Source organism: Paenibacillus sp. A3 (assembly GCF_001399685.1).
Lineage (GTDB): Bacteria > Bacillota > Bacilli > Paenibacillales > NBRC-103111 > Paenibacillus_G.
Genome location: NZ_JTHN01000124.1, coordinates 1 through 45,204, shown reverse-complemented (window position 1 = coordinate 45,204; position 45,204 = coordinate 1). Strand labels below are relative to the sequence as shown.

Here is a 45,204-nt window from a genome sequence, read left to right as displayed (position 1 = left end):
GATTCACATAGGTGAATCCGGTTTTCGGTCCGGTGGTGTAGAAGAAGTACTGGTTATCCGCCTTCACCCAATCCTGTCCCGGAGGCAGAGCAGGCAGAGGCTCATCGGCTGCGGAGCCCGAAGCGAACAGCAGACGGCCGCTTGCGTCCAATACGTAAAAGTTGTCGTTGACCGAGCGGTGGAACGCTTGAAACATGCGGTCCGCATCGACAAAAGCCAGCATCATGAAATCCGGATAAAATCGGCTTTTGACCAGCATAGGCCAGACCGGACCGGTCGTATCGCCCGGCAAGCCGTTTCGCAGATAGGAAGCGGCTGGATAGATCGTCATCGGACCGGCCTGCTCCAATTGCTTTTTCCAGAACGAGTAGGTGTAAACGGGATTGACGTAATATTCGGTGAACATGGATTCGGGGCTCGCGCCTCTCGATTTCTCCAGCATCAGCGAATGCTTGACGTCGTATACGAACAGGTTGTTCAAGTACAGCGCCTGATTGGATACGGTATTGCTGAGATAGTCCGTCACCTTGTTGGCCGCCACGTAATCGAGATACGGCTTGCTGTTCAGCTCCTGCAGCCGCGGGTTCAGGTATAAATTCAGCATCGTATTCTCCAGCAGCTGAAAATGCTGCTCGAAATCGTTTGTCGTGTTCGTGAGATTGACCGTGTTATATTTGATGATTTCATCGCGGAGGCTTTGCCGGAAAACTCCATAGGTCAGGAGCTCGAAGATGACCAGAAGAACGATCACCCCGAGAAAGCTGAGCAGCAGCTTAAAAAAAACGGAACGCGCTTTCATTTTGATGCGGAGGATGCTTGGCAAAGGCGGTTGACTCCCTTCGTTCGGCGGATCGGATGCAATATGTCTGTTTTTCGAATGCTTCACTGATTTACGGAAATCCCGAAAACCGTGATAAAACGGCAATAGCGACGGTTTTCGGAGACGAATTCTCACTATATTATAACATTGCGGCCCCGGGATAGGGGCGGCCCTTAAGTCTCAAAATAGACTGGAAGCGGTTCCAAGATAACGGGTGCGAACCTGCCGCTAGTCCCAATGAAACCGAGAAAGGAGTTTTCTTATGGAAACGGAATTCACAGCCAAGGCATCGCCCGATCCGAGTCCTTCCCGTATTGCGGCGGAGTCCGTGTCCGGCAGCTCACGCCGGCAACTGCTGCTGTCCCGGATGTGGAAAGAGCGTTACTTGTATCTGCTGCTGTTCCCGGGCTTGGTGTACTTTATCGTATACAAGTACTTGCCCATGGCCGGAAATATGATGGCTTTTCAAGATTACAGCGCATTTCAAGGCTTCTGGGGCAGCGAGTGGGTCGGACTGAAGCATTTTGAGCGCATCTTCCAGGACAAGGAAGTTCTGCGGGTGCTCTGGAACACGCTGTACTTGTCCTTGCTGCAAATCGCCTTTGCCTTTCCGGTGCCGATCGTGCTCGCCGTGATGCTCAACGAGGTGCGCCGCGAATGGTTCAAGCGCCTCATTCAATCGATCGTCTACCTGCCGCATTTCATTTCTTGGGTCGTCGTGATTGGCATGGTGACGGTGTTCCTACAGTCTGAGGGCTTGGTGAACAAGCTGCTGCACGTGCTGTTCGGCATCGGACCCGTTGCCTTCCTTCAGGAGCCGGGCTGGTTCATGCCTCTCGTCGTGCTTGAGGTGATCTGGAAGGAATCCGGTTGGGGAACGATCCTCTTCCTCGCGGCGCTGGCCGCCGTAGACCCGAGCCAGTACGAAGCGGCCGTCATCGACGGAGCCAACCGCTGGCGGCAAATCTGGCACATTACGCTTCCCGCGATTCGCAGCACGATTGTGATTTTGCTTATTTTGCGGCTCGGCAGCGTGCTCGATTCGGGCTTTGAACAGATTTTCCTGATGCTCAACCCGTTCAACAAATCGGTGGGCGACGTGCTCGACACGTATGTGTACGTCAAAGGCCTGACCGAATCCGACTACAGCTTCGCCACCGCGGTCGGTTTGTTCAAATCGCTCGTAGGTCTGCTGCTGATTATCGGGGCGAACCGTCTGGCTAAACGCTTCGGCGAAGAAGGCGTGTTCTAATCTTACCTGCGGCTGCGGCATAAAGCAAGATACGGAGGTGCAAACGCTATGATTCGTAATCGCACATGGCAGGAAAAAGCGTTCGGGGCCGTCAACGGGGCGCTCCTTGTGATCATCGCGCTGCTGATGCTGTTCCCGTTCTACTATATGACTATCGTGTCGTTTACTTCCTACACGGAGTACGTGAAGACCGAGCTGCTGCTCGTTCCGACAAGCTTTGTGCTCGACGCGTACGCCTATATTTTTCAATCGGATTCGTTCGTGCGCTCGCTTGGCGTGACCGTCTTCGTCACCGTCGTGGGCACGATCGTCAATCTGCTGCTGACTTCGATGATGGCTTACGCTTTGTCGCGCAACATTCTCGGCAAACGGGTGTTTCTGTTCCTCGTCCTGTTCACGTTCGTCTTCGGGGCAGGCATTATCCCGACTTACATGATCGTCAGCGCCACCGGCCTGATCAACTCGTACTGGGCGTTAATTCTTCCCGTCGCCATCAACTCGTACAATCTGATCGTCATGCGGCAGTTTTTTCTTAATATTCCGCATGAGCTGACGGAGTCGGCTTTGATCGACGGGGCCAACGACCTGCAAATTTACGCCCGCATCATTCTTCCGCTGTCCAAGCCGGCGCTGGCCGCCTTCGGGCTGTTCTCCGCCGTGGCCCACTGGAACACGTATTTCTCGGCGCTGCTTTATTTGAACGATCCGGCCAAATGGACGGTGCAGGTTATGCTGCGTCAGATCGTGATTCTAAGCCAGGCGGGCAATATTTTGTCCGAAGGGGTGCAAGCGGCCCGGGGGCTGCAGGTTCCACCCGCAGAAACGATCGGCATGGCGGCGATTCTGGTGTCGACGATCCCGATTCTCGTGCTGTATCCGTTTCTGCAAAAGCATTTTGCGAAAGGGGTGATGCTGGGCTCGGTCAAAGGCTAGGGGGTTGGATATTCGGTTTGACTGATGTACCATAGCATTACACCTTAAGGAGGATATGCATCCATGACAATGAAACGGTCTGTTTCCGTTCTGCTTTCGCTCGCCGTAGCGGGCAGTATGACAGCTTGCTCCGGAGGAGCGAACTCGGGTGCGGCGGACGCCGGCAAAGGCAGCGCGGACGCCAAAAATAAAAAGATAACGATCACCTGGTTCTCGGGCACGTGGGAAAATCCGGTGCCGGGGCCGGACAGCGAAGCGGTCAAAGTGATCAACGAGAAGTTCAACGTCGACTTCAAGCCGCAGTATGTTCCTTGGGATACGTATGACGAGAAGCTCAGCGTCACGATGGCCTCCGGCGATATTCCGGACGTCATCGGCATGGAGCTGGTGGATGCCAATTATATGAAATGGGCGAAGCAGGGCGCTTTTCTCCCGCTGAACGACTATCTCGACAAATACAATTCGTTCAAGCCGGTACCTTCCAACGTCTGGGATATGCTCAAGGTGAACGGCAAAGTATACGCGGTTCCTTATTTCTTCAACGCCAAGGGCGGCAAAAAGCCGGTTATCCGCAAGGATTGGCTCGACAAGCTGGGACTGCCGATGCCGACGAATTACGAGGAGCTGAAGAAAGTCGCCATCGCGTTCGCCAAGCAGGACCCGGACGGCAACGGCAAGGACGACACGATCGGCCTCGGGTTGGCCAAAAACATCTACTACAGCCCTACGTTCAGCCCGTATTACGGCGCTTGGTACGAAAAGGACAAGAACGGGCAGTACATCCCCGACATCGGCGAAGGCAGTAAAGAGGTCGTCAAGTTCCTGACGGATCTGTACAAGGAAGGCGCGATCAAGAAAGACTGGGCGGTTACGAACTATATCGACGTGTTCAAGGCGTTCAACGCCGGGAAAGTCGGAATCTGGTACGAGGAGCCGGGCGGCAATCTGATCAACTACAAGACGCTGGCCGAAAACGCACCCAATGCGGTGCTTGCGCCACTGCCGGCCTTCAAAGCGCCGGACGGCACGCAGGGCATCCGCTCGCTGGCCGGATACTACAAAATGTATCTGCTGAGCGCCAAGCTGAAGAACGATCCGGAGAAAGTACAGCGTATTCTCGAAATCATGGACTATTTCCGCGAATTTACGCCGGCGGACCAGCGTAACTCCAAGAATGAAAAGTACGATTGGCTGAACGGCAAAGAAGGCAAAGGCTACAAAATGGAAGACGGCGTGCCGATTCCAATTAAGGAAAACCGTTCCAACGTGGCGCCGAGCGCATACATCAACACCGAAGGCTGGGCGCCGAACGACCAGGACCTGGAAGTGTTCATCAAAGGCTCGAAATCGCCGCTCGAAAGGCAGTTCAACGAATCGGTGGTCGCCTATCTCAAGACATCCAAAATTTATCTCAGCCCCGTGATGGCCGTTCAGTCGCCGCTGTACAATACGAAATGGACCGAGCTGTCCCAGTTCCTGAACGACGAGAAAACGAAAATGATCGTCGGCCAGCGGCCGTTTTCGGATTGGGATAAGATGGTAGACGAGTTTATGTCGAAGGGCGGCAAGGAAGTCGTCGACGAAGTGAACAAGCTGATCAAGGACAACAACGCGAAAGTTGGCTGGCAGTAAGGCTTAAGGCCGGCTGATGAGTATGATATTCGGAAAAAGGAGCCCGAGACCATGAAACCAATGACAGCCGTCTTGATCGGAGCCGGAGCGAGAGGGGCCGGCGGCTATGCGCGGTACGCGCTCGATTGCCCGCATGAATTGAAATTCGTAGCCGTCGCGGAGCCTAACGCCGAGCGCCGGGAAAAGTTCGCAGCCGAACACGGTATTTCCCGGGAAAACTGCTTCGAGACGTGGGAGGAGCTGCTCAACCGTCCGCAGATGGCCGATATCGCCATGATTTGCACCCAAGACCGGATGCACTATGAGCCGACGCTGCAGGCGCTGGATCTCAAATACCACGTACTGCTCGAAAAGCCGATGTCGCCGGACCCGCGCGAATGCGTGGAGATGGAGCGGAGAGCGCTGGCGAACAACCGGCTGCTGACGATCTGCCATGTGCTGCGCTACACGCCGTTCTGGGCCACGTTGAAAAAGATCATCGCGGAAGGCCGCATCGGCGAGGTCGTGTCGATTCAGCTGAACGAAAATGTCGGCTACTGGCACATCGCCCACAGCTTCGTCCGCGGCAACTGGAACAACTCGGACAAATCCAGTCCGATGATTCTGGCAAAATCCTGTCATGACATGGATGTGCTGTCGTGGCTGATGGACCAGCCGTGCGTCAAGGTCAGCTCGTTCGGCTCGCTGATGCATTTTCATTCGGGGAATGCGCCTGCCGGATCGACGGATTACTGTATCGACGGCTGTGCGGTTGAGGCGGAATGTCCTTATTCCGCCCCGCGGTTCTATCTGGGCGAAGGCAAAGCTTGGGCGCGCCATTATACGGAGGAGCTGACGTGGGAGAACATCGTGAAGGGCCTGCGCGAGTCGCCGTACGGCCGCTGCGTCTACAAGTGCGACAACAACGTGGTCGATCATCAGGTGGTCAACATGGAATTCGCGAGCGGAGCTACGGCGATGTTTAGCATGTGCGGCTTTACGAGGGAGCAGGAGCGCCGCATCCAGATTATGGGCACGCGCGGCGAGCTCCGCGGGGAAGAGAGCACCATCACGCTGATGGATTTTCTGACGCACCAGAAGACGGAGATTGAGATTCCGCCGCAGGTCAGCGGCCACGGCGGAGGGGACAGCGGCATCGTGCGCAGCTTCCTGCGCGAGGTGCGGAGCAATGCCGGCGGGGAAAGCCTGACCTCGGCCAGCGCTTCTGTGCGCAGCCATTTGATGGCGTTCGCGGCGGAAGAGTCCCGCTTGAACGGCGGCAAGGCCGTTCTCATCGACGATTATTACAAGCAGGTTGTAACGGCGACATAAGTTGTCGGTTTTGAGCTTATGCGAGCGGACGCCCGATAATCTCGCGTTGGAAGAGGGATTTTCGGGCGGATCGGACCGCAGTGAAGGCTGTGTATGTGTGTATGCTATGCAGGAGAGCTCCCCATCGTTTAGGGCTGTTGCCATACAGCCTTAGGCGGTGGGGGGCTCTTGCGATTTTGCGATGCGGGCGTTGTCCGCCTTGAACTGCGCCCGCTTCTGGTCGAGAAGCTGCTGTTCGATACGGGATAGCTTGCGGGAGATCGTTTGCAGCCGGTAAATAACGTAGATCGGAAAGGCCAGGAAAAGAAGAGCAAACAAAATCGCGTTAGGCCAATGTATTGCGGTCATAAGGACACCTCCTTTTTTCGGTTCGTTTGGCGGAAGCGTTCGGACGTGAAGCTGTTGGAGCGGAGCTTTTTGCTCCATTTCGCAATTGCTCGCTGTAGATATCGTTCGCGGGCAATTGTGCGCTCATAGGGCGGCTGGCTTGGGATTCAGCGCATGCGAATCCCAAGCTTGCGTTTGGCGCTGCGCTGCTGTAGGCGGTTTGCAAGCCCTGTGCGGCGTCGATTTCTCTTAGATGATGGTTCTTGGATGACGGATCGCAGGGAGTGACTTCCGGGGACAGAGGAACTGGTGTTCGTTATTCGGCTGTTTTGCTCGTTGTCTGGGGCGATAGAGGAACTTGGTGCCTCTATTCTGGCGAATGATGCCGGATTCACCGGCTTTTGCCGTCGAGCCGGGATAATTGCGCATCTGAGTTCCTCTATTTTTCAGAATAGGGCTATTGGAAGTATTTTAGCGCATCTGGGTTCCTCTATTGGTTTTGCGAAGGTCGCTACTGAGATGAGGATTGCCGCATTGCTTACGAACGGCCGCATGAGAGCAAGAGACCATCGGAAGTAATGTGCACCGTGAGCTGAAACGCACTTCCGAGTGTACCTCTAGCGTCATAGCGTAAAGTGTCATCGAGCATCATAGAGTGTCTGGGGTATCGTCGAGCGCCACATAGCACCATCGTAGAGTATGTTGTCATCGAGCATATAGAGTATTGTGGAACATCAAAGAGCATCCATCGGGCGTCTAACGTATCATGGAACGTCAAAGAGCATCTACCGGTGTCTAGCGCATCATAGAGTATCAAAGAGCATCCATCGAGTGTCTAGCGCATCATAGAGTATCAAAGAGCATCCATCGAGTGTCTAGCGCATCATAGAGCGTCAAAGAGCATCCATTGAGTGTCTAGAGCATCATAGAGCCTGGAGCCATCCAGCGTCATCGAGAACTCCTCATGCGCCATCGAACTCACCGAGCGCTCCAGCGTCTCCGGGCCTTACAGGGTGTCCCACGAGCCTGGGTACCCTCGATTTCCCGGCAGACCAATCCAACGCCCGAACAGCAGCGCTACTAGGTTGCCGGTCGGCTTGCGGCTGAGGCCCGCCCTTTTCTATCCGGCCTGCCGCCGTTCACGGAACAACCTGCTGCTCCTCCGCTATTCCATATCGGCTCAGCGCCTTGGCCGCCGATTCCCGCATGCGCCGCTTCAGCTTGTCGCCTTCGACCACCCGGACCCGTTTGCCGAGAAAGCGCAGCTTGGACAAAATATATTCGCTCTCGTCCCCGAGGAACGTCAGCCGAATCGTGTAGCAGTCTGCCGCGTCGTCGTACCCGACCTGCTTTTCGAAGCACGAGAAGGCGTACAGGATGCGGGACAGCTCGTTGTTATACTCGCGCACCACCTCGATGACAGCCGATTCCTTCCGGCCTTCCAGCATGCGGTTTATGTCCGCTTCGACTGCCGCGGCTTCCTCCGCCGAAACCGGTTGCTCCGCAAGCTCCACAATATGCTGCAGCTTCGTATTCATCAGCGCCCGATACCGGAGGTGATACCAGATCAAGTACCATTCCCGTTTGACCATCGAGTACTCCAGCTTGAACGGAAAGCCCGGCTGCTCTTCGAACATCCGTCCGTCTCTGATCCGGTGGTTGATGAGAATACCGCTCTTCCGCAGCATGATCCGCCGCAAGGAACGCAAAAGCGGATGGTAGACCTGATGCTCCCGGCTTTTGGCTTTTTCCCCGAAGCCTTCCTTCATATCCAGCGCCGGGTCGCCTTGGAGCATGCTTTGCAGCTTCTCCAGCGTCTCGGGAGTAAAAGCTTGCCCGGACGCCGGGTGCTCCAGCATCGCTTTAAGCCATGTCCGCTCATGGGAGGTGACGGCGAGCGTGCCTGTTTCATGCAGGCGGGACATGACTTGGTAATTAAAAATTTTCTCAAACGGATTCATAGTACGCTGCGATCTCCTTCCACTCCTCAATCAGCTCCCGGCGCAGGTGCTCCGGTGCGAGTACTTCACAGCTGGAGCCGAAGCTGCGGAGCCAAGGCTTGATCTCGGTCGTCCCGTGCACCTTAATTTCATAGATAAACGAAGTCTCGTTTTCCTCCGTAATGTGTCCCCATTGCCCTTGGAGCAGCACGCGCTCTTTGACGAAATTGGGCTGCGGGGCCTCCGGGCTGAAAAACCGCACCCGCACCGTAAGCGGCCTTCCCGTATCGATAAGCCAGCTGTAGCGGGTTTTTTCCTCCAACAGGTGCAGCTTCTCGTTGAACGTTTCTTCCGGTACGGCTTCGTCTTCGTTCAGTTGCGTCAAGCCTTCCAAACGGAACTTCACGATCCCTTGCCGGCTTTCCGAGCCAAGCAAATACCACCGGCCGTATTGATGATCGTAGATCACCTTGAGCGGCAGCATCACGACCTCTTTTCCCTCGGTTTCGCGTTCGAACAGCGGATTTGTATTTTTCGAGGCGTAGCTCTTGCGCGTTTTGGGCGAGAAATAGAGAAAACGCACCTTCCGGCGCTGCCGGATGGCTCCTAGCAGGGTGAACAAATGCGCTTCATCCAGAATGCGCGAGTAATAATGGTACTTGTACAGAAAAGGATCCCCTGTGACGTTTTCCGCGCCGGCTGCATGCTGCAAAGCCTTCTTCACACTATCCCGCAAAAGATAGCCTTGAACGGACGGCACCTGCGTATTCGCCATAATGTCGACGTAATCGTAGAGATCGAGAAGCTCCTCGTAGGTCAGTTCCTTGACGAGCCGGTCGTGAACGCGGTACCGGTATGGCCTTCCTCCGGGCTCTCTTACGATAACGCCGACTTCCTCCAAATATTTCAGATCCGAGCGAATCGTTTTCTCGTCGGGCAAAGGAAGCTCCGCGGGAAGATCGCTGCAGCACGCATCGAGTAGCTCCATGACAGTCCGCGCCTCATCCTGCATGGCGGCGAGCAGCAGCGACAGCCGATGGCTTTCCGATTCCTTGAGCGACTTGGCGCGGTATAAGAAGAGCAGCACCGGGTCTGCGGACTCGTAGTAGCTAAAGCGGAGCGTTTCGGCGAATTCTTTGCCCTGCTCCTGCGGGAGCTGCTGGTACATGGTGTTCACGATGTCCTTCAGCCGCCGGATCGTTTTATCGAAGGTATGTACGGAGATGCCGAGCCGCTGAGCGAATTGCTGGCGGCTGTAGGCGCCGCTGGTCAGCACCAGCATGCGCAAAAACTGGATTTCTTTATCGAAGCTTTCTCTGGCCATGGACAACCTCCGCTTTCGTAGCTGTTCCTTTTATTGTAACAGGGAAGGGAATTGGAGAAAAAGGAAAACTTTCTCTCTCGTCGTAATACTTTCGCCATGTTCGCGGGGCCGAAAATAAGCGATGATAGTACACGTAAGGCCGACGCCGAAAGGCAAAAGCCTTACGCCAAAAGATCACCGAGGCGCTTGGAAGGGTTACTTCGCCTCTTAAGCGACAGGTCGCCGGTTCGAGTCCGGCTTCCGCTATACGGCGGAATAGCTCAGATGGTAGAGCGGTTATTGTACCTTTCCGCCACTTCCTCGGAGATCTTCACCATATGAATACCGAAGCGAGGCGCTTGAAAGGGCTCCTTCGACTTTTATGGGAAAAGAATTGACGGCGAAAGCCGGGCGTCAGAGACGCCATGCGCCTTTTCGTTTTTCCCTCGCTTCGATCTTAATAGGTAATATTACGGCGAGGCGCCGGGGAGGGTTCCTTCGCATAGTTAGGCAAAAAGGAGGGGCGAATCCTGCCGCTAACCTTCCTCACTTTTCCTCGCCGGAGTTTATGACGAAGCCGTTTTTTGCTACGCAAAAAACTAAGAATATGCTTACGAAGTGGTTTTGCTACGCAAAACCTTTAGGAGGTTACCAACCATGAGTTTCGCTAAAAAAATGTTCGGCGCCATGCTGCCGACAACACATAACAAAGACGGATTTCCGGCTTATGCGCGTTCGGCCGAAGAGCAGTACGTGCAGACGCTGTTAACCAATACGCTGGGAAATACATTTTACGCCGATCAAAACGAGCTGCTGAAGGACGCGCTTGAGCTGCACCACGAAATGGCGCAGCGAAACCCGCAATTTATGGCCAAAGCGCTGGTGTTTGCCCGCAACGAGGGATTCATGCGGCTGCAGCCGCTGTTCGGACTCGCCATACTGTCGTCTTACCGGCCGGATCTGTTCGCCAAGGTGTTCGACCAAGTGGTCCAGATTCCTTCCGATTTGTCCGACTTCCTGACGATCCTGCGGGGACTTGGCCGCGGGCAGGGCGGTCGGGCCGTGAAACGGCAGGTTGCCCGCTTCCTCTCCGGGGTGTCCGAATATTGGGCGCTGAAGTACAACGGCCGGGGACGCGGGTTTAGCTTGGGCGATGCGATCGCGACGGCCCATCCGAAGCCGGCCGATCTCAAGCAGCAGGCGCTGTTCCGTTACCTGCGCGGGCAGGAGACAAGTCTCGCCATGCTCCCGCAGGTGGAGGCGCTGGAGCAATTGAAGCGGGCGAGAAGCGAAGCCGAGCAGCTCGCCTGCATCGAACGCGGCAAGCTGCCGTACGAAACGGTGACGGGAGCGATCAAGCCGTCCAAGGCCGTCTGGGAGGCGCTGCTGCGCCAGATGCCTACGTTCGCGCTGCTGCGCCATTTGAACGCGCTGGATCGCGCGGGCGTGTTCGAGAAGAAAGCCAACCTGGCGTTCGCAGTGGAGCGTCTGACGAATGCCGAGGCGCTGCGCAAAGCGAAAATTTTGCCGTTCCGGTTCGCCAAGGCGTTCCGGGAGGTGGAGCGTCCGGAGCTGCGCGACGCGCTTCGGGCGGCGGTGGAGCAGACGTTCGCGAATTTGCCGGAGATCGGCGAGAACACGGCGATTTTCCTCGATATTTCCGGTTCCATGCAAGGGGAATATTTGCAGATCGGGTCCGTATTCGCCTTGGCGCTGTACAAGAAAACGCAAGGGAACTCGTTGTTCTGGCTGTTCGATACGGAAGTGACGGATGCCAAGCCGTCGCGTCACGACAGCATTTTAACGCAAGCGGAGCGCATCCGTTCCCGCGGCGGAACCGATACCGGCGCACCGGTACGCAAGCTGTTTTACGAAAACAAACGGGTCGATCAGATCATCATCATCACGGATGAGCAGCAGAACAGCGGCAGTCCGTTTTACGCCGAACTGGCAAAATACCGCGCCAAAGTGAACCCGCAGGTCAAAGCGTTCATTGTCGACATTGCGCCGTACCGCTATGCAATGGCGCCGCCCACCGATCGGAATACATTCTATATTTACGGTTGGAGCGACACCGTGCTGTCCTATATTGCGCAGGCGGTACAGGGCTACTCGGACATGACCGGGAAGATCGATGCCATGGAGCTTGGCGGCGGCGAAAAGTAACGAGCAATTTCCAACGAAAAAGGAGGCCGATGAAGATGGCAGGGATTACGACGACGATTTTACAGTTCATCCTGAAGTACAAACAACGCAGGCTGCCGAATCGCGGCAGCTTCGACTTCCGCATCTCATCGGTCCTATTCGGATGATATTCTATAAGAACATCGGGCTATGGACCGCTGAGGTCGATGGCTTTTGCCATTACCACCATCTCGATCCCAAGGAGGGAAAACCGCGATGACCGACTTTCGTCAACATATATTAGAAGCACTGTGCCACATCGAGCGGCAGGAGCAGGTGCGCATCCTGTACGCCTGCGAATCGGGCAGCCGGGCGTGGGGGTTCCCGTCAAAGGACAGCGACTACGATGTCCGTTTCCTATACGTCCGGCCTGTTGAGTGGTATTTATCCATATTTGAGCAACGGGACGTGATCGAGCGGCCAATCAGCGACAAGCTTGATATCAACGGCTGGGATTTGAAGAAGGCGCTGAACTTATTTCGCAAATCGAACCCGCCGCTGCTGGAGTGGCTGCAATCGCCGATCCCGTACTACGAGAATTACTCTGCGGCGGAGCGTATTCGCAGCATCTCGCCGCTGACTTTTTCCCCGAAATCGTGCATGTATCACTATCTCAATATGGCGAAGGGAAATTACCGGGATTACTTGCAGGGGGAGCAGGTGAAGATCAAAAAATATTTTTACGTGCTTCGCCCGGTCCTGGCCTGCGAATGGATCGAGCGGTTTAACGCGATGCCGCCGATGGAATTCGACGTGCTGGTGGACCGTTTGGTGCCGGAGGGCAGCGAGCTGAAAAAGGTCATTCTTGAGCTGGTGGACCGCAAAATGGCGGGAGACGAAATGGACTACGAGCCAAGGATCAACCCCATCAACGAGTTTTTGGAACAAAAAATGAATCATTTCGAGCGCACGGCCGTTCATCTGAAAAGCGCCGAAGGCGGACAGGCTCATGAGCTTGATGGGCTGTTCCGCGCCGTGCTTAACGAAGTGTGGGAGAACAGGTGATTGACGATGATGAGCATATTTAATCAAAATACACTATATCCATGGGCCGGGAAGCCTTCCATCTATGAGTACATCGTGTCCGCGCTGGGTGACCAAGGCCGGCTCAATGACGCCAGGCTGCCGGATGACGACGAGTATTGGGCCGGGCATTCCGTGCGCTGGGTCGCGGGGGGCATGGACGGGACGTTCAGCCACCACGCCGGAGGGCAGGCGGAGACGGCGAAAGTGCAGGCGCTGGTGCAGCTTCTGGTCAAGCAAAGCCGGAGTCCGGGGAGCAAAACAAGACGCGCCACCTACCTCAAGCTCATGCAGGAGGATGTGCTGAGTGTTATTGACCCGCTGCTGGAGTCGCTGCGGGAGCACCCTGGAGTCGTCATTCCGAATCTGTATCAGGAAGCGGAGTGGTTCGCGAGATACGGGGCGCACCGCAATGTCGTCAAGCTGGGGATTGCGCTGTTGGGCCAGTTCGAAACCGAGAGACACCGTGAGCTGGTCGTTACGCTGGGCAAGCATGACGAATTTACGCTCTATTCGGCGGTTGCGATTCGGGGCAGTTTGGACAACGCCAACGAGACGCTGTTCGAATTGGCCAAGAACGTCGACGGCTGGGGCAAAATCCAACTGGTCGAGCGCCTGGAGCCGCAGACGCAGGAAATCCGGGACTGGCTGCTTCGCCACGGATGCCGCAACAGCGTCATGAACGAATATTTGGCCTGTTATTGCGCGCGTAACGGCGGGCTGGCCGAAGCGCTGTCGCAAGCCTCCGTGGATCTCGAGCTGTATGACGGGGCAGGGGTCATCCTCTCCGCGCTGCTGTCCGGTGGGCCGGCCGAAGATATCGACGACTACGAGGACGCAGCGTCGGCGGTAGGCGATTTTCTAAGGCATTCGCAGACGATGTGCGTGACCGCTTCGCAGCTGTCGGTGGTGACGGATATTTATGATTTTCTAAACGAAGACGGTCAGCGTTGGGAGCAACGGTATGAGAGGGGCTGGTCAGGCGACCTGCGCGAAGCCTGCAAACGGCTGTGCGAGAACGTCATCCGCAACGAAGAATGGCCGGCCAAAATATGGGAGGGCATCCGGTCGCAGGATAGCGCGGTACGGCAGCATGCGATCTATGCAGCCAAACGGCTCCGCATGGACATTTGGGAGGAGCTATTCGAGCAGCTTCCGGAGCATCCGCTGGACAGTCACCTGTATTATGAGCTTGCGCGAACAGATGAACCGGAGCGGATGGACCGCTTGGTCCGTTATGCGGAAGCGCATCTTCCGCTAGAGGAAATCGCCGGCGGTCCGAAGGATGAGATCGGCTATGGGGAGCAGTACGGGCCGCATCAATGCCTGCAAAGCCTGCTGCAGGCGCTGGACGTGTTCGAAGGGCACGGGACGAAGCTGATTGCTGCCGGTTTGCTGAGCCCAGCAACCATGAACCGGAACATGGCGTTGAAATGCCTGGAGGTATGGCCTCTTCCGGACTGGGGAGAGGAAGTGGCATGCGCTTTGCAGGAACTGATCGCTTCCGAGCCGAATGAACAAGTAAAGGAACGAATGGCAAAGCTTTTGCAGGAAAAGGAGCTGACGGCATGGCTTATCAAATCATAGACGGCGTCCGCGTCTGGGGGAACCCGGAGGCAGGCGCCTTGGCGCAGGCCAAAACGTGTGCGGAGCACGGAAATGTCGTGCAGGCGCTATTGATGGCGGACCACCATAAGGGTTACAGTCAGCCGATCGGCGGGGTGATCGTCTACGAGGGACAAATCTCGCCTTCCGGCGTCGGGTACGATATCGGATGCGGGAACAAAGCGGTCCGAACGAACCTGCTGGCAGCGGATATCCGGCCCGGCTTGGCGCGCATCATGGACGACATCGCACGGAACGTTTCGTTCGGCATTGGGCGCGTAAACAGCGAGAAGATGGATCACGAGCTGTTCGACGATCCGGACTGGGCGGTCTATGCCAACATCGGGCGTCAGGAGCACGATAAGCTCAAGGCGCTCGCCCGCGACCAATTGGGGACCGTAGGCAGCGGGAATCACTTCGTCGACTTGTTCGAGGAAGCGGGGACGGGACGTCTTTGGGTCGGCAATCACTTCGGCAGCCGCGGGTTCGGCCATAAGACGGCCAGCGGTTTTATTAATCTTGCGGCGGGCAGGGAGATTTTGGCCAACGCTCCGGGGGAAAAGATGGACCAGCCGCCGGTGCTGCTCGATCTGGACAGCGAGCTTGGCGATATGTATTACCGCGCCATGAAGCTGGCCGGGCGGTACGCGTATGCCGGAAGAGACGCCGTCATTCGTCAGGTGCTGGCGATTCTGGGAGCGGATGCGGAATTCGAGGTGCATAATCACCACAATTACGCCTGGAAAGAGACGCACGGCGGCCGCGAAACGGTCGTTGTGCGCAAAGGGGCTACGCCGTCCGCTCCCGGCCAGCTCGGGTTCATCGGCGGCAGCATGGGCGACATCTCGGTCATTGTCCGGGGGAAGGATACGGAGGAGAATCGGGCGGCCTTCTACAGCACGGTGCATGGCGCGGGAAGAATCATGAGCCGCACGCAAGCGGCCGGAAAAATGAACTGGAAGACGCGTACCCGCTCGGGCGGACTCATCTCGGAGGCGCAAATGCACGAGGCCGTGCGGAGCTTCGGCGTCGAGCTTCGCGGAGCCGGGACGGACGAGAGCCCGTTCGTGTACCGGAAGCTTCAGGAGGTGTTGGACGCCCACGCAGAGACGATCGAGGTGATGCATGTGCTGAAGCCAATCGGCGTATGCATGGCCGGAGCGGACGAATTCGACCCGTATAAGGACTAGCCGTTCTAGTTTTTAATCCAATTTTGAACTTCTTTTAAGGTCTGCTTAAGCTTCGAACCGCATACTTAAGAAGATCCCGTTACTTAACATATATCTTTGATCCCCGCCGTCGCTGCCATCGACGAGGCGGGGATTTTTTTGAGCATTTATGCGTCGTAAATGCGGTTACTCCACGAGCGGAGCGATTTTCGGAAACACGCGCAGGGCGGTTTTGTAAAAGACATGCTCATGATACGCCTCCGGAATCAGCTCCTGCACGAATTGCAGATAAGGCTGCACGGGGGCAAGCGGCCAGTCGGTGCCGAAAAGCATCTTCTCGTAATGGTCGCAGTATGTCACCGCGTGGCGCAGATGGGCGAAGAAGAGCGGGGAATCCTTGAGCCGCGCGCATTCCGCGGCATCGCCGACCATCAGGCCGGACAAATCGGCGAATACGTTGCGGTTCTTGTAGACGATCTCGGCTCCGTCCAGCACCCACGGGTCGCCGAAGTGGGCGATCATGAAGTTGACGTCGCGGTGGGCGACGGCAACCTCGTCCACCGTCAGCGGGTGGGAATATTTCAGCAGGCCGCGCTCCGAGTACGTATCGCCCGTATGGTAGACGACCGGAACCTTGTACTGCTTCGCCAGCTCGTAGACCGGCTGGTAGACGTCATCGTACGCATAGTACGGATAGTAGCCGAGGTAAATTTTGATTCCGACCGCCTCCGGCCGCTGCAGCTCCCGCTCCAAGGCATCCAGTCCGGCGTTGCCCAGCTTGAACGGGTTAACGCCAGGGCAGTACACGATCTGCCCCGGATACGAGTCCACCATATCAAGTCCCATCGGCGTGGGGGCTTCCCGGTCGGGGAAGCCTCCGGCGGCGGTCTCCGTCACTCCCATGCCGATGCCCAGCACGACGCCGTTCTCGGCGTATTCGCGCAGCAGCCCGTCAACGGAGTAATCGACGAACGAGCGGTTTTCCGCCGTTTCCTTGAACGAAGCAATATGAGACAAGTGCATGTGAGCATCAATGATTTTCATTCCGTATTACTCTCCTTCCGTGTCGCTGGTATCAAGTATAAGAGGGAAGGCGAGTCTGCGTAAAGCTTCCAAGCTGTCCACCGGCAGCGGGGCGTCCGGAAATACGAGGAACACCGGAGCCGAGCGGCTGACGCTTCCGTGAGGCAGACGAACCCTCCGCGTGAGCGATAGGCAGCAAATCTCCTTGTTCGTGTAGACCGAAGGGCGGTTGGCGTCTTCGTCTGTCACAATGTGCATGACTCCGGTCCGGCTATCCAGGCCGAATACGTAATCCTTCGTCTCGCGCACGCTGAGCTCCCCTTTTCCGAGAGGGTAACGCAGCGCTTTGCCGTTCGGAGCGCAGGTTTGCAGCCACCCATAGCCGTCCGTTTCGTCGGGACGAAGGAACAGCTCGCTGAGCATCGATTTATCCAGATACGATCCCGTGTTCTGACGGATATCCGTCATATAAGCAAGCACCGGTACTCCGGGAAGCAACAAATAGTAGCTGTCCATGGTCGTCCCTTTGAACGTATCGTGGTTTCGGACGGATTGACGGACCCGGATGCCTGCCCAGACGTTGCCTTTCTCGTCGGAGAGACGGACATAGGCGGCGGAATGCTCTTCTTTGCGCACGGATAACGGACCCATCTCGTCGAATTGGCCCGACAAGCCGCCGGTCCAAGGATTCCACCACGACTTCGCCCCGTATTCGGGAAACCCGGAAGCAAGCCATTCCCGGCCCCCGACCGCTAGCGAACGCAGCCCGGGGTAATAGTCGGCCGAAGCCGAGATGCGAATGATACCATTATCGGCCGTCAGCACCGAATAACCGGCTTCAGTCGATGCCTTGCTGCTGACTTCACCGGCCGAAACCGGGAACAACGCGGCATGATACGCTTCTTCATGCGCGCCGAGCTGCGCTTCCACCCGGACCACGCAGCAGCGGGCTTCCGGCGCAGGCAGCATGAAGCGGGCTTCCGCCGCCTCGTCGTCGGGCGACAAATGCACCCGCTCCGGCGTTGCCGCCGCATCCATGTAGCAGGCGGAGAGCTCTCCTTCCCATACGGTCTGCTTCGCATCCCGAAGCGCGACCGGCACTTCCTTCGCCTCCGGCGGCACGAACGGATTTCCTTCGTTGGCCGTCAGCTCCACATGGCAGATCGGCGGCGCCGTCGTTTCCTGTCCGATGCGCTTCAGGGCAAATTCCCGGAACGAGGTCCAATCGTCGAAACCGCCCATAGACAAGAAGATCGTATCCGAGGTTTTCGTTTCTCCGGCTTCCAGCCGTCCGAAGCGGGTTTCCAGCTCCAGATACCAATCGCCCATATTCATCCGGTGGTTACCGGACCAGCAAATTCCGTATGCGCTTCTGGCGCCGCGGGCGAAGAGCCAAGGCTCGCTAACCTTGGAGCCGTCCCAGTACTCGAAATCGATGCCGTGCGAGTCGGTCGTTTCGACGATTTGACCGTCGTAAGGCAGAACCATCCCGTACAAGTCGGAACGAATGCGCTGGGAGACCCACATTTCGCTGACGACCGGTGCGTTCGAGTCGTTTTCCAGCTCCTGCCACAGCTTCGCCGTTCCGTCGGCGTACAGCAGCGTATGGAGATGCAGCAGCAGCTGCGGAAAGGTATCCGAGCGGTACGTTTGACGGTACCCAACCGCTCCCCGCTCCTCTTGGGGCTCGACACGTACCGGTTTCTTCCGCGTAAATTCGCCGGAATACGGCTTCCCTATCGATGGCGGGTACATCATGATTTGTTCGTCCTTCCGGTTCCAGGCCCGAAGGAACGCTTCATTATGATCCTTATCGTATTCGATTCCATAGCCGCCGTTGACGGCAACCCGGTTGTCTTCCGTCTCTCCGGTAAACATCGCCCCGGGCCCAGCGAAGGCTCCGCCAACGAAACGGGTGAACGCCACCTCCGGCCCGTTGTCCGGAACGGCCCGGATTTGAAGCGGGGCTTGGTAGAAGCCGTAGTCGAGCAGACGGTACGGAACCGCCAGCGAGATCCGCTCCTTCGCTTCCAAGCGCGTTTCGAAAGCCCGCTGTCCGAGCGCAAGCCAAGCTTGTTCCGGCAGCTCGAAGGAGAACGAGGCCGTCTCCGTGAAATGATTGTGCAAATCGAGGTACAGGACATAATCCCCACCAAGCGCATGCCTCGCATCCGGCACCCGCATCGTCAGGCCGGCCGGAAATTTCGGCACGATGCCGACCTTGAGCAGCGCCTCCAGACCGTTAATTCGCACCCGCGTCTGCACGGCAGGGCAGGTGCGCCATTCGCTCTGCTCTTCCTCGATGGCTCCGACGAAGAAGCGCGCGGCGATCCGTTCCTCGCCTTCCACCTGCAGCTCGCCTTTCCAATCGAATGTCACATTGCGGTCCGGTTCGCCCTGAAGCTCAAGCTTAAGCGGAGCGCCCGATTTGTTTACGATGCGGTATTCGATAGCGTACTCGCTTCCGAACACCGGCTCGGCCTGCTCGGCGGTCACGGACAGCAAGTAGTCCTCCGTTTCGATGAGACAGATGCCGCGGCCTCTGCGCTCGATATCGACGCGCAGTGATTGTCCATTCTTGGACCACGCGTAAGTGTATGTATCGAAGCCGTTCGCTTTATGGCCGTCCGGTTTCACTTCGATCGTCCGCTTCAAATCGGCGTACCAATCAATATCCTTAAGATAGGGGGCAAGTGCTTGGCAAGCGGCCACTTGGGGGATGAAGTTCATGAAGTGCGTCGCGTCCTCGCGGTCTTCCCAGAAAAAGCCGCATTTCTTGTATAGCGGCACCGCCTTCATATTGGCTTCCCAAGTGTACAAATCGACGCGCGGCCAGCCCAGGCGGATCGTTTCCTCCACCGCCCGCAGCACGAGCATTTTGCCGACTTTGCGGCCGTGGTAATCCGGGCGTACGTTCAACAGCTGGATATACAGCGCGCCGGTATCCTCCCGGTATTCGCCCAAGCTGCAGTATCCGACGACTTGACCGTCGCAGACGGCGAGGAAGACGGCCAAGGCATCCGAGTTTTCCTCGTCCTGGCGAATCTGCTCGGCTGTCCGGATGGCCGGTCCTCCGCCCCATTCGTCTTGGCTCCGGTTCCACATCTCGGCTACGCTTTCCGCATAATCAGGGTGGTAATGTACGATGTTCAATTGTGTTGTCATTTAGCTTCCACCTCGGCTCCAGTAAAATATAGAAGATAATGGATATACGTGCGAGAAGGGAGGAAGGTTGCAGGTCCGGGAAAAAAGAAGGGGAACACCGTTCGCGCGGCGAAGCAGTAAACGGCAGACAGCCAAGGAAGCGCAGGCTGCTCGCGCACAACGACGGAAGGAGCGGGACGAACGTGAACAGACTGTGCATCATCCCTTGCGGAGCCAAAAAAATATGGGATACCGCCGCCGCACCGTCGGGTCCTTGCCCGGCCAAACGGGCGTACATTTCGCCCCTTCACCGAAAATGTCAGGCGTATGCGGACCGCTTTTTTGACCATTGGGCGATATTGTCGGCCAAGCACGGTTTTTTGCTTCCGGACGATAGGCTCTACGAAAATTACAATGTCGCCTTTGGCAGCGGTCATCCGGAAATCATTTCATTGCACGAGTTGAAACGTCAAGTAAGCGAAAAGCGGTTGGACCGTTTTGAGGAAGTTGTCGTGCTCGGCGGCAAAAAGTTTACCAAGATCGTTCCCGAGGTGCTTTCCGGGGAGACGCGGATTTATTTTCCGCTGGTCGGGAGCAGGGGGATTGGGGATATGCTGCAGAAGCTGAACCGCGCTCTGGAGCGCAACGAACCGTTCGATGGCATTGCTGGAACAAAGCAGGGGGGCTTGGAATAGGAGGGGCTCCCGCTGCCGTCGTATCGACGGAGCGGAAGCTGCGAGATAGTTAGGAGACGTCCGGCTGCAAATTCCGATTGCCGCAAAATTCCTCGATCGTTTGCGCCTTCATGTCGTCCAGCGGGAATCCCGAAGGATAATTGGTATACATCAGCATGATGCCTTGGAGCGTCGAGGAGAAGTGAAGGGACCGTTTCCGGGGATCGGCAGCCCCCAGCTTCTCGAACATCGCGCATTGGGCCTCGAATTGCTCCGCGTAGGCACCGAGCAGCCGGTTGCCGTGCCTGGCCACGATCTCATCTTGCTTCGGACAGGTGAATAAATTCAGATAGAAGCGGAAGACCTCCGGCCGCTCGCGGACGTTGTCCAGCGCCCCTTCAACGATGTGGCGAAGCTGCTCGGCAGGGGTTTCTTTGGCGGCCGCGGCCTGCATCACTTCGAGCACCTCTTCGATGCGAAGATCGACCATGGCGGCCAGGAGCTCCTCCTTGCCTTTGAAATAATTGTAGAGAAGGCCCTTTGAAATGTCCGCTCTCTTGGCTACATCGTCGATGGAGGCGGAGTGGAACCCTTTCTCGATGAAAAGCTCCGTCGCCGCCTGCAAAATTTTGTCTCGGGCGGCGCGGCGAATCCGTTCGTTTTCTTCCGGCGTTCGGGGCATGTCGTTACTCCTCCAGAAACTGCAAAATCGTATGGGATACCTTGTCGGGATGGGTTAGCATAGGCATGTGATCCGCGCCGTCGATCCACACGAGGCGGACATTCGGAAGCTGACCGAATTGCTTGGCGAGCGGGAACAAGTCTTCGCGGTCGAGCGTGCCGATCATAAACAACGTCGGCGCCGCAAGCCGGTCCAGCCTTTCGATGGCGGGAGGCTGGGGCCATACCGATTCGCTGCTTTTCCAATCGAACCATCGCTTGATATTGTGTCTAATCAGCTCGTACATAAACGCTTGGTGCGGGCTTGCTTTGACGACGTCATAGGACGGAAAATCGAGCGAAAACTCGGTCATTTTCTCCACATCCGGTACTGCCGCGAGGACACGCTGGTACCGCTCCTCGATGTCGGGGGCATTCCGGAAGCCGGTGACGGAGCAGGCGATAAGCACGAGCTTGGATACCCGCTCGGGGTAAGTGAGAGCGAAATCGACGGCAATCTGGCCACCGATAGAGTGGCCGACAAGCAAAGCCTTTTCCAAGCCGAAGTGGTCAAGAACCATTCTTACATCCTCGACGTAATTGGCGGGCTCGACAGGCGCCGGCGATTGTCCGGCTCCCCGGCCGTCGAATGCGATAACCCGATAGCTCGCCGCAAGCCTCGGAATGATGAACTGCCAGGTGCGCATATCTGCCCCGCCCCCGTGAAGCAGGACGATCGTCTCGTCGCCCGCCCCATGAATTTCGTAGTGAAGATCCATCGTGATTCCTCCTCCGACGTATTTTCCGCAGCAGCGGATAGAGTGATGACCGGACCGTGACGCGTAACAGAAGCGATGGGAAAAGATGCCATGGTCCTTTGCAGCTTTAGTATAATTTATGACTGAACGTACAGTCAATATAAAACTGCGAACGAATATAATTATGGAGAAAATGTCATATTTTTGGAGTGAAATTCGTTAAAAAAGTGAGAAAATTATATATTATCTGTGAAATTGAATGTTTAAAAAATTTGGAGCATCTGCTATTATGGTAAATATTATTCCGCAAGGATTAGAATGGAAATTATGTTATTATTATTAAGATTTTATCCTTTTGTTTATATAAAAGTGATAAAAATACTTCTTTTGGAGGTGTGATTTTGGTGTCTTTGTTAACCGGCAAAACGATTCTGATCATGGGGGTGGCTAATAACCGCAGCATTGCATGGGCAACAGCCCAATCCTTGGCTGGCGAAGGGGCTCGTCTGATCTTTACGTACGAAAACGAGCGGGTGGAAGAGCGGGTCAAGCAATTGGCTGAAACCTTGCCCGGGTCGCTTACCTTTCCCTGCAATGTAGGAAGCGATGAAGAGATCGAGGCATTGGCTCGTTTTTTAAAGGAAAACGTTGGCGTCCTTCATGGGTATGTCCACAGCATAGCGTATGCCAAAGGCGAGGATTTGGAGGGAATGTTTGTCGAAACCTCGCGCGAGGGATTTCGCATCGCTCAAGAAATTAGCGCATACTCCCTGACCGCAGTTAGCAGCAAAATTCATCCGCTCATGTCGGAAGGCGGGAGTATCGTTACCATGACCTATATCGGTGCCGAACGCGCGATAAAAAATTACAATGTCATGGGAGTGGCCAAAGCATCCTTGGAAGCATCCGTCCGGTATCTCTCCAGCGACTTGGGAAAGCACAATATACGGGTCAATGCCATTTCGGCCGGTCCTATCCGCACCTTAGCCGCCTACGGAATAAAAGATTTTAATACGATGTTAAAAAAGATTGAAGAGATTACGCCGCTCGGCAAGACGATTGATGCCTCCGAAGTGGGGGATACGGCTTTGTTCCTGCTTTCCAAGCTTTCCAGAGGAATCACCGGGGAAGTGATCCATGTGGACGCCGGTTACCATATCGTAGGGATGTAAAGGAGTGATTAACCTTTGCTTGTAACTCAAACGGGCAGCCGGATTATTACCCCCCAAGGCTTGTTTACGAGGGATCGCTTTGAGAACAATGTTCATGTGTTCTGCCACATGCTGATTCTCAATGGAATTGCCGAAGGCGACCGGGTTGTCTTAAAAGCGGAAAATTCATATGGATTTGTTGTCGCCTTGTTCTCTTTGTGCCGGCTTGCCGTCTCGATCACTGTTGTGGATGAACAAATAAACACCGACGAATTAAGCGAAATTTATGCGGAAGTCGAAGCGTGCTGCTTGCTTACGGATACGGCTCTCCATCTTCCGGACGCCCAGAGTTTACTGATCGGAGATCTATTAAGCGACGCTGCGCTATTGGGGGAAACTGCTTTACCCTCGATGAGCATCGACAAGTGGATTCGTAAAGAAGACGCGCTCATTCTTTATACTTCCGGCACGACAGGCAAACCGAAAGGAATCGTGAAGTCAGGCTCTTCATTTATGGACAATATAAAGCTATCCGTCCAAGCGATGAGCTATGTTCCGGGCGATTGCCTGCTCCCGATCGTACCCTTTTCCCATTTTTATGGAATTTCTCTTATTTTCTCCTGGTGGCTGACGCCATGTTCTTTGATTATCTGCAACCGTAAAAATCTATGGAGTGCCATTACGCATATTACGAAAGAAAAAGCCACTGTCGTTGACGCCAATCCCTCTGCCTATTATACGATCATCCGCATGTTATCAAGAAAGCCGGAGCAATTGGAACAAGTAAGAAACTCCCAAGTCCGCATGTGGTGCGTCGGCGGGTCCCCATTAACGAACGATTTGGAGGAGAAGTTTGCTGAAGTGTTCGGACAGCCTCTGTTGAACGGCTACGGTTTGTCGGAGTTGGGGAATGTCGCCATGGGGACGCTGGATCACCCTGAGGGCTGCGGCAAGCCTCTTCCCGGGGTCGAAGTCCGTATTCGCGGTCAGAACGGGGAGGAGCAAGCCGGAGGGGAACTCGGGCAAATTTGGATACGCACTCCGGGCTGTATGGAAGGGTACTTAAACCAGGAAGAGCTCACGAAATCGGTCCTTCAGGATCAATGGTTTAAGACCGGCGACCTCGGTTTTTTGCAAGAAGGCAATCTGCACGTCATCGGCAGAGAAGGAAGATCGGTCAACCGCATGGGGTATACGTTTTCTCCTGTCTATATCGAAAACCAAATCAGCCGGCTTGGTTATCGTTCTTGTGTCATTACGTTGGACGACGATGTCAAAGGAACGCTGTTAGTCATATTCGTCGAAAGTGAATCCTCGCAAGAATTGTCTTTGGTCCGTAAAAATATCAATCGAATGCTTCCCACTTACATGTATCCCGATATCCTGCTATTACTACCCCAATTTCCTTTAAATCGAAACGGTAAAGTCGATCGGTTAGAGCTCGAACGCACAGCTAAGAGAAGGAAGGTTTAGCTAATGAATACAGCACATGCCACCCGATTACCCCAAAACATGATTTTATAGAGGAAAGGAAGCGATATTTTGAACATGAATCTGGAAATGAAGCAACATGCCGTTTATTCCGAAAGATACGAGAGTATTGTCCGGTGTGCGGATTATTTGACGACAAACCGGGAAGAGATTTTGAGCATTTTGGCGAATATTTCGTCGTATCGGGCAGCCAATGCCGAAATTGACTCTACCATCCGCACGCTGCAGGGCGCTATGCGGGAAGTAGAAACGTCTGGCCCTGCCTGCCAGGAATTGATGTCCGTGTTTATGCCCTCCAATGTGATTCTGTACTCGTATGCGTTATATTTGCTCATCCCCTCCTTATATGTATCCCGAATCGAATTCAGAGCCTCTTCCCACGTTGCCGAATATGTCAGTATGCTGCACGACAAGCTGAAGGATATTCATCAACTGCCGATCAGCCATCTGCAAGTCAGCCAGAAAGCTTTTCTTACAAATTCCGTGAACCGGGCCAACATCGTGGTGTTCACCGGCACTTATCAGAATGCGGAACAAATCAAGAAGCAAATGAAGAAGGAACAGTTGTATGTCTTTTTTGGACAAGGCATTAACCCGTTCATCATCGGTCCCGATGCGGATTTGCCGCTGGCGGCGGAAGATGTCATCCGAATGAGATTATTCAATTCGGGTCAAGATTGCCTAGGGCCGGACATTATTTTAGTTCACCACAGCATTGCGGAAAGCTTCAAAAGCTTATTGCTGGACAAGGTACAGGCGTTGACCTTCGGCGCCAACGACGACCCGAACGCCAATTATTCGCCTATTTTTTACAAAGATACGCTGACGGCCATGTCGGAATATTTTAATAACAACGACAAGTACATCATTTACGGCGGGGGCATCGATTTCCGCACCAAAAAGATGGAGCCGACCATTTTGTACAGCACGTTGGAGGATGAGCTCGAAATTATGGAGTACTTCTCTCCGGTATTCAATGTCGTCAGCTACCGGGATGACGAACAGCTAACCAAACTGATCGGTTCGAGCTACTTTTGCGAACGCGCCATGGGATGCAGTCTCTACGGTTCCGAGCATTTAAGCGATATGCTGCAAAAAAAACATACGCTCACGATCAACCAAACCTTGGAGGATGTCGAACAGGGGAATAAAGCGTTCGGCGGCTATGGAACGATGTCCAATTACATTTTCTACGATATGCAGCTGGTCTCCAAACCGATTCTGATTTCGGAAATTGTCGCCGAATACCTTTCGGAGAAGAAGGTCGACGCATGAGAACGAGCATGGCGGCATGGGATGCAATTATCGGTTGCTTCCAATCATGGGGGGTACAGTATATTTTCGGATTGCCGGGCGATGATTTGAAAATCTTATCTTCGCTTCCTTCGTCGGACATTCGCTTCATTCTTTGCAGGGATCAACGAAACAGCTTGTTCATGGCGTCGGGCTACGCGTTAACGTCCGGCCAATTGGCGGTATGCATCGTGGGAAAAGGGCCAGCGTTGACGAATACGGTTACGGGATTGCTGGAAGCGCAAAATCTGGGCGTTCCTTTGTTGTTGATCGCCTCGGGTACCGGCAGTGAAAAACTGGGGACGAAGGCTTTCCAGGAAGCGGACCAGCTCTCGGTGGTTAAGCCCTTGGTGAACTGGGCGTACCGGGTTGAGCATCCCGATCGGCTCGTATGGGCGTTGGAGAAAGCGGCCTTTATGGCTGTCAACGGTGGCAAAGGTCCCGTCTATCTCGAGCTGCCGGAGCATGTTGCGGAGCAAACGGTGCTGGTGAATCTCCCGTTTCCGAAGTTGAAAAGATTGACTTGTTCCCCTTCGTCGTACGAGCTTGATGCGGCTTGGGCTGCCCTTCAACAATCGCGCAGGCCGGTGATTTTGATCGGCGGAGGCATGAAGCCGGGACTGCGCGGCTCCATCGAACCGTTAGCTGCCCAATTAGGTGCGGCGATGTTTACGACGGCATCGGGCCGGGGGGCGGTAGATGAAGAAGATCCTTTATTTTGCGGCGTCGCCGGGTTATATACGGATAGCAGCATAAGGCGCATCTGGGAAGAAGCGGATGTCGTCCTGACGCTGGGCAGCCGTCTGGAAGAAACGGCAACGTTCGAATGGGACGTTTTACTCGAACATACTCCGGTCATTCAAGTCAATGTGAATGTCAATGATTTCTCCCATCAGTATCGGGGGGACAAAGTGCTGGGGGACGGTTATTCGGCGGTGGGGCATTGGTTGTCCCGCATTCACCGGCAGCCGGATCAAGCATGGCTGAACCGAATTGCAGACTGCAAGCGGGAAGCGTTTCGGAAGAAAGAAGCGTATATGGACCTGGTCAAGAAACGGGCTGCGATTCATGTATCCGAAGTGCTGGACGTCCTGCAGACGGCGTTTCCGGAAGACTGCATCCTTGTACAGGAAAACGGACTGCAGGATATGTGGTCCTACTTTTATCCGTATTACCGGTTTACCGGAAACAGCCTATCCATCGTTCCGAGCGATCAGACCAGTCTGGGCTTCGGCGCAGCCGCAGCCGTAGGAGCCAGTGTGGCGGACCGTCGTCCGGTCGTGGCGCTGGTAGGAGACGGAGCGTTTAATCTGTTCAAATCCGATTTCATTACGGCGGTACAGTACCGCATTCCGCTGATTTACCTTGTAATGAGTAACGGCGGGTACGGATGGCTGCAATATCAGCTGAATCAGCTGAATTTCGAAGACAAGCCGTTTCAATTCGTGTCGGATACGCCGTTGGAGCACATGAACGTCGTGGAGCATGAACATGTCGAGCAAATCGTGATTCATGAGAAGGAAGAACTGAGCGCGAAGCTGCAGCTTGCCTACTCCAAATTTCAAAGGAACAAGCTGGTGGTCGTCATGATCCCGGTAGGGCTTGAGGACGTGCATGAGAAAATCCGCCATATTTACGGCGATTTTCCGGTTTATGAAAAATAACAAAAGGCGGGATTGTATTGAAGAGACGTGTCGTGGTAACAGGGCAAGGCGTAATAACGCCGGTCGGGCTCAATGTGAATGATTTCTGGACGTCGCTTCTTGAGGGAAAAAGCGGAATCGGTCCTGTTACAACCTTTGATACCAAAGATATGCCGACTAAGATTGGGGCGCAGGTGAAAAATTTCGATCCTTTGCAATATATGAGCAAAAAGGATGCAAATAAGGTGGCGCAGTTCACCCAGTTCGCCTTGGCCGCAGCCAGGCAAGCCGTGGAGCAAGCGCAGCTGCGCATTGACGAGAAAAATGCGCCGCACATCGGCGTCATCGTCGGATCGGGGGCCGGGGGACTGGATGTGATTGAAGAGAACTTCGATAAGCTCAACCAAAGCGGTCCCAAGCGGGTCAGCCCGTACTATGTATCGTCGATGATGATCAATTCCGCGCCGGGGGAAATCTCGATTGCTTTGGGAGCCAAAGGCCCGTCCTATGCCGTCGTTACGGCATGCGCCACCGGCAGCAATGCGATCGGCGAGGCTCTGCGAACGATCCAGTACGGCACGGCGGATGTCGTCATCGCCGGAGGCTCGGAGGCCAATTTCACCCTGCTGGATCTGGCGTCGTTTTCCAACATCCACGCCTTATCGAGGCGCAACAATCAGCCTCAGCAAGCGAGCCGCCCCTTTGACCGCAACCGCGACGGATTCGTGATCGGCGGAGGCGCGGGCTTGGTCGTGCTGGAAGAGCTGGAGCACGCGCTGAATCGGGGGGCCAATATCTTGGCCGAATTGGTCGGCTATGGTTGTACCACGGATGCGTATCATATCACGGCTCCCGATCCGTCGGGGTCCGGGCCTGCGGAAGCGATCCGGATTGCTCTGCGGGACGGGGGATTGGCGCCCGAGGACATCGGCTATATCAACGCCCACGGGACAAGCACGCCGTTCAACGACCGGATGGAAATCAACGCGATCAAAACCGTGTTCGGCGAGCACGCTCCCAACATCGCCATCAGCTCGATCAAATCGGTTACCGGACATTTGATGGGAGGAGCCGGCGGTGTCGAGCTGATTGCGACCGTGCAAAGCCTGCTTCACAATAAAGTGCCGCCCACGTTAAATTGCGACGATCCGGAAGATCCCGAATTGAATTTTGTGCCCCACGTGGCCCAGGAACGCGAAGTGCACGCGGCCATAAGCAACTCCTTCGGGTTTGGCGGTCATAATGTATGTTTGGCTGTCCGGAAGTGGCGGGGAGAGGCCGACGTAAGTTGAAAGACGACAGGATCCATATTCCTGACGTGCTGCCCCACCGCTATCCGTTTTTATTAATTGATAAAATTGTTGAGGCCGAGCCGTCCAAATGGGCTAGAGGGTACAAGAATATCAGTTGGAACGAATGGTTTATTACCGAGGCGAATCCGTATATGCCCCATATGCTGGTGGTCGAAGCCTTGGCGCAGTTAAGTGCTTTTTCTGCGATGGAAGAAAAAGGAATAGCCTTCTTGTCCTCGCTAAAGCAAGTTGAAATGGAATCCCTGGCACAGCCCGGCGATCGTTTGGATCTTTACTTCGAGGTGAGCAAACAAAGAAGAGGATACCTTCTTGGCAAAGGGCTGGCCACCGTAGGAGACCGGGTCATTGTCAGAGCGGAGGAAATCGTGGCTTTCGTACAAAAATAGCCGTCGGGAGGCGACGCTTAAGCCGACTGCCAGCTTGCACCGGAATCTGCTAGAACAGGAGGAACGAATCGCATGAATGCTACCCCTTTATTTCCCTTAACGAACGCTCAACAGCGGATATGGTATACCGAATTGATGTACCCGGATACAGCAGCGGCGCTGCTATCGGGAACTGTGAAAATGAAAGGGAAAATAAACCTCGATGCCTTTAAGCAGGCCATGAACCTGGTGATTCGCCAATATGATTCGTTTCGGACCCGAATCACGTCCGGGAACGGCCTACCGCAGCAATATGTCGTCCCCTATGAGGAGAAGGAATTCGAATGCTTGGATTTGTCGGATTTCAAGAGCCTCGCTGAAGCGGAAGCGTGGTTGGAACGCCATATACGGACACCTCTGAAGCTGATTCATTCCGAGCTCTTTCAATTTGTATTTATTAAAATCCATGATGAAGAATATTGGCTGAACATGAAAATTCATCATATCATCTCCGATGGCATTTCGATCGTTCTGTTCGGAAACCAGCTGTGCGAATATTATATCGATCTGATGAACGGACTGGAACCCCAGGTGGGAGAAGAACAATCGTTTATCGAATATATTCAGACGGAACAAACCTACGAACAGTCGGATCGCTATCAGAAGGATAAAGCGTACTGGCTTGAGAAATTTTCCCGCTTGCCCGAGATGACCGGATTTAAGCCTTACAATCCCTTATCGCTCAGCACGGCGGCTAACCGGAAAGAGTTTATTGTCGATCAGACGCTTTATAACGATTTAAAAGTCTTCTGCCAGGAGCATCAAATCAGCTTGTTTCATTTATTTATGGCGGCCATGTACATTTACATGTATAAAGCCACAACTCAGCAGGACGTAACCATCGGCACCGCCTACGGGAACCGGACGACCAAGAAAGAAAAAAACATGATGGGGATGCTGGTAAGCACCGTTACCGCCCGGGCTTTTGTAGACCCGGAAGCCGACTTGATGTCATTTTTGCAAAGGGTAGTCAAGGAGCAGCTATCCGTCTTGCGCCATCAAAGGTATCCGTATAATCGGTTGATTCAGGATTTGCGGGAAATTCACCGGAATCAAGACCTGCAGCGGCTGTTCGGCATTTCGATTAGCTATCGGCCGGTGAGCTGGGTCGATTTGGACGGTGTTCGTATCCAAACGGACTATGATTTTTGCGGGGATGAAGTGAACGATTTTATCCTTCATATCGTAGAAATGCTTGATGAGCAGCAGCTTGTCCTGCATATGGATTATCGAATTCATTTATTTGAAGAAAACGAAATCATAAGCATCGTTCAACATCTTCTTGCCGTTGTTGAAAATACGATTCGCGATCCTTATCAAAAAATATCCGGCATATCGCTGATAGGTGACGACGAAAAGCATAAGGTATTGACGCTGTTCAACGATTCGGCTGCCGACTATCCCCGGGACAAAACGATTCATGGCCTGTTTGAAGAACAAGCTGCGCGTACGCCGGAGCATGTGGCCGTTCGATTCGAAGATCGGCAAATGACGTATGGAGAGCTCAACGAACGGGCGAACCGGCTGGCGCGAACGTTGAGGGCCGAAGGGGTCGGGGCGGATTCGCTGGTCGGGATCGCGGCCGACCGTTCCGTCGAGATGATCGTTGGGCTGCTCGCCATCTTGAAAGCCGGAGGCGCGTATGTGCCGGTCGACCCGGAATATCCCGAAGAACGCATTCAGTATATGCTTGAGGATTCCGGCGTACGACTGCTCTTGCTTCAGCATCATCTCAAGGGGCGCATTCCGTTCGGAGGTAAGCTGGTGGACTTGGACGATCCGGCAGCGTACCGCGAAGACGGCACGAATCTGGAACCGGCTGCCGGGCCGAATCATCTGGCTTATGTAATCTATACCTCCGGAACGACCGGCAAGCCCAAAGGCACGTTGATCGAGCACAAAAACGTCGTTCGCCTCTTGTTTAACAGCAAAAATTTGTTCGATTTTAACGCTTCCGATACATGGACTCTATTTCATTCGTTCTGCTTCGACTTCTCGGTGTGGGAAATGTACGGGGCGCTGCTCTATGGCGGGACCTTGATCGTCGTGCCTCAACTGACGGCAAAAAGTCCCGCGCAATTCCTGCAACTGCTGAAAGCCCGGAAGGTCACGGTTTTGAATCAAACGCCAACTTATTTTTACCAGCTCCTTCAAGAGGAGTTATTGAGTCCGGGGAACGAATTGAAGCTGCGGAAGGTGATTTTTGGCGGAGAGGCGCTGAGCCCGTCTTTATTGAAAGACTGGAAGACGAAATACCCGGATACCCGGCTGATCAATATGTATGGAATTACCGAAACGACCGTGCATGTAACCTATAAAGAAATTACCGAAGTGGAGATCGCGCAAGGCAAAAGCAATATTGGCCAACCTATACCAACCTTGCGCGCCTACGTTCTCGATGAGTGGCGACGTCCCCAAGCTATCGGCATTCCGGGAGAGCTGTATGTCGCCGGAGACGGGCTGGCGCGGGGCTATTTAAACCGTGCCGATTTGACCGCAGAGAAGTTCGTGGACAATCCGTTCGAGCCCGGAGAGCGGATGTATCGAACCGGAGATTTGGTCCGCTGGCTCCCGGACGGCAGCATCGAATATTTGGGGCGGATTGACCATCAGGTTAAAATCCGCGGTTACCGGATTGAGCTCGGCGAGGTCGAGGCCCAGTTGTTAAAGACGGACTCCGTACAGGAGGTCGTTGTAATCGCACGGGAAGACGAAGCCGGCCAGAAGTACTTGTGCGCGTACTTTGTAGCGGATTGCGAGCTGACCGTGAGCGAGCTCAGAGGGGCATTGTCTCAAGAGCTGCCGGGCTACATGATTCCGTCCTATTTTGTCCAGCTGGAACGGATGCCGTTGACGCCGAACGGAAAGCTGGACCGCCGGGCGCTGCCTGCACCGGAGGGAACGCTGCAAAGGGGAACGGAATACGTTGCCCCGCGCACTTCGACGGAAGCGCAGCTCGCACAAATCTGGCAAGAACTGTTGGGACTGCAGCGCATCGGGGTGAAGGATCATTTCTTTGATATTGGAGGGCACTCTTTACGGGCGACGCTTTTGACGGCACGGATTCATAAAGAAATGAACGGCAGCCTTTCCTTGCGGGATGTGTTTCAAGCGCCGACCATCGAACAAATGGCGCAATTGCTCGCAAGCAGAGAGCGGCTCGCTTACGCTTCCATTCCGGCCGTCGGGGAGAGCGCGTATTATCCCGTTTCATCGGCCCAGAAACGACTGTACGTCTTGAGGCAGCTCGAAGGCGGAGACATCGTCTACAATATGCCGGGCGTGATGACGGTTGAAGGCGCACTGGACCGGGAGCGGTTCGAAGATGCGTTCCGGCAACTGATCCTGCGCCATGAAGCGCTGCGCACTTCTTTTGAAGTCGTGGACGGCGAACCGGTGCAGCGGGTGCATTCCAGCGTGGAATTTGCGGTGGGTTATGCCCAAGCGGGCCAAGAAGAAGCGGAAGAACGTCTTCGCGGGTTTGTTCGCGCGTTTGATCTTGGTCAGGCACCGCTGCTGCGCGTGGAGCTGGTCCAGTTGGAGCAGGAGCGCCATCTGCTGCTGTTCGATATGCATCATATCATCTCCGACGGTGTGTCCATAGGCATTCTGACGGAGGAGCTTGTCCGGTTGTACGGAGGGGAAGAACTGCCGCCGTTGCGAATTCAATACAAGGACTATGCCGCATGGCAGCAGGCGGAGCTGTCCAGCGAAACGATGAGCAAGCAGGAAACCTATTGGTTAGATGTGTTTAACGGGGAGATTCCGGTTCTCGATCTGCCCACGGATTACAGGCGACCGGCTGTAAAAAGCTTCGCCGGAGACACATTCGAATTTGTCATCGGCAAGCGGCGCAGCGAGGGCCTGAGAACGATTGCGGCGCAGACCGGGGCTACGATGTATATGGTTTTATTGGCCGTTTATACGACGCTGCTTACCAAATACAGCGGACAAGAAGATATCATTGTCGGCAGCCCGATTGCAGGCCGACCGCATGCGGAACTGGAAAGCATGGTCGGCATGTTTGTCAACACGCTGGCCATCCGGACGTACCCGGCGGGAGAGAAGACATTTGGGGACTATGTGCGGGAAGTCAAGGAAGCCTCGTTAAAAGCGTACGAAAACCAGGACTACCCGTTTGAAGCGCTGGTCGAGAAGCTGGACATGAAGCGGGATTTGAGTCGTAACGCCTTGTTCGATACGATGCTCGTTTTGCAAAATACGGAGCAAGGGAAACAAGAGATCGAAGGCTTGCAGTTTAAAGCGTATCCGCATCGTTCCCACGTAGCCAAGTTTGACCTGACCCTGAATGTGGCGGAAGACGGGGAAGAGCTCGTATGCTTCTTCGAATACGCCCGTATGCTGTACAAGCCGGAAACGGTAGAGCGGATGACAAAGCATCTGCTGCAGGTGATCGATGCCGTAATCGGAGCTCCGCAGACGAAGCTGTCTTCCATCGAAATCATTACGGCGGAAGAGAAAAGCCGGATTCTGGAGGCTTGGGGCGATACGAAAGCGGACTATCCTCAGGAGAAGACCGTCCATCGGTTGTTCGAGGAGCAGGCGGAGCGCACTCCGGAGCGGATTGCCGTCGTATTTGAGGAAAGCCGTCTCACCTATCGCGAGCTGAACCAGCGGGCGAACCGTCTGGCGCGAAGCTTAAGAGCCGAAGGGGTGCAGGCCGGGCAGCTGGTGGGCCTTATGACCGAACGTTCCATAGAGACGATCGTAGGGCTTTTCGGCATATTAAAGGCCGGGGGAGCCTACGTGCCGATCGATCCCGAATACCCGGAAGAACGAATCCGGTATATGCTGGAGGATTCGGGCGCGAAGCTGCTGCTGACGCAACAACGTTTGCGGGAGCGCGTTTCCTTTGCCGGTAAGCTTGCGCTGCTGGATGACGAAGAGATCTACGATGAAGACAGCTCGAATGTGGAGCCGATCGCCGGCCCGCACGATCTGGCGTATGTCATCTATACGTCGGGGACGACGGGGAAACCTAAGGGTGTGCTGGTGGAGCATCGAGGATTATGTAATTTGAAGCCGTTCTTCGAGCAAACCTTGCGCGTTAACGAGCAGGACAAGGTCGTCCAATTTGCCAGCTTGTCGTTCGATGCCTCTTGCTGGGAAACCTTGATGGCGTTGTTCACCGGGGCCACCTTATGCATTCCTTCGGCGGCGGCGATTTTGGATTATCCGCTATTTGTCGGCTTCATGAACGACAACGGGATTACAACGGCGACGCTGCCTCCGGCTTACGCCACTTACCTGGAGCCGGACAGCCTGCCGGCGCTGAAGAGGCTGATCACAGCCGGGTCCGCTTCCTCCGCCGAGCTGGTCCGAAAGTGGAGGGACAAGGTCGAGTACTTTAATGCGTACGGTCCGACAGAAGATTCCATCTGTACGACGATCTGGGCAGATTCCGCCGGGACGATGGACGACAGGTCCGTTTCGATCGGCCGCCCGATCTTCAATCACCGTATCTACATTGTGGATGCTCATCATCACTTGCTGCCTGTCGGCGTGCCGGGAGAGCTGTGCATCGCGGGCGTCGGATTGGCGCGGGGCTACTTAAACCGTGCCGATTTGACCGGGGAGAAGTTTACGAACAACCCGTTTGCGGCGGGAGAACGGATGTATCGTACCGGGGATTTGGCCCGATGGCTGCCCGACGGCAGCATTGAATATTTGGGGCGGATCGACCATCAGGTCAAAATCCGCGGTTACCGGATCGAGCTTGCCGAGGTGGAAGCAAAGCTCTTGCATGCGGATTCCGTGCAGGAGGCGATCGTGCTCGCGCGCGAAGGCGAAGGCGAACAGAAGGACCTGTGCGCGTATTTTGTGGCCGGCAGAACGTTAACCGTAGGCGAATTGCGGGCTGCGTTGACGGCGGAGCTGCCGGGCTACATGATCCCGTCCTATTTCGTACAGCTGGAGCGGATGCCGCTGACACCGAACGGCAAGGTGGACCGCAAGGCGCTGCCGGCTCCGGAAGGAAGCGTGCGGACGGGGGCGGAATATGTCGCGCCGAGGACGCCCGCAGAGCAGGCGCTGGCCTCCGTTTGGCAAGGGGTGCTGGGAGTTCGGACGATCGGCATTCGCGATAACTTCTTCGAGCTTGGCGGCGACTCGATCAAAGCGATCCAGGTTAGTTCAAGGCTGCTCCAAGCAGGCTATAAGCTGGAAATGAAAAATTTGTTCAAATATCCGACTGTGGCGGAGCTCAGCCCGCATCTTCAAGCGGCTTCCCGAATCGCGGAGCAAAGGGAAGTGAGCGGAGCGACGAAGCTGACGCCGATCCAGCATTGGTTCTTTAAGAGGCAGACGGCGGATCTCCATCATTTCAACCAAGCGGTGATGCTGCACCGGGAGGAGGGCTTCGACGAAGCGGCGCTTCGTTTGGCGGTCCGTGCGATGGCGGAGCATCATGACGCGCTGCGCTTGGTGTTCCGTCAGACGGAACATGGTATCGAAGCATGGAACCGCCGGGCGGACGAAGGCGAGCTTTACAGCTTGGAGGTCTTCGATTTCACAGGAGAGGCGGATTGCGCTGCCGCCGTTGAAGCCAAAGCGTCGGAAATTCAAAGCGGCATCAGCCTGAGCGAAGGACCGCTGATGAAGCTCGGTTTGTTCCGCTGCGCCGATGGGGATCATCTGCTGATTGCTATTCATCATCTGGCGGTCGACGGGGTATCGTGGCGGATTTTGTTCGAAGATCTGGCCGCCGGTTATGAACAAGCGGCGAGCGGGCAATCGGCCCACGGACAAGCCATCCGGCTACCGCAAAAAACGGACTCCTTCAAGCTCTGGGCAGAGCGGCTGTCGCTGTATGCGAACAGTCCGGCGATGGAAAGCGAGCGGGCGTACTGGCGGCAGCTCCGGCAGACAAAGGCAGAGCCGCTGCCGAAGGATGACGTGCAGGAGCGGGCATTGGTGCGAGACAGCGAAACGATTACGATCCGGTGGACGGAGAAGGAAACGGAGCAATTGCTCAAACAAGCGCACCGGGCGTACAACACGGAGACGAACGATCTGCTGCTGGCTGCGTTGGGAATGGCGGTTCACGAGTGGTCCGGCATCGGGCAGGTGCTTGTCAAACTGGAAGGGCACGGCCGGGAGCCGATCATTCCGGACATCGACATTACCCGCACTGTGGGATGGTTTACAAGCCAGTATCCGGTGGTCCTGGACATGGGAGCGGACCGGGACGTATCGCGCCGGATCAAACGGGTCAAGGAAGAGCTGCGCCAAATTCCGCATAAAGGAATCGGCTTTGGCATCCTGAGCTACTTGACTGTGCCGGAAGAGGACAGCTCACTGGAGGTAAAGCCGGACATCAGCTTTAACTATTTGGGCCAGTTCGACCAAGACCTGTCAACGAACGGGCTGCAGGCTTCGCCTTATTCGACCGGTACGGCGATGAGCGGAAACGCGGAACGGCATTGCGCGCTCGATATCAACGGTATGATTGCCGGAGGTGCCTTGACGCTGACGATCGGCTATAGCGGCAAGCAGTACCGCAGAGAGACGATGGAACGGTTCTCCGGCCTGCTGCGGGCAAGTCTTCAAGAGATCATTCGGCATTGCGTCGCGAAAGAGCGGACGGAATTGACGCCCAGCGACGTTCTGCTGAAGGGACTGGCCATTGAGGAACTGGATGCTTTAGTCGAACAGACGGGACACCTTGGCGACATCGAGAACGTGTACAAGCTGACGCCAATGCAGAAGGGCATGCTGTTCCACAGCCTTCTGGAGCCAGATTCGGGAGCGTATTTTGAACAAGCGGCGTTCGACCTGCGGGGAACCTTTGATGTGGAAGCCTTCGCCAAAAGCTTGGACGCTCTGGTACAGCGGCATGACGTTTTGCGGACGAACTTTTACAACGGTTGGAAGGACCTGCCGTTGCAGATCGTCTACCGTAACAAAAAGAGCGGCTTTGCTTATGAGGATTTGCGCGGGATGGACGAGGCGGAGCGGAAAGCGTATATCGAGTCGTACGCCGCAGAGGATAAAGCCAGAGGCTTCGACTTAACGCAGGACGAGCTGCTGCGCGTGTCGATCCTGCGTACGGGCGAAGAAGCTTACCGGATGCTGTGGAGCTTTCACCATATTATTATGGACGGCTGGTGCATCCCTCTCATTACGCAGGAAGTGTTCGAGCATTATTTCGCCATCCGGGAACGGGGGCAGCCCTCACTTGCTCCGACGCTGCCGTACAGCCGGTATATCGAATGGCTCGACCGGCAAAATGACGAAGAAGCCTCCCGGTATTGGCTCGGGTATTTGGAAGACTATGAGCAGCACACAACGCTGCCGTTTGCCAGCCTCACGGGTAAGGAGAAAGGGTATGTTTCGGAGCAGTTCGAATGTGACCTGGGCATCGAACTGACCCGACGTATCGAAGAAGCTGCGAAGCAGCATCAAGTGACGGTCAGCACGCTGATGCAAGCGGTATGGGGACTGATGCTTCAGAAATACAATGGCCAGAGGGACGTTGTTTTCGGAAGCGTCGTATCGGGAAGACCGACGGAAATACCGGGCATCGAAAGCATGATCGGGTTATTTATCAATACGATCCCGGTACGTGTCCGGACGGAGGAACATGCGACTTTTGCGGAAGCGGTCAAAAAGCTGCAGGAGCAGTATTTGGCGTCGCATGCGTATGATACGTACCCGCTCTACGAGATTCAGGCGCAAGCCGGACAAAAACAGCCTTTGATCACGCATATTATGGTGTTCGAAAACTATCCCGTTGAACAACAGATGCAGCAATTGGGAAGCGGCAGGCCGGCAGACTTCGAGATTACGGACGCCGAGATGTTCGAACAAACGAGCTATGATTTTAACCTGATTGTCCTGCCCGGCGAAGCTTTCAAGATTGTTTTCCGTTACAATGCTTCCGTTTATGAGCTGGCAAGCATCGAACGGATTCAAAGGCATCTGGTTCATATGCTGAATCAAATTGCGAACGACCCGCATATCAAATTAAGCGAGCTTGAGCTGGTGACGCCGGAAGAAAAGGCGTTGATGCGCAGCATTGGAGAGACTGCGACGACCGATTATCCGAAGAACAAGACGCTCCAGCAATTGTTCGAGGAGCAGGCGGAACGTACGCCGGATGCCGTGGCGGTAGTTTTCGGGGACAGGCAACTGACGTATGGCGAGCTGAACGAACGGGCAAACGGACTGGCGCGCACGCTGCGGACCGAAGGCGTAGGGCCGGATCAGCCCGTAGGGCTCATGGTCGAGCGTTCCTTGGAGATGATCGTCGGAATTTTCGGCATCTTAAAAGCCGGAGGAGCTTATGTGCCGATCGATCCGGAATATCCGGAGGAGCGCATCCGCTACATGCTGGAGGATTCGGGCGCGAAGCTGCTGTTAACTCATCCGCAAGTGCAGAGAAAGGTAAACTTCGCCGGGCTTGTCCTGGATTTAACGGACTTGCGGCATTATCAAGCAGGAAAAGACAACCTCCCGCCGCTTCACGGCTCCGAGACGCTTGCGTGCATTATGTATACTTCCGGTTCTACGGGCAAGCCGAAAGGCAATCTGACGATGCACTTTAACATCAGCCGCGTGGTCAAGGAGACGAACTATATCCGGTTTACGCCAAAGGACCGGGTGCTGCAGCTATCCAGCTTCTCGTTCGACGGTTCGACGTTCGACATTTACGGGGCGCTGCTGAACGGAGCCGCTCTAGTGCTGATCGCCCGCGATGAGGTGATGGATGCACGCGAGCTGTCGCGCGTGCTGCGTACGCAGCAGATCACGAAATGCTTCATGACGACGGCGCTTTTCAACACGCTGGTGGACATCGACGTCGATTGCTTGGCAACGCTGGAAGCGGTGCTGTTCGGCGGCGAGAAGGTATCGGCAGGCCATGTGCGGAGAGCGTTTGCGCGTCTGGGGCCCGGCCGTTTAATCCATGTCTACGGACCGACGGAAAGTACCGTATATGCCACGTACTACCGAATCGACCATTTGGACGAGAAGGCGGGAACCGTGCCTATCGGCAAGCCTGTCAGCCATACTTCGGTTTATGTGTTGGATCGCGATCAACGCCTGCTGCCGGCAGGGATACCGGGAGAATTGCACATCGCGGGGGACGGCTTGGCCAGAGGCTATCTGAATCGTCCGGAGCTGACGGACGAGAAGTTCATTCCTTCCCCGTTCTCGCCGGGCGGCAGGCTGTACCGGACCGGGGATCTGGTGAAATGGCTGGAGGATGGAAATCTCGAATATATCAGCCGGATCGACGCCCAGGTGAAGATTCGCGGCTATCGAATCGAGCTCGGCGAGGTGGAGACGCAGCTTCTGAAAGCGGAGGCGGTCCAAGAAGCGGTCGTCCTCGCACTGGAAGACGAGGGCGGACATAAGCGGATGGGCGCGTACTTCGTGGCCGACAAAATATTGACGGCGGGCGAATTGCGTGCCGCCTTGGCGCAAGAGCTGCCGGAGTATATGATCCCTTCCTGCTTCGTGCAGCTGGAACGGATGCCGCTGACGCCGAACGGCAAAATCGACCGCAAAGCGCTGCCTGCGCCGGAGGCGGGCTTGCTCGCGGGCACGCAGCACGTGGCTCCGCGAACGCCCGTGGAAGCGCAGCTCGCGCAAATCTGGCAGGACGTGCTGGGGCTCCCGCAAGTCGGGGTGCGGGACGACTTCTTCGAGATCGGAGGGCATTCGTTACGGGCAACCTTGCTGGTATCCCGGATTCAAAAGGAGATGAGCGGGGCGATCTCCTTGCGGGAAGCGTTCCAATCGCCGACGATCGAGCAGATGGCGGCGCTGATTGCGGGCCGGGAGCAAGCGGCTTACGCCGCCATCCCGGTTGCCGGGGAGCGGGCCTGCTATCCGGTTTCGTCGGCCCAAAAGCGGCTGTATATTTTAAGCCAGCTTGAGGGCGGGGAAGTCGCCTACAACATGCCGAACGTCCTGACCGTCGTAGGTTTGCTGGACCTGGAGCGGCTGGAGGAAGCGTTCCGGCGGCTGATCCGGCGTCATGAAACGCTGCGCACCGGCTTTGAGACGGTGAACGGCGAGCCGGTGCAGCAGGTACACCCGGGGGTCGCGTTTGCCATAGAGTATGTGCAAGCGGGCAAGGAAGAAGCGGCGAAAGTCGTCCGCGAATTTGTCCGCGCGTTCGATCTGGCGAAGCCGCCGCTGCTGCGGGTGGGTTTGGTTAAGCTGGCGGAAGAGCGCCATATTCTAATGTTCGACATGCACCATATTATTTCCGACGGCGTCTCGATGGAGGTCCTGGTCGAAGAGTTTGTTCGCTTATACAGCGGAGAGAAGCTGGAGCCGCTGCGGATTCAGTACAAGGACTATGCGGTATGGCAGCAGTCCGAAGCGCAAAAGGAGCGGTTGAAACGGCAGGAAGCATACTGGCTGAATGTGTTCCAAGGGGAGCTGCCGGTGCTGGAAATGCCGACGGACTATGCGCGTCCGGCCGTGCAGAGCTACGAGGGGCATACGCTTCAATTTTTCATGGATGCGCAGAAGTGCAAGGCCTTGAAGCGGCTCGCGGCCGAAAGCGGCTCGACGCTGTATATGGTGCTGCTTGCTGCCTATACGGTGCTGCTGCATAAATATACGGGTCAGGGAGACGTCATTGTAGGCACGCCAATTGCGGGACGAACCCATGGCGATGTGCAGCCGCTGATCGGGATGTTCGTCAATACGCTGGCAATCCGCAATTATCCGGCTGGCGAGAAGACGTTCCTGGCGTACCTGAAAGAAGTTAAGGAAATGACGCTGGGCGCTTACGAGCACCAGGATTACCCGTTTGAAGAACTCGTGGAGAAAGTGCAGGTTGTCCGTGATTTAAGCCGCAATCCGCTCTTTGACACGATGTTTACGCTGCAAAATACGGATCGCAAGGAAGTTCAGCTCGAAGGTCTTGAGCTGACCCCGTATCCGAGCGATTATGCGATCGCAAAATTTGATCTGAGCTTGGACGTGACGGAAGACGGCGGCGGTCTGGCGTGCAGCCTTGAATACGCAACCGCTTTGTATAAGAAAGAGACGGTAGAACGGCTGGCGAAGCATTTCGGACAGTTGGTCGAAGCGATCGTCAGCAACCCGGAAGCGAAAATTGCGGAGCTGAACATGCTGACTGCGGAAGAGAAGGAGCAGCTTCAGCATGCGTTCAATCCGGAGATACCGGAGCTTGCGCCGGAGAAGACGTTCCACCGGCTGTTCGAGGAACAGGCGGCGCGGACCCCGGAAGCCGTGGCCGTACGATACGAGGACAAGCAGTTGACGTATCGGGAGCTGAACGAACGGGCAAACCGGTTGGCTGGTACACTGCGTTCGGGCGGCATCGGCCGGGAATCGATCGTCGGCATCCTGGTCGACCGTTCGGTGGACCTGCTGGTCGGCGTGGTGGGGGTCTGGAAGGCGGGAGGTGCGTACGTACCGCTTGACCCGGATTATCCGTCCGACCGCATCGGGTTTATGCTGGAGGACAGCGGGGCGTCGGTGCTGCTGACGCAAACCCATCTGAAAGATCACTCGCAAGCGTGGCTGGAAGATGAGTCGGCACTGCAAAGCGTGCTGTGCCTAGACGACGAGCAGTCGTACGGCGGCGATGCGGTTAATAGGCCAAATGATGTCAACGTGCCTGCTACGAGCGAGCCGCAAGATCTGGCATACGTGATCTACACGTCGGGGACGACAGGACGGCCGAAGGGCGTCATGATCGAGCACCGCAGCTTGGTCAATACGGCAGCGGCTTACCGCCGGGAGTTCCGGCTGGACCAGTTTCCGGTCCGGCTGCTGCAGCTGGCGAGCTTCTCCTTCGACGTGTTCGTCGGGGATATCGCCCGCACGCTGTACAACGGCGGAACGATGGTTATTTGCCCGAAGGACGACCGAATCGATCCGGCCCGTTTGTACGGCTGGATTCGCGATTGTCAGATCACGATCTTCGAATCGACGCCATCGCTGATCGTGCCGTTTATGGAATATGTGGGGGAGCAAGGTCTGGATATGAACTCGCTGCAGCTGCTGATCACAAGCTCCGACAGCTGCAGTGTGGCTGATTACCGGGTGCTGCAGGAGCGTTACGGCTCGCAGTTTAGAATCATCAACTCGTACGGCGTGACCGAAGCCGCCATCGATTCGAGCTTCTACGATGAGCCGCTCGCCAAGCTGCCGGCGACGGGGAACGTGCCGATCGGCAAAGCTTGGCTGAACGCCCGGTTCTACATCCTGGATGCGCAGTTGAAGCCGGTGCCGGTAGGCGTGCTGGGCGAGCTGTGCATCGGCGGCATCGGCGTGGCGCGGGGGTACTTGAACCGCCCCGAGCTGACGGAAGAGAAGTTTGCGGACAGCCCGTTCGTCCCCGGGGAGCGGTTGTATCGTACAGGCGATCTGGCGCGCTGGATGGCGGACGGTAACGTGGACTTCATCGGCCGGATCGACCACCAGGCGAAAATCCGGGGGTACCGGATCGAGATCGGCGAAGTGGAATCGCAGCTGTTGAAAGTCGCAGCCGTACGGGAAGCGGTGGTCATCGTCCGGGAGGACGGAAACGGCCAAAAGGCGTTGTGCGCGTACTTCACGGCGCACGGCGGGCTGCAAGCAAATGAACTTCGAAGCGCGCTTGCCCAAGCGCTGCCCGGTTATATGATTCCGTCGTACTTCGTGCAAATGGAACGGCTGCCCCTGACGCCGAACGGGAAAATCGACCGCAAGGCGTTGCCCGCACCGGAAGGAAGCGCGAGCGGCGGATCCGAATACACGGCGCCGCGAACCCCGCTGGAAGCGAAGCTGGTCCGCATTTGGCAGGAAGTGCTCGGACTGGAGAAGGTCGGGGTGAAGGACAACTTCTTCGAACTTGGCGGGCCTTCCTTGCGCGCCACGACGCTGGTTAGCAAGGTGCACAAGGAGATGAATGTCGAGTTCCCGCTGCGTGACGTGTTTCGCTGCGTGACGGTTGAAGAGATGGCCCAAGCGATTGCCCGAATGGAAGAACGCCTGTACGTATCTATCCCGAAGATCGAGGAAAAGGAGTACTATGCGTTATCTTCCGCGCAGAAGCGGCTGTTCATTCTGCATCAGCTGGAAGGGGCGGAGCAAAGCTATAATATGCCGGGCGTCATGATGGTTGAAGGCTTATTGGACCGGGATCGGCTGGAGGAAGCTTTCCGGCAGCTGATCCAGCGTCATGAAACGCTGCGGACCGGCTTTGAAACAGTGAACGGCGAGCCGGTACAGCGGGTGCACCCGGAAGTGACGTTTGCGGCAGAGTATGTCGAGGCGCGAGAAGAGGACGCGGCAAAGCACGTCCGCAGCTTTGTGCGGGCGTTCAATCTGCAGCAGCCGCCGCTGCTGCGCGTAGGTTTGATCGAGTTGGGAGCGGACCGTCATCTGTTGATGCTCGACATGCATCATATCATCTCCGACGGCGTGTCCATGAATATGTTGATCGAAGAGTTTGTCCGGTTGTACGAGGGGGCGGAACTGCCGCCGCTGCGGATTCAGTATAAGGATTATGCGGCATGGCAGCAGGCGGAAGTCCAGAGCGAACGAATGAACCGACAGGAAGCGTACTGGCTGGACGTGTTCCGCGGGGAACTCCCGGTACTGGACATGCCGACCGACTATCCGAGACCGGCGGTGCGCAGCTTCGAGGGAGACGCCGTGACGTTTGCCGTTGGCCAAGCCGGAAGCGAACGGCTCCGGCAGCTTGCGGCGCAAACCGGCTCCACGCTGTACATGGTGCTGCTTGCGGCTTACATGACGCTGCTGCATAAATATACCGGGCAGGAAGACGTCGTCGTGGGCACGCCGGTTGCGGGCCGTCCGCATGCCGACCTGGAGCCGGTGATCGGGATGTTCGTCAATACGCTGGCGCTGCGCAGCTATCCGGCCGGCGAAAAGACGTTCCTCGGGTACCTGCAGGAAATCAGGGAGCATGCGCTCAAGGCGTACGAGCACCAGGATTATCCGTTCGAGGAACTGGTCGAGAAGCTGAATGTGAAGCGGGACATGAGCCGCAGCGCGCTGTTTGACACCATGTTCGTACTGGAAAACATGGAGGAAGGCGAGCTGGGCATCGAAGGCTTGACGTTCAAGCCTTACCCGAGCGGGCACGACGCGGTGAAGTTCGATTTGACGCTTAGTGCCGTCGAGGCGGGGGACGAGCTGGAGTTTGGCCTCCGGTATGCCGGGGCCCTGTACAAGCGCGAAACGGTCGAACGGATGGCGGGCCACTTCGTCCGACTTCTTGGAGCCATTGCGGACAACCCGCAGGCGAAGCTGGCAGAGCTGGAGATGATTACGCCGGAGGAAGCGGCTCAGCTTCAGTCGGAGTTTAACGATACGGCGGATGACCGTTATCCGCAAAACAAGACGCTGTATGCAGTCTTCGAGGAGCAGGTCGAGCGGACGCCGGACCGTGTGGCCGTGGTGTTCGAGGAGGGGCAATTGACCTACCGAGAGCTGAACGAGCGGGCGAACCGTGTGGCTCGCGTGCTGCGGGCGCGTGGCGTCACGGCGGATCAGCCGGTGACGATGCTGGTGGAGCGGTCGCTGGAGATGATCGTCGGGATGCTGGCGGTGCTGAAAGCGGGCGGCGCGTATGTGCCGATCGACCCGAAGCATCCGGAAGACCGGATTCGCTTCGTGCTGGAGGACAGCGGAGCGAAGCTGCTGCTGACGCAGAGCTGGTGGCAGGCCAAAGCGGCGGAGTTCCAAGGCGAGGTGCTGTGCCTGGACGAAGCGGGGCTGTACGAAGGCCCGGCGGAGGACGGCGCGAACCTGGAGCCGGTGTCCACGGCGAATAATCTGGCGTACCTGATCTATACGTCGGGGACGACGGGCCAGCCGAAAGGGGTCATGATCGAGCAGCGAAGCGTAGTGAACTTTACGCTGAGTCTGTTCGAGCCGATCTATGCGGCCCATCCGGAGTACCGGAACATGGCGCAGCTGGCGCCGTACGTGTTCGACATGTCGGTGAAGCCGATCTACGGAGCGCTGCTGCTGGGGTTGACGCTGCACATCGTACCGGAAGAGACGCGGATGGACGGGGAAAAGCTGCTAAAGTTTTTCCGCGAGCACGATATCGACATCACGGATGCGACGCCGACGTACCTGGCGATTCTGGTGCAAGCGGCTGCGGC

At 55.9% G+C, this 45,204-nt stretch carries 24 protein-coding genes; 16 read left to right on the top strand and 8 right to left on the bottom strand.

Annotated features, from left to right (window positions below):
• Positions 1–823, bottom strand: an 823-nt coding sequence (locus QJ48_RS19000; protein ID WP_157261689.1) for a hypothetical protein, incomplete at its 3' end; no start/stop codon positions are given.
• Between the two features lie 259 nt (positions 824–1,082).
• Between QJ48_RS19000 and QJ48_RS18995 the strand changes: the two genes are divergently transcribed.
• The 4 genes from QJ48_RS18995 (at position 1,083) to QJ48_RS18980 (ending at position 5,948) form a co-directional block, all read left to right on the top strand.
• Entirely contained in the window at positions 1,083–2,072 is a 990-nt protein-coding gene (locus tag QJ48_RS18995) for a sugar ABC transporter permease (protein ID WP_082420579.1), read from the top strand.
• Between the two features lie 48 nt (positions 2,073–2,120).
• The gene (locus QJ48_RS18990; RefSeq protein ID WP_054975099.1) at positions 2,121–3,005 is read left to right on the top strand and encodes a carbohydrate ABC transporter permease; all 885 of its coding nucleotides are present in this window, start codon (positions 2,121–2,123) and stop codon (positions 3,003–3,005) included.
• Positions 3,006–3,068: 63 nt separating this feature from the next.
• Positions 3,069–4,637: an extracellular solute-binding protein gene (locus QJ48_RS18985; protein ID WP_054975098.1), complete on the top strand. Its 1,569-nt coding sequence runs from the start codon at positions 3,069–3,071 to the stop codon at positions 4,635–4,637.
• 51 nt (positions 4,638–4,688) lie between these two features.
• Positions 4,689–5,948 carry a Gfo/Idh/MocA family protein gene (locus tag QJ48_RS18980; protein ID WP_054975097.1) on the top strand — a complete coding sequence of 420 codons (1,260 nt, stop codon included), beginning with the start codon at positions 4,689–4,691 and terminating at the stop codon, positions 5,946–5,948.
• Between the two features lie 150 nt (positions 5,949–6,098).
• Here the strand turns inward: QJ48_RS18980 and QJ48_RS18975 are convergent, their stop codons facing one another.
• From QJ48_RS18975 to QJ48_RS18965, 3 genes are all read right to left on the bottom strand, one after another.
• A complete protein-coding gene (locus QJ48_RS18975; RefSeq protein ID WP_054975096.1) occupies positions 6,099–6,296 on the bottom strand; it encodes a hypothetical protein in 198 nt (65 codons plus the stop codon).
• A 1,118-nt stretch (positions 6,297–7,414) separates the two neighbouring features.
• Positions 7,415–8,236 (bottom strand): WYL domain-containing protein, encoded by an 822-nt coding sequence (locus tag QJ48_RS18970; RefSeq protein ID WP_054975095.1) that lies wholly within the window; start codon positions 8,234–8,236, stop codon positions 7,415–7,417.
• Complete coding sequence (locus QJ48_RS18965) at positions 8,223–9,539, bottom strand: WYL domain-containing protein (protein WP_054975094.1); 1,317 nt, start codon at positions 9,537–9,539, stop codon at positions 8,223–8,225. Before QJ48_RS18965 ends, QJ48_RS18970 begins: the two co-directional genes overlap by 14 nt.
• Positions 9,540–10,175: 636 nt before the next feature.
• Between QJ48_RS18965 and QJ48_RS18960 the strand changes: the two genes are divergently transcribed.
• From QJ48_RS18960 to QJ48_RS18945, 4 genes are all read left to right on the top strand, one after another.
• On the top strand, positions 10,176–11,684 hold the full coding sequence (locus QJ48_RS18960; protein WP_054975093.1) for a TROVE domain-containing protein: 1,509 nt from the start codon (positions 10,176–10,178) through the stop codon (positions 11,682–11,684).
• 234 nt (positions 11,685–11,918) lie between these two features.
• A complete protein-coding gene (locus QJ48_RS18955; RefSeq protein ID WP_054975092.1) occupies positions 11,919–12,707 on the top strand; it encodes a nucleotidyltransferase domain-containing protein in 789 nt (262 codons plus the stop codon).
• A 6-nt stretch (positions 12,708–12,713) separates the two neighbouring features.
• Positions 12,714–14,312: a hypothetical protein gene (locus QJ48_RS18950; RefSeq protein ID WP_054975102.1), complete on the top strand. Its 1,599-nt coding sequence runs from the start codon at positions 12,714–12,716 to the stop codon at positions 14,310–14,312.
• The gene (locus QJ48_RS18945) at positions 14,294–15,520 is read left to right on the top strand and encodes an RtcB family protein (RefSeq protein ID WP_054975091.1); all 1,227 of its coding nucleotides are present in this window, start codon (positions 14,294–14,296) and stop codon (positions 15,518–15,520) included. The genes QJ48_RS18950 and QJ48_RS18945 overlap by 19 nt, the downstream gene beginning before the upstream one ends.
• Before the next feature lie 165 nt (positions 15,521–15,685).
• Here the strand turns inward: QJ48_RS18945 and QJ48_RS18940 are convergent, their stop codons facing one another.
• Both QJ48_RS18940 and QJ48_RS18935 read right to left on the bottom strand, forming a co-directional pair.
• On the bottom strand, positions 15,686–16,543 hold the full coding sequence (locus QJ48_RS18940; RefSeq protein ID WP_054975090.1) for an amidohydrolase family protein: 858 nt from the start codon (positions 16,541–16,543) through the stop codon (positions 15,686–15,688).
• A 6-nt stretch (positions 16,544–16,549) separates the two neighbouring features.
• Complete coding sequence (locus QJ48_RS18935) at positions 16,550–19,687, bottom strand: GNAT family N-acetyltransferase (protein WP_054975089.1); 3,138 nt, start codon at positions 19,685–19,687, stop codon at positions 16,550–16,552.
• A 182-nt stretch (positions 19,688–19,869) separates the two neighbouring features.
• Here QJ48_RS18935 and QJ48_RS18930 point away from each other — a divergent pair, with 182 nt between their 5' ends.
• Entirely contained in the window at positions 19,870–20,361 is a 492-nt protein-coding gene (locus QJ48_RS18930) for a DUF6884 domain-containing protein (RefSeq protein WP_054975088.1), read from the top strand.
• A 49-nt stretch (positions 20,362–20,410) separates the two neighbouring features.
• Here the strand turns inward: QJ48_RS18930 and QJ48_RS18925 are convergent, their stop codons facing one another.
• The gene (locus QJ48_RS18925; protein ID WP_054975087.1) at positions 20,411–21,022 is read right to left on the bottom strand and encodes a TetR/AcrR family transcriptional regulator; all 612 of its coding nucleotides are present in this window, start codon (positions 21,020–21,022) and stop codon (positions 20,411–20,413) included.
• A gap of 4 nt (positions 21,023–21,026) precedes the next feature.
• Positions 21,027–21,779, bottom strand: a complete 753-nt coding sequence (locus tag QJ48_RS18920; RefSeq protein WP_054975086.1) for an alpha/beta fold hydrolase — start codon at positions 21,777–21,779, stop codon at positions 21,027–21,029.
• A 380-nt stretch (positions 21,780–22,159) separates the two neighbouring features.
• On the opposite strand from QJ48_RS18920, the gene fabI reads away from it, so the two are divergent.
• The 7 genes from fabI to QJ48_RS18885 form a co-directional block, all read left to right on the top strand.
• Positions 22,160–22,930, top strand: a complete 771-nt coding sequence (gene fabI / locus QJ48_RS18915; RefSeq protein WP_157261687.1) for an enoyl-ACP reductase FabI — start codon at positions 22,160–22,162, stop codon at positions 22,928–22,930.
• A gap of 15 nt (positions 22,931–22,945) precedes the next feature.
• Positions 22,946–24,382: a class I adenylate-forming enzyme family protein gene (locus QJ48_RS18910; protein WP_054975085.1), complete on the top strand. Its 1,437-nt coding sequence runs from the start codon at positions 22,946–22,948 to the stop codon at positions 24,380–24,382.
• Positions 24,383–24,457: 75 nt separating this feature from the next.
• A complete protein-coding gene (locus QJ48_RS18905; RefSeq protein WP_237762975.1) occupies positions 24,458–25,675 on the top strand; it encodes an aldehyde dehydrogenase family protein in 1,218 nt (405 codons plus the stop codon).
• Positions 25,672–27,357, top strand: a complete 1,686-nt coding sequence (locus tag QJ48_RS18900; protein ID WP_054975083.1) for a thiamine pyrophosphate-binding protein — start codon at positions 25,672–25,674, stop codon at positions 27,355–27,357. Before QJ48_RS18905 ends, QJ48_RS18900 begins: the two co-directional genes overlap by 4 nt.
• Before the next feature lie 17 nt (positions 27,358–27,374).
• Entirely contained in the window at positions 27,375–28,628 is a 1,254-nt protein-coding gene (fabF, locus tag QJ48_RS18895) for a beta-ketoacyl-ACP synthase II (RefSeq protein WP_054975082.1), read from the top strand.
• Between the two features lie 11 nt (positions 28,629–28,639).
• Positions 28,640–29,035: a 3-hydroxyacyl-ACP dehydratase FabZ family protein gene (locus tag QJ48_RS18890; protein ID WP_054975100.1), complete on the top strand. Its 396-nt coding sequence runs from the start codon at positions 28,640–28,642 to the stop codon at positions 29,033–29,035.
• A gap of 72 nt (positions 29,036–29,107) precedes the next feature.
• On the top strand, positions 29,108–45,204 hold a 16,097-nt coding region (locus tag QJ48_RS18885; protein ID WP_054975081.1), incomplete at its 3' end, for a non-ribosomal peptide synthetase.

Excerpts from the sequence above, each read along its gene's own strand:
- QJ48_RS18905 (WP_237762975.1), top strand. The coding sequence starts at position 24,458 with ATGAATCTGGAAATGAAGCAACATGCCGTTTATTCCGAAAGATACGAG.
- QJ48_RS18950 (WP_054975102.1), top strand. The coding sequence starts at position 12,714 with ATGATGAGCATATTTAATCAAAATACACTATATCCATGGGCCGGGAAG.
- QJ48_RS18995 (WP_082420579.1), top strand. The coding sequence starts at position 1,083 with ATGGAAACGGAATTCACAGCCAAGGCATCGCCCGATCCGAGTCCTTCC.
- QJ48_RS18940 (WP_054975090.1), bottom strand. The coding sequence starts at position 16,543 with ATGAAAATCATTGATGCTCACATGCACTTGTCTCATATTGCTTCGTTC.
- QJ48_RS18990 (WP_054975099.1), top strand. The coding sequence starts at position 2,121 with ATGATTCGTAATCGCACATGGCAGGAAAAAGCGTTCGGGGCCGTCAAC.
- QJ48_RS18980 (WP_054975097.1), top strand. The coding sequence starts at position 4,689 with ATGAAACCAATGACAGCCGTCTTGATCGGAGCCGGAGCGAGAGGGGCC.
- QJ48_RS18960 (WP_054975093.1), top strand. The coding sequence starts at position 10,176 with ATGAGTTTCGCTAAAAAAATGTTCGGCGCCATGCTGCCGACAACACAT.
- QJ48_RS18955 (WP_054975092.1), top strand. The coding sequence starts at position 11,919 with ATGACCGACTTTCGTCAACATATATTAGAAGCACTGTGCCACATCGAG.
- QJ48_RS18965 (WP_054975094.1), bottom strand. The coding sequence starts at position 9,539 with ATGGCCAGAGAAAGCTTCGATAAAGAAATCCAGTTTTTGCGCATGCTG.
- QJ48_RS18945 (WP_054975091.1), top strand. The coding sequence starts at position 14,294 with ATGGCTTATCAAATCATAGACGGCGTCCGCGTCTGGGGGAACCCGGAG.
- QJ48_RS18920 (WP_054975086.1), bottom strand. The coding sequence starts at position 21,779 with ATGGATCTTCACTACGAAATTCATGGGGCGGGCGACGAGACGATCGTC.
- QJ48_RS18975 (WP_054975096.1), bottom strand. The coding sequence starts at position 6,296 with ATGACCGCAATACATTGGCCTAACGCGATTTTGTTTGCTCTTCTTTTC.
- QJ48_RS18970 (WP_054975095.1), bottom strand. The coding sequence starts at position 8,236 with ATGAATCCGTTTGAGAAAATTTTTAATTACCAAGTCATGTCCCGCCTG.
- QJ48_RS18935 (WP_054975089.1), bottom strand. The coding sequence starts at position 19,687 with ATGACAACACAATTGAACATCGTACATTACCACCCTGATTATGCGGAA.
- QJ48_RS18985 (WP_054975098.1), top strand. The coding sequence starts at position 3,069 with ATGACAATGAAACGGTCTGTTTCCGTTCTGCTTTCGCTCGCCGTAGCG.
- QJ48_RS18925 (WP_054975087.1), bottom strand. The coding sequence starts at position 21,022 with ATGCCCCGAACGCCGGAAGAAAACGAACGGATTCGCCGCGCCGCCCGA.
- QJ48_RS18900 (WP_054975083.1), top strand. The coding sequence starts at position 25,672 with ATGAGAACGAGCATGGCGGCATGGGATGCAATTATCGGTTGCTTCCAA.